Origin of the sequence: Lacinutrix algicola (assembly GCF_001418085.1) — a bacterium.
In the GTDB taxonomy this organism is placed as follows: Bacteria; Bacteroidota; Bacteroidia; order Flavobacteriales; family Flavobacteriaceae; genus Lacinutrix; species Lacinutrix algicola.
This window is the reverse complement of sequence record NZ_LIQH01000027.1, coordinates 57,672-115,342: the sequence shown is the minus strand read 5'-3', so window position 1 is coordinate 115,342 and position 57,671 is coordinate 57,672. Positions and strand designations below refer to the sequence as shown.

The following is a 57,671-nucleotide window of genomic DNA, read 5'->3' as shown; positions in this document are numbered from 1 at the left end:
TTATTTCAATTATCAAACAACGTTTACTTCCTTTTTTTACAATACATACGATCTAAATTTTCATCCAATTTTTCATCTTAATGAGTTTCTAATTGGTAATCTTGCAGGACTCTATTTTGTAAAAAAAGGAAATAAAACTAAAAATTATGATTTTCATATTATTGGTTTAGTTACACTAGTATTAATAGCTTTAAAGTTTCCTATTGGACTTAACTTTCATAATGGCTTTTTAGCTATACTATTTGTACCAATTATTATATTATTATCTCTTAATAATGGCTTTTTAACTAAATTATTTAATAAAAAAGGCTTTATTTTTTTAGGAGAAATAAGTTATGGCTTATATATACTTCAGTTTATTGTTTGGGTTTATGTAAGCGATTATAGATTAGAAAAGTATTTTGGCTTAGATAAAGCCGAAGATTTCTTATTTTGCTTCTTTTTAAGACTATTAATACTTATTGGCTTGTCTGTTATAAGTTATCTATACGTTGAAAAACCGATTAGAGATAAAATCAAGTATTATGCTCAGAAAAGAAAAAAAGTGATAAATTAAAATAACTTATAGAGAACATTATATGGATTCTTATAAAGAAATATCAGGAAAGACAATTGGCGATGACTCTTCATTATTTATAATAGCAGAAATAGCACAAGCACACGATGGTAGTTTAGGAATGGCACACGCATATATAGATGCTGTTGCAAAAACAGGAGCAAATGCGATTAAGTTTCAAACACATATAGCTGAAGCAGAGAGTAGTATTCATGAGCCTTTTCGTATAAAGTTTTCTAAGCAGGATAAAACACGTTTAGAGTACTGGAAACGCATGGAGTTTACGCTAGAGCAATGGCAAGAAATAAAAGCACATTGTGATACCGTTGGGCTAGAATTTATGAGTTCGCCTTTTAGTAATGCAGCAATAGATTTATTAGAGAAAGTAGGTGTAAAACGTTATAAAGTAGGCTCTGGAGAAGTAAATAATTTTCTATTACTAGAAAAAATTGCACAAACAGGAAAGCCTGTAATTATATCTTCTGGAATGAGTTCTATAGAAGAGTTGGATGCTACTGTAGATTTTTTAAACAAAAGAAACGTAGACTATTCTATATTACAATGCACAACGTCTTATCCAACCAATGCTAAACAGTATGGTTTAAATGTGATTCAAGAATTGAAAGCACGTTATAAAGTGCCTATTGGTTTTTCAGACCACTCTTCATCAATAGAAGCCTGTATTGCAGCAACTGCATTAGGCGCTGAAATTTTAGAGTTTCATGTGGTGTTTAATAAAGAAATGTTTGGTCCAGACGCTAAATCTTCTTTAAATTTTGAAGAAACAACACAATTGGTAAAAGCAGTAAAAAATATTAATACAGCACAAAACAACCCAATAGATAAAAGTAAAAACGAACAATTTATAGAATTAAAGCATATTTTTGAAAAATCATTATCAGTAAATAGGGATTGTCCAGAAGGACATGTGCTAACCTTCTCAGATTTAGAAGCTAAAAAACCAAAAGGGTTTGGAATTAATGCTAGCGACTATGAAAGTGTAATAGGTAAAGCTTTAAAGCACGAATTAAAGCAATGGGATTTCTTAAATTTAAAAGATTTTAAATAAACTAAATATGGCTAGAAAAATTTGTGTTGTTATAACAGCAAGACCGTCTTACAGCCGAATAAAGACAGCATTAACAGCAATAAAAAACCATTCTAAACTAGAGCTACAATTAGTTATTGCAGGTTCTGCTTTATTAGGTAGATATGGAAATGCTATAGATACTATTGAAAATGACGGATTTGAAGTTGCAGAAAAAGTCTTCATGGTTTTAGAAGGTGAAAACCCAACAGCTATGGCAAAAACAACAGGCTTAGGTGTTATGGAATTGTCTAATGTGTTCTATAAATTACAACCAGACGCTGTAATTACTATTGCAGATCGGTTTGAAACTATAGCAGCTTCTATTGCTGCAGCTTATCAAAACATACCTTTAATTCATATTCAAGGAGGAGAAGTTACAGGTAATATAGACGAAAAAGTAAGGCATGCCAATACTAAGTTAGCAGATATTCATTTGGTAGCATCTCAAGACGCTTACGAACGTGTTATAAAAATGGGAGAGCGACCAGAAACTGTTTTTAATACAGGTTGTCCATCTATAGATTTAGCTTTAGAAATTAAACAAAACTCAAAATTAGATTTCGATCCTTTTAAAAAATATGGTGGCGTTGGAGAGCTTATTAATTGGGAAGATGGCTATATTGTTGTTATGCAACATCCTGTAACTACAGAGTACAAATCTGCAAGAGAAGATGTAATAAAAACCTTAGAGGTTGTAAACGAATTAAATATGCCTACTTTTTGGTTTTGGCCAAATGTAGATGCTGGATCAGACGGAACGTCTAGCGGAATAAGAAGTTTTAGGGAAAATAATCAACCCAAAAACATTCACTTTTTTAAGAATATGGAACCTAACGATTTTTTAAAACTATTAGTTAATAGTCAATGTCTAATCGGTAATTCTAGTGTTGGTATTAGAGAATGTTCTTATTTAGGTGTGCCAGTTGTAAATATTGGAACACGCCAAAATAGAAGACAACGTGGTAATAATGTTACCGATGTTTCTTATGATAAAGACAAAATAAAAGCAGCAATATTAGAACGTATTGCGAATAAAAATATTACTTCAGAATCTATTTATGGAGATGGAGAAGCAGGTGTTAAAATTGCTGAAACATTAGCAAATGTAACTTTAGAGTTTCATAAAACCATTACATATTAATATGAGAATTCTAGGTATTATACCAGCTAGAGGCGGATCTAAAGGCATTCCTGGTAAAAACATTAAAATGTTAGCCGGAAAACCTTTGTTAGAATATACTTGGGAAGTGGCTTCAAAGAGCAAGCAACTTTCAAAAGTAATATTAAGCACAGAGGACGATGCTATTATTAAAGTTGGTAACGCTTTAGGTATTACTATTCCTTTTAAAAGACCTTCTAGTCTTTCCGAAGATAAATCGCCAACTTTAGGTGTTATTCAACATGCATTAGAGTTTTACAAAGCCAAAGGCGAAGTTTTTGATGCTGTTTGTTTGCTTCAAGTTACAAGTCCATTTAGAACGGTTGCTTTTTTAGATAAAGCAATAGAGACTTTTATACAAGCAAAAACAGATGCATTAGTATCGGTTTTAGAAGTACCTCACGAATTTAATCCACATTGGACGTTTAAAGCCAATGAAAATAATGAGTTGCAAATAGCTACAGGAGAAAAACAAATTATTAGTCGCAGACAAGATTTGCCAAAAACTTACCATCGAGATGGTAGTATATATTTAACAAAAATAGATGTAATATTAAAAGGTAATTCTTTATTTGGAGATTCTATTTCTTATGTCGTTTCAAATAGAGAAACACATGTAAATATAGATACTATTGAAGATTGGGAGAAAGCCGAAACCATTTGTAAAACCAAGTTTTTATAACTGATGAAAAAAATAGGAATAGTTATAACTGATGGAGTAGGCTATAGAAACTTTGTTTTAAGTAATTTTTTAAATGAAGTTTCTAAAGCATACACTAGTGTTGTTATATATTCAGGGTTACCAAAGGAAAGTTATAATGTTGTAACACTGCCCAGTAATATTGAAGTAAAAGAATTAGAAATCTTTACAGAAGGAAATAGAACATGGTTTTATAGAAAGCTTAAAGAGGTAGCACACATGACGCTTCATAAAAACTATTATGGTATAAATAACAATCTAAAGCGTGGCTATCCAAAGAAGAATACTAAAAGAGGTTTATTAATTAAGTTGGTTTATAAAATTGCTGGTGTTTACCATTCAGAAAAAGCCATTAATAAATATGAACGCTTGCAGTTTAACTCCTTTAAAAATGATAAAGTAACAGCAAATTATAAACGTTTTTTAAAAGAGGATAAACCAGATATATTATTTTTCACGCACCAAAGACCACCTTATTTAGCACCTTTAGTGTATTGTGCTAATCTTTTAAATATTAAAACATCTTCGTTTATTTTTAGTTGGGATAATTTAGCTTCTAAAGGAAGAATGATGGGTAGCTTTAATAGCTATTTGGTATGGAGTGATTTAATGAAAAAAGAATTAGAATATTTTTATCCAAATACAAAAAAGGACAATATTAAAGTTATTGGTACACCACAGTTTGAGCCTTATGTTATGGAGCAATATAAAACAGATAAATTAAGCCTGTTTAAAAAGTTTAACCTAGAGACTTCCAAACGCCTTATTTGTTATAGTTGTGCGGATGCTGGAATAGGAGCTAATGATAGTGTGCATATTACCTCTGTAATGCAATATATAAAGGCCAATCCAGAACTAAATTTACAACTTTTGGTTAGAACATCTCCAGCGGAAGATGGTTTAAGGTTCGAGCCACTAAAAAGTGAATTTCCAGAAATAAAATGGAATGTTCCAAAATGGAAACTGGCCAGAAATAATCATGTAGAATCTTGGTCGCAACGTATTCCTTCTGTCGAGGATGTTAAAGATTTAAGAGCAATATTAGAGTTTTCAGATGTGAACGTAAATATGTGTTCTACAATGGGATTAGACTTTTTATTGTTCGATAAGCCTGTTATTTATACTGTTTTTGGTAATGCGTCTAATGGATTATATAATGATCAATTATTTTTAAACTATGTGCATTTAGAATATGTAATAGATAGTAAAGCAGTAGCTATTGCTAAAGATGAAAAGCAATTACACGCATCTTTAAACGAAGCATTAATACAACCAGAATTAAGAAAGGAAAATAGAGAAGCACTTATTAAACTAGAAATAAGTAAAGCGCTTAAAGGTACTAGTAACCGCATGGCAGAAACATTATTAGAATGGTCGTAAAACAACATATAGCTGTAATTTGCAACTACAAACTACTCGAAAACCGCGTTGGAGGTATGGATTATTTTTTCTGGGCTTTTAATAAAAAGTGTTTAGAAGAAAATATAACTGTAGATTGGTTTTTTCCAAATACTGCAACACATGGTGATTATAACGCGTTTAATATTATAGCAAACGAAAATATTTCAATAGAAGCTTTATTTATTAATCATATAAAAACAAACAAAACAGGGTATTCACATGTTGTAACGCATTTTGTAGAGCTATGTACTTCGTTTTTTGCTGAAATAAAAAAGAACTTAAAGACTCAAGTCATTACTATAGATCATAATCCAAGACCATTAAATGGTTATCCTTTAATTAAAAGAATTAAGAAGAAAATAAAAGGACGATTGTATGCTAGATATATAGATGAATTTATTGGTGTTTCAGACTATACAAGCAATGCTATTTTAAACGATTTTGGTAACTTTTTAAAACCAAAAACAAAAACAGTTTATAATGGTGTTTTAATAGAAGACATTGTGCCAAAAACAGAAGAAAGAGCAAAAACGAATCCTAAGTTTATGGTGGTTTCTCATTTGCGTTTTTCAAAAGGTATTCAAGATTTAATACTTGCTGTAAAAAACTTGCCAGAAGCTTTAAAAAAAGAATTAAGGATAACTATTTATGGAGATGGACTTTATAAAACAGAATTGCTAGACTTGGTAGCTTTGTACCAATTAAATTCTGTGTTTAATTTTAAAGGCAGTAGTGCAACATTAAAAACAACCTATCAACATTACGATTATTTATTACAACCAACTCATATGGAGTGCTTTAGTTTGTCGATTTTAGAAAGTTTGGCCGCAAACATACCTGTAGTAACCACACCAGTTGGAGGTAATGAAGAAGTCGTTACACATGGTGAAAATGGCTATATATTTAAAACGAAAGATACCAATGCGTTAACAACGCTTTTAACAACTTTAATTACTGGAGAAAAAAGTATTAAAGAAAATACGAGGCATCTAATAGAATCTCAGTTTTCTATAGATTTAATGGTTGAGAACCATATTAATCTTTTGAAAAATTAAAAAACAATGCTGTTTAACTCCTTTACATTTCTTGTTTTCTTTATCATAGTCTTTTTAATCTATTGGTTTCCATTAAAGAATAAAACTAAAATTCAAAACATCTTTATACTACTTGTTAGTTATGTTTTTTATGCATGGTGGGATTGGCGATTTTTAATATTAATAATCCTAAGTACTTTAGTCGATTATTTTGTTGGTCAACGTTTAAACATTGAAAAAGAATCTAATAAAAGAAAATGGCTTTTAGCAATAAGTGTATTGTTTAATCTAGGATTACTATGTTATTTTAAGTATTCCAATTTTTTTATAGATAATTGGGTAGCAGCTTGGCAAAGTATAGGTATACAATCTAATGTTACTTCTCTAAACATTATTTTACCAGTTGGTATTTCGTTCTACACGTTTCAGACTATGAGCTATACAATCGATGTCTATAGAAAGGAGCTAAAACCTACCAGTTCAATACTTAAGTTTGCAGCTTTTGTTTCTTTTTTTCCACAGCTTGTAGCTGGACCAATTGAAAGAGCATCGCATTTGTTACCACAGTTTAGTAAAAAACGAACCTTCGATTATAAGTTTGCAACCTCTGGTTTATATCTAATTATTTGGGGATTATTTAAAAAAATAGTAATTGCAGATACATGTGCGACTTATGTAAATACAATATTCGATAATTATGAAAACTTAAATGCTTTAAGTCTGTTATTAGGAGCTATTTATTTTGCTTTTCAAATTTATGGAGATTTTTCAGGGTATTCAGATATTGCCATTGGTTTATCAAGACTACTAGGTTTCGATTTAAAACAAAACTTTAATAAGCCTTATTTTTCTAGAAATATTGCTGAGTTTTGGAGACGTTGGCACATTTCATTATCTACTTGGTTTAGAGATTATCTATACATTCCTTTAGGAGGAAGTAAAGGATCTAATGTCCTTAAAATAAGAAACGTATTTGTTATTTTCTTAGTAAGTGGCTTTTGGCATGGAGCAAATTGGACTTTTGTTTTTTGGGGATTATTAAACGCATTCTATTTTTTACCTTTATTATTGCTTAATAGTAATAGAAAGTATTTAGATACTATTCAGGTTGGTTTTTCTAAAAAGGGCATTGTAACTTTTTTTAATATAGGGACTACATTTTTATTAGTAACATTAGCTTGGGTATTTTTTAGGGCAAATACAATAACAGACGCTTTTGGTTATTTAAAAAGATTAGTTGTTAATCTAGATTTTTCATTTCAATATTTAGCAATAGAACGTTATAACTTTGAAGCACTATTATTGTTACTGTTTTTTATTTTAGTAGAATGGTTTTCAAGAGATTATGAGCATCCTTTTACAGGTAGATATAAAAAGGTGTTTGTATCGCTTATTATATTTTTAATTATTGTTTTGGGTGTGTTTTCGGAACATTCAAACTTTATATATTTTCAATTTTAGATGAATAGATTTATTAAAAATTGTTTATTAATTACTCTAGGAATAATTACTGTATTGTTTCTGCTAGATTTTATGTACACCAAAGTGTATAAAGCTGCTTTTCCAAGAAATAAAACACAACACATTTTAAGTCTTAAAGAAGGAAAAACAATAGATTATGTGTTTTTAGGAAGCTCAAGAGTCGAGAATTTTATAATGCCTTCGTTAATTGAAGATGTAACTGAAAAAGAAGCTATAAATTTGGGTACTCAAGGCGCTAAACTTGATGATATGAATATTTTCTTAAGACTTTTAATAGATAGAAAAGTAAAGATCAAAAGACTTTTTGTACAAGTAGATTATATTTATAATTTCGAAACTAGTTCAGATATTGTGCGTTCTCAAGCATTGCCTTATATAAGAAGTAATAAAATTATTAAAGACTATATGAAAAGGGTAGACTCTAACTTTTTTAAAAATTATTATATCCCTTTTTACAGGTACGCAAGTAATGATTATAGATTAGGGTTTAGAGAGTTTTTTACATCCTCAATCGACAAAAAATCAAAAATAGATTTTAATGATGGTTTTGTTCCTCTTTTAGGTTCTATTACTGGAGGAGAAAAGGAAGTAGGGAATTTACCAAAAACAATTATTGAAACGAATAAAAGTCTTTTAGAAATAGATTCATTATGTGTTGCTAATAATATTAAGGTTAGTTATTATTGTGCACCTTTTTGTTCAGGATTAGTGTCTAATAATTACCTTTCTAAATTAGAAACAAAATTACCTAATTTTAAAGATTTTTCTCAAGTAATAGATAAGGATAGTTTATTTCAGAATTGTGGTCATTTAAATAAAGATGGAGCTAAAGTTTTTACCAAGCATTTTATTAAAGCATTAGATTTATGAAAATAGCATTCTTAACACCTGAGTTTCCTCATGCCAAATTAGGGCATTCTGGAGGTATTGGTACAAGTATAAAACACTTGGCTGTTGCATTATTGAAGCAAAATCATAAGGTCTCTATTTTAGTATATGGGCAAAAAGAAGATGGTTTTTTTAGTGAAAATGGCATAGATATATACAAAATAAAGAATCCAAAATTTAAAGGCTTATCTTGGTATTTAACCAAGAAAAAAATAGAAAAACTAGCAATTAAGTTACATAGAGAACAAAAAATTGATATTATTGAAGCACCAGACTGGACAGGTATTGCTTCATTTGTAAAACCTTCCTGTCCAATAGTTATTAGGTTACATGGTTCAGATACTTATTTCTGTCATTTAGATAATAGAAAGGTAAAAGCTGTAAATAAATATCATGAGCGAAAAGCTTTAAAAGATGTTAGTGGTATTATTTCGGTAAGTGCATACACAGGAGAGTTAACCAATAAATTGTTTGGGTTAAAACGTGAGTTTACAGTAATTCATAATGGCATTAATCTAGAAATGTTTAGTCCAGAAGCTATTGCAAATAAAGAAAGTATAATCTTATATTTTGGAACATTAATAAGAAAAAAAGGACTTTTAGAATTGCCTTATATTTTTAATAAAGTTAATGAAAATCATCCAGAAGCAAAACTAATATTGGTTGGTAAAGACAGTCCAGATATTAAAACTCAAAGCAAATCGACTTGGCAACTAATGCAAACTTTATTTACTAAAGATGCATTGGCAAAAGTTGAATATGTTGGAGTAGTACCTTATTCTAAAATGAGAGCACATATTGAGAAAGCAACACTTTGTGTTTTTCCTACTTTCGCAGAAGCATTACCTGTGTCTTGGTTAGAAGCTATGGCATTAAAAAAGCCTATTGTAGCTTCAAATATTGGTTGGGCAAAAGAAATAGTTGATGATGGAGAAGATGGTTTTTTAGTACATCCTAAAGCACATAAGGATTATGCTAATAAAATTTCAGAACTTTTAGAGAATGAAACTTTAAAGGAGGAGTTTTCAATAGCAGCAAGAGAGAAGATAATATCAAAATTTAGTTCAGAAATTGTAGCAAAACAGTCTGTAGACTTTTACAAAAAAATAGTAGATGCTCATTCTTTTTCATAAAAATAATAGTGTTGTTGAGATTATCGACAATACAACGCAAAAGGTTATAGCGCTTGAAGAGAAAGAGCCTATGAAGGCCTTGTTTTTCCTTGCGTCAAAGTATAGCACTCGTATTATCGCTTGGTGTGATATTTTAAATAAAAATAACATGAATGTAGAGGCTGTAAAGTCTTGTTTTACTTCAACAAATGTTATGGTTTCTAATGGTAATTCATCTTATTTAGGAAATAGTATTGGCTATGTTGAAGATTCACTTTTTATTAACGTTAATAGAAGAATAAAATTTCCTACTTGGCTAATGCATAATAATTGTGGTGCTATTTATGGAGAAAGTTTATTGCTATTTAAAAAACATATAAACTACAAGTACAGCTTTAATTATAATTTGAATAGTATTGCGAAATTAGGAATGACTAATGGTTTGTTTTGTTATTTTTCTCCAGAAATTATTAAAAAAAATGATGAAGAACACCTCGATGAACAAGCGAGTGCTTCGGAATTGTTTCAGTTTGTAAAAGAGCACTATAGAACACGTTGGACTTTCTTATTATTTTTAAATATATTAATTTTCGAAAAGAAGGTTTTATTCTTTCCTTTAATGAAAAGTTTATTTTTTAAAAAGAAGACATTTAATAATGTAATAACTTCTAAAGCAGATGCTACTAAATTAAAAGAGAATGCTTCTGTTTCTGTATTAATACCAACATTAGGAAGAGCTAAATACCTGTATGATGTGTTAAAAGATTTAACCTACCAAACACTAATACCAGAAGAAGTAATAATAATAGAGCAAGACGATAGCGAGATTGCAAAAACAGAACTAGATTATTTAAAAACTAAAAATTGGCCATTTAAAATAATTCATAAACTAATATCTCGAACAGGAGCATGTAATGCCAGAAATATGGGTTTAAAGCTTATCTCATCAGATTATGTATTTCTTGCAGACGATGATATAAGATTTAATAAAAATATGTTAGATAATGCGTTAAGTTTTATGCAAATAAACTCTCATGATGCTATTACATTAAGTTGTTTAAGAGAAAATGAGATAGAAAAATGTGTTACACCTATACAATGGCCTTCTTTTGGGTCTGGATGTAGTATTGTAAAAATGAACGCTATTAAAAAGGTGAATTTCGATATGGCTTTTGAACATGGGTTTGGTGAAGATTCAGATTTTGGAATGCAACTTAGAAATAATGGAGTGGATATTATCTATTTTCCTGTTGTGCAATTAAAACACTTAAAAGCACCAGTAGGAGGTTTTAGAAAAAAGCATATACATGATTGGGAAAAAGAATGTTTAACACCTAAACCATCACCAACGGTTATGCTTTATAATTTAAAATATAAAACAGAGGAACAGTTAAGAGGTTACAAATTAACGTTGTTTTTTAAATTTTATAAAAGGCAATCAATTAAGAATCCATTTAAATATTATAGTACATTTAAAAAGCGTTGGAATATTAGTAAAACATGGGCAAACAAGTTAAATAAAGTAAATTTTTAAAATGAATTTTTCTCTAATCATCTGTACATACATGAGACCACAACCACTTTTAAAGTTGTTGCAGTCGGTTAAAGAGCAAACGTTATATCCTAATGCTATTTTAATTATTGATGGTTCTACAGATAATAAAACGGAAACTATTTTAAATGAAAACAGCTTTAAAAACTTACAGTATTTTAAAGTAGATAAAGAAAATCGAGGACTTACAAAACAACGTAATTTTGGAATAAGTAAAGTTGATGAATTTTCAGAAATCACTTGTTTTCTAGATGATGATACTGTTTTAGATTCAAAATATTTTGAAACTTTAATAGCAACTTATGCGCTTTATCCAAAAGCATTAGCTGTTGGAGGTTATATTACAAACGAAGCGCAATGGCAAAAACAATCTACAGAAAACGATGAGCACTTTTTTTATTATGATGGTTGGCAACGTGAAGAATCTTCACGTTTTAGATTACGTAAAACTTTTGGATTACAACCAGATACAGAACCAGGCTTTTTACCTAATTTTTCTCATGGTCGTTCCATAGGCTTTTTACCACCTTCTGGTAAAGTTTACGAAGTAGAACAACTCATGGGTGGCGTTTCTTCTTATAAATCCTCAGTATTTAAAACCTTTAAATTTTCAACCTATTTTGAAGGTTATGGTTTGTATGAAGATGCCGACTTTTCAATACGTTTAGCAAAAATAGGTAAGCTTTATATTAACACTAATGCACAATTATGTCATTATCATGATGGCTCTGGTAGACCAAACCAGTATAATTATGGTAAAATGGTACTAAGAAATGGATGGTATGTTTGGAGAGTAAAGTACCCTAATCCTAGTTTTAAAGCACGTTTTAAATGGCATTCGACTGCCTTTTTATTAACAAGTATTCGATTTGCAAATGTAATAACAACCAAAAGTAGAAAGGAAGCATTAACAGAGTCAATTGGACGCACTATTGGTTGGTTTTCCCTTATCTTTAACAAACCTAAAGCGCGTTAATTATTTTGAGTTTAAAGTCAGATTTTATAAAATATAAAAAGTATAGTGGGAATAAATCTACTCTAGTTTTGTTGTTAACTCAACAAGGTCTTTGGGCTTTAACAGTTTATAGAATATCTAATAAAATTTTTAAAAGTTCACTACTAAAACCTATTAAATTAGTTTTGTTAGGGTTAGCAATTATTTATCAAAAGTGGATTGAGATTATTACAGGTATTAGTATTCCTTATTCTGTAAGTATTGGCAAGCGTTTTTATATAGGACATTTTGGAAATATTATTATTAACTCTAATGTAAAAATTGGTGATGATTGTAATATCTCTCAAGGTGTAACTATTGGTGTAAGTGGAAGAGGAGATAAAAGAGGTGTTCCAACAATTGGTAACAATGTATATATTGGAGTAAATGCTGTAATTGCTGGACCAATAATTATAGGTGATAACTGTGTTATTGCAGCTAATTCTTTAGTGACTAAATCTATAGCGCGTAATGCTGTTGTAGTTGGTGTTCCAGGTAAAATTGTTAATTACAATAGCTCTAAAGATTACATATAATGAAGTTTTTAGTAATAACAAATGCACCAACATTAAAAGATGAAAACGGCTATAAAGCATATGCTCCTTATGTTAGAGAAATGGATATATGGAGCAATCATGTCGATTATTTTAAAATAATATCTCCAACAAAATACAATCAACCTTTATTAACTATTCCTTTTAAAAATCAACCAAGTGTTGTTTCTATTCGTGGTTTAAACTTCTCTAGTGTACAATCTGCATTAATTAGTTTAGTTAAGTTACCTATAGTAATTTTTAAGCTATTTAAAGGTATGTTTTGGGCAGATCACATTCATTTGCGTTGTCCTGGAAATATAGGTTTATTAGGCTGTATTGTACAGATTTTTTTTCCGAAGACAATTAAAACAGCAAAATATGCTGGGAATTGGGATCCAGAAGCAAAACAACCATTAAGTTATCGGTTTCAAAAATGGATATTGAGTAATACGTTTTTAACTAAAAATATGCAAGTTTTGGTTTATGGAGATTGGAAAAATCAATCTAAAAATATTAAACCATTTTTTACTGCAACCTATAGAGAAACAGAAATAGAAAAAGTTGAAAGACGAGATTATAACACATTGCTTAAGTTTGTATTTGTGGGAAGTTTAGTTGTTGGTAAACGACCATTGTTAGCAATAAAAATTATTGAAAATTTAAAACAAAAAGGATACAATGTCTGTTTATATTTATTCGGAGATGGTATTTTAAAATCTGAATTAATTCAATACGTTTTGGAACATAAAATTGAAGACATTATTACTATTCAAGGTAATCAAACAAAAGACGTTGTAAAGTCTGCTTTTAAGACAGCACATTTCTCAATTTTACCTTCTCAATCAGAAGGTTGGCCAAAAGCCATAGCAGAAGCTATGTTTTTTGGCTGTATTCCTGTGGTTACCAAAATATCATGTGTACCTTTTATGTTAGATTATGGAAAGCGTGGTATTTTAATTGAGGCAGAATTAGAGCTCGCAACGGAATCCTTAATTGAGGCGATAGAAAACAAAGAAGATTTATCAATAAAATCTAATGCTGCTTTGCAATGGTCTCAGCACTATACTTTAGATTTGTTTGAAAGTGAATTGATTAAACTATTAAAACCATAAATGAGAGTTTTACAACTTATAGATTCTTTACATCCTGGAGGAGCAGAGCGTGTAGCAGTTAATATTGCTAATGCTTTAGCTTCCAGTATTGAGAAGTCTTATTTATGTGTAACGAGAGAAGAAGGCTTACTAAAAGAGAGTTTAAATCCTCAAATTCATTATTTGTTTTTAGATAAAAATAAAACAATAGATGTTAAAGCTATTAAAGTATTTAGTGCTTTTGTAAAGTTTCAAAAAATAGATATAATTCATGCGCATTCTACCTCATTTTTTTTAGCGACTATTATTAAGGTATTGAATAAAAATGTAAAAATTGTATGGCATGATCACTATGGAAATAGTGAGTTCCTAAGGAAGCGTTCTTATAAAATGTTAAAGAAATGTTCGAGGTCTTTTTCTATAATTTATAGTGTAAATAAAGAGTTAGAGGATTGGGCACGTTTAAAATTGAGTTGTAAAACAGTTGCCTATTTACCAAATTTTGCAGTACTAAATAAGGTCGAAGGTAAAACAAAACTAAAAGGCATAGAAAATAAACGGATTATTCATCTAGCTAATTTACGTGATCAAAAAGATCATTTTACCTTACTTAGAGGATTTTCTGAAGTTGTAAAACTATTTCCTGATTGGACATTACATTGTGTAGGTAAAGATTTTAAAGACGCATACTCGCATTCAATTCGTCAAGAAATAAAGGCGTTACAATTAGAAAACAATGTCTTTATTTATGGAAGTAAATTTGATATATCTAATATATTAAGCCAAACAAATATTGCTGTGTTGTCATCAAAATCGGAAGGTTTACCTATTGCTTTATTAGAATACGGTTTTTCTTGTTTACCAGTTGTGGTTACCAACGTTGGAGAGTGTGGTAAAGTGATTTTAGGTGGTAAATTAGGTGCTTTAATCTCTTCTAATGATAGCGTTTTACTAGCTAAAGCCATTACAAACTATATAAAAAATCCCGAATTAGCGAAAGAAAAAGCAGTGGCTTTTAAAGCACATGTGTTTAGTATGTATTCGTCCAAAGCTGTAATAGGTAGTTTGATTTCTAATTATAATATTATTTTAGAAGCTAAATGAAGTTTTTAAACGATATAAAATTAATAGGATTACATGTGCTAATTGCAATTGCGGTTTACATCATTCCGGTGCTTTCTAATGTTTACTTGTTAAGTATCTTTGTTTACTTTTTCTTCAGAATAATAAAATCGCCAATTAAAGGTAAAACATTAGAAATTTTATTGGCTTGTGGTTATATTATAGGCGCTGAGGTTTTTATAAGAATGACAGGTGGAAGCCTTTTATATGAAGCTTCAAAATACATGGTTATTTTTTTTAGTATTGTAGGTATCATTAGCACCAGAATTTCTCAAAAGAGTTTTGTTTATGTACTCTATCTTTTATTGCTAATTCCTGGTATTTTTGTCACAGGATTTAATCAAACTACTGAAACAATTATAAGAAAAGCCATAGCTTTTAATTTAAGCGGACCAGTATGTTTGGGTTTTGTAGCTATTTTTTGTTATCAAAAAGCGATTATGTATTCCAGTTTTCAAAAGCTATTACTTTACATTGGTTTACCTTTAATTTCTACAACTACTTATCTTTTTCTTTACAACCCAAGCGTTAGTGAAGTTATAAGTAGTACAGGTTCTAATTATAGTACTTCTGGAGGTTTTGGACCCAACCAAGTAGCAACCGTTTTAGGACTTGGTATGTTTATATTTTGTGTTCGCTTTTTCTCTAAAGCACCTTATAAATTATTTAAAATAATAAATGTTTTTTTATTGGTTGTTATCTCGTTTCGTGCTATTGTAACCTTTAGTCGTGGAGGTATTTTTGTAGCTATTATAATGATGGCCTTTTTTATTCTATTTTATTATAAAAAATCTACAGGTAAAAACAGAAAGCGAGTTGGTTTATTAACCACTTTGTTTATTGTTTTAGGTCTTTCTATTTGGGCATTGTCATCAATAGAAACAGGAGGCTTTATAGATAAAAGATATAATAATGAAGATGCTTTAGGTCGAGAAAAAAAAGATATTTCTACAGGACGAACTGATTTAATGGCTTTCGAGTTAAATGCGTTTTTAGAAAACCCTTTTTTAGGCATTGGCGTAGGGAAGTCTAAAGAATTGCGTTTCGAAAAAACAGGTGTTAAAGCGGCATCTCACAACGAAATGAGCCGTATTTTATCAGAACATGGATTATTTGGATTGTTTGCTTTTGGTATTCTATTTATTACACCCTTATTGTTTAGAATAAGAGATAAATCTAATATTTTTTTCTATTCTTTTTTTCTGTTTTGGTTTTTAACTATTAATCACTCGTCCATGCGAATTGCTGCACCAGCATTTGTTTATGGTTTGTGTTTACTGTCAATAAATTATAAAGAACCTAGTATTAGAGAAAAAAGAGAACAACTGCTAAAATCAAGATTAGAAGGTTAAATTTCATTATTAGAGTATTATTTATAAAGTACAATCTATTGCGGTTGAATAAACGATACTTTAATAACGCTTTATATTTAAAAGCGCATTTGTACCTTTACTGTTCGGTATTTATTATCTTAGGATATTTTATACTTATTATTGTTTTACTTAATAGTCTCAAGATATTATTTTAATAATGCAAAATCAAAATAAGATTGCAGTTGTAATACCGTACTACAATGCATCAAATCAAATAGTTCGTGTTTTAGAGAAATTGCCAGAGATGGTGACAAAAGTTTACATTATAGACGATTGTAGTCCGCAAGCACTTCCTGAAGCTGCTTTGTCTGCGTTTTCAAATTTAGAGTACATTAAAAACGAGAAAAATTTAGGTGTTGGCGGTGCTACAAAAATAGGTTTCATTAAGGCTATTGAAGATAAAATGGAATTTGTAGTAAAAGTGGATGCAGACGACCAAATGGATACTACTTACATTAAAGACCTTATTGCTCCCTTAGTAAATGGAGAGGCAAGTTATGCAAAGGGTAATCGTTTTAGAGATTTTAAAGCACTTAAAAAAATGCCTTTTACAAGAAAAGTCGGTAATTTAGGTTTGTCATTTCTTACAAAAGCCGCAACTGGTTATTGGAATAATTTTGACCCTACTAATGGTTTTTTTGCAATTAAAACAGATACATTAAAAGACATCGATTTCGACGAAGTAGCGAATAGATATTATTTTGAAACCTCTTTAATTTCTCAATTGTATTTTCAAAATATAGTGATTAAAGATGTAGCAATGCCTGCGATTTATGAAGGAGAAAAGTCTAACATGAACGTTTGGCAAATGCCTTTTGTGTTTGTCCCAAAACTTATAAAAACATTCTTAAAGCGACTCTTTAAATCTTACTTTGTTTACGATTTTAATATATCATCGGTTTATTTATTAATTGGTACTCCATTATTTTTATTCGGTTTTATTTACGGTATTTATACATGGTGGTTTTATTCTAGTCAAGCTGAATTTGCTCCTACAGGTACTATTATGTTGGTGACTTTAACAAGTATCCTTGGTTTTCAATTACTATTGCAAGCTGTACATTACGATATTACAAAAGCACCAAAAGCAAAATAATGTTAACGTTTAATAGAAAGCTGTTTTATTTATTTTTAGTAATAAATCTTACCAAAGTATTATAATGAAAAACATCCTCTACATAGGAAACAAATTATCTTCCAAAGGTAAAACAGCGACTACTATAGATACACTTAGTAGTGCTTTAACTATTGAAGGTTTCAATGTGAAATCAGTATCTAATAAAAAGAATAAGTTTTTGAGATTATTAAATATGTTATTGTCTATTATTAAAAATAAAAATTGGGCAAATTATGTTTTAATAGATACTTATAGTACTCAAAACTTCTATTTTGCTTATTTAAGTAGTCAATTGTGTCGTTTATTGAATTTAAAATACCTTTCTATTTTACATGGTGGGAATTTACCAAACCGACTTAAAAGTAGCCCAAAATTATGTTCAGCTATTTTTAATAATGCACATATAAACGTTGCGCCTTCAGAGTATATAAAATCTAATTTCAATAGTTTAGGATATCATAATATTATAATTATTCCCAATGCTATAGAGATAGAAAATTATGTCTTTATAGAAAGAGATATAGCAGATATTAGATTACTTTGGGTGCGTTCATTCTCTAATTTGTATAACCCTAAATTGGCAGTTTCTATTTTAAAAGCACTTCAAGACGCAGGTATAAATGCAAGTTTGACAATGGTTGGTCCAGATAATGATGGTAGTTTAATGGATACTAAAGCCTATGCTAAATTTTTAAAAGTAGACGTTAGTTTTACTGGTAAATTATCTAAAAATGAATGGATTACATTGTCTAAAGATTATAATGTTTTTATAAATACTACTAATTTCGATAATATGCCAGTAAGTGTTATTGAAGCTATGGCATTAGGTCTGCCTGTAGTTTCTACTAACGTTGGAGGTTTACCCTTTTTAATTCACAATGAAGTAGATGGCTTATTAGTAGCACCAAATAACACAGATGCTTTTGTTGTAGCTATTTTAAAACTTAAAAATAATAAAGAGATTAAAATGCATTTAACAAAGGAAGCAAGAGTAAAAGTAGAACAGTATAGTTGGAAAGTGGTTAAAGAAAAATGGAATTCAATTTTAGAATAAATCTTGTAATATTAACATTACTCATTATCTTTACGCAAAACCACACTAACTAATCCATGACTAAGCAGTCTAGTATTCATTTTGAAATATCAGAGCGGAAAGTCTTATTAAGGCTTTTCGATGTTTTATTTGTAGGTATTACTTTATATCTATTTAGTTCTTTTACTGAATTCGACTATTTCACTATTGATGAAACGCATTGGAGATGGCTACTCGTTTTAGTTATTTATATTATGGGTTTTGGAACCGTTTTCGAGCTTTACGATTTAAAAAAATCGAGTAAAATAGAAAGCATAACAAGTGCCATATTACTTACAACTTCTGTAACCGTTCTTGTTTACCTTTTAACGCCGTATTACACGCCGGTATTGCCAGAAAATCGTATTCAAATCCTTTATTTTTATTTAGCGATATTGTTACCGTTAATAATCTGGAGATTGGCCTATATTACTTTTGTAGCTTCTCCAAGGTTTTATAAAAGAGCATTGTTGGTTGGTGAGATTTCTAGTATTCAGGCTATAGTTTTATCCTTAAAACAAGCTGATCCCAATTATCAAATTATAGGATTTATTAATTGTGAAGAAGAAAAAGAAGATCAAATTAAATTTAACGGAATAACAGAATTTAATGCCAACGATATTCATGAAATTATTGCAGAAGAAAACATCTCGGAGATTGTTGTTGCAAGTTCAAATTCAGAAGCTATTTCTTCTTCTTTATATGTAGATTTAATAACGTTTCTAGAACGTGGTTATCCTATTAGAGAGTATACTCAGGTATACGAAGATATGTCTTATAGAGTACCTGTACAGTTTATTGGAAAAGATTTTTATAAGTATTTTCCATTCAGTCGCAACAATAAAAATAAACTCTATCTCGCTTACAGACGTACTTTTGATTTAATATTATCTGTTTTCGGTATTTTATGTTCTATTTTAATATTACCATTTATTTTAGTAGGAAATAGTATTGGTAATCGCGGACCTTTACTGTATTCTCAAGAACGTATAGGTATAAATGGTAAGCCGTTTAAAATATATAAATTTAGAAGTATGGTTACCGATGCCGAACCTGGAGGCGCTGTTTGGGCTCAAAAAAATGACTCACGAATAACCGCTTTTGGTCGTTTTTTAAGAAGTACTCGTTTAGATGAATTGCCTCAGTTAATAAATATAATTAAAGGAGATATGAGTATTATTGGGCCAAGACCAGAACGTCCAATATTTGTAAATGAATTAGCATCTGTAATACCGTTTTATCATACAAGGCATATTGTAAAACCAGGATTAACCGGTTGGGCTCAAGTAAAAGCACGTTATGGTTCTAGTGTTGATGATAGCTTGGTGAAATTAGAATATGATTTATACTATATTAAACATCGTGGCTTTTTATTAGATTTTAATATTATAGTCAAGACTTTAAGTACGGTTATCTTTTTAAGAGGACAGTAAATTTGTTTTCTTTCTTTGCAGCCTAGAATAAACATAAAAACTAAATTAGTAAGTAGCTTTATTTTTTCTTCGGAAGTAACCTAGAATATAAATACAATAGCATTTATTTTTCAAAATCAGATAAACTTAAAAAAGAGTTAGAAAGTATAACTGCTTTTAAACTTTACGTGTTAAAAAACGAATTAAATAAATATACCTTACAGCCAATGCAATTAGTAAAGGTATAAGCGCGTAAGCATAAACCTGAACGCCAATAAACCAATGCATAGTCATTAAACAAAGCATAATAACAAGAAACTTTAAATAGCTTACAAACCAACGCTTAGGCGCACTTTTAGAGACTTGAAATAAAGCTATTAAGCTAATTGGGCAAGCCCATAATAGATTGTAGTTATATGCAGTTGCAGTATGGTCTGTTGCAAACCAAAGAAGCAATAATAGTAAACCAATAATACCTGTTATTGTAAAAAGTATTACATCTAACCACTTAGAGCGTTTATCGTTTTTATTATCCTTAAAAGTGATAAATACTATACCAAAACTTAAAAGCGAAAGAATAACTATTGGGCTGGTTATAAAGCTATCTTTTTCAAAAGGTTCATCTTGTGCATAGAGAATTTTAGATGTTTTTACAATGGGTTTATTGGTGTTTTTAAAAGAAGCTTCTTCAAAAAACTGAAAAATGTTTTCTGGTAAAAACATATATTCTCTAGGGCTTGCTGTCTTGTCTATAACAGAACCTAAAGCAATGTCAATACCAAAACTTCCCCAAGAATTCCAATATAAATTATTTTGTATTAAATCTCTAAAGGTTTCGTTTTTATAAACCTTAGGCGTATTATATTTTATGTTTCCATTTAAAACCGTTTCAGCGACATCACGCATTTTGGTAGCACAATTATCGTAGAAAAAGTCGTAAAGGTATGGTCTGTTTTCAGGCTTGTAGTTATTGCCCAAGTAATTTAAAAGTGTTTCTTTTTGATCTTTGTTTAAATTAAGAACTTGTTCTTTTATGGTTCTATTCTGACTTTTATAATACGCGATAATATCTCGAGTATTAGCTGCTCCCATTAAGTATTTTAATTTTCCTTTCGCAAAATTGGTGTAGAAATTAGGATCTTCAAAATTATATCTTCCGTAGTCGTAAACAACATCTAAATATTCATTTTTCACTCTAAACCCATTGTGTCCAAAACTATCGTTTAATAAGTTTCCAGGTCCAATAGTAATAATACTTATTTCGGTATTATTTGTAAGTTGTGGTACTTGAGAAAATGAAAAAAAGAAAGAAAGTAGGAGTGAAGTAAGTAAAAGTTTCTTCATATTTTTTTATCTAAAAGCGCTAAAGTCTAATTTTACCGAGAATACGTTAGAATATAATGCGGCACTTTGATCGCCAATATCTGTAAAAGCATAATCTATATAAATACCTTTGTATTTAAAGCCCAGACCAAAACTTGGTTGAAAACTTAAGCTTTCAGAATTATCAATTTGTAATTCATTTTGAAAATTACCAACACCAGTTCTAAGGTATATCATATCTATATAGCCAAATTCAAACCCTAAAGCAGGATTTACACTTGCAAAAGATGTTGAGAAGATATCGTTGTTTTGTTCGAAACGTACATTTAAATCTAATGCTGCTTTTAAGCTATAATCGTAATGAAAAAGATAGCTTTTAGAAATCCCTATTTGTAACTTAGGAATTGTAATCTCTGAAGATTCTGGTAATTCTTGATTTTGACCTTCTACAGCACCTTGTACTCTTGCAAAGGCTTCTTCATCGTAGCTCCAAGAATTAAAAGTTGTTGTAATATCTCTAGCCATTAAGCCAAATTTCCAATTGTTATCATTTTCAAATTGAATACCGGCATCAAATCCAAATCCCCAAGAATTAGCAAAATCACCAATAATACGGCGTATTACTTTGGCATTAATACCATAGTTTAAACCTTGGATAGGTAATTTTCTAGCGTAAGAAAATGTAAAACCATAATCTGCTGTCGAGAATAAACTAATACGATCGTAGTTAACATTACCTTGATCGTCAATTAATTGTGTTGTGTCTAAAATATCATCAACGGCAAAACGTATTAAAGAGAAACCAATAGTACTTTTATCGTCTAAAGGCATTGCGAAAGCAGCATAATCGTAATTAGCAATATTCGCAAAATAACTAGAGTGCATTAATGCTAATTGGTTATCTTCTACATTAACTAAACCTGCAGGATTCCAATATCCAGCATTAACATCGTTAGTGGTAGCAGCTACAGCATTGCTCATGCCAAGAGCAGCAGCATCAACACCAATATTCATGAATTCATTAGAATATTTGGTTTGACCAAAAAGTGTAATAGACACTAAGGTTAGCGCAAGAGTTAGTTGTAGTTTCAATATCAATTTTTTTACAAAGATGGTATAAATTTTCTATTTACTCAAAACAAATAGGTTTTAGGGAATTTAGAGCTCATAATGTTTTTCTTTATTGATATAAAATTTTAGAGCGTAGCCTTAGCTATAGTTTTAAATTTTAATAAAATAAGGAAAAAAGAAACGTCTATAGAAACCTGTAATCTATTAGTTTTGAGTATCTATTAAACTTCAAATTAAATACTATATTGTATAGTGTTACTATAAATTAAAATACTTTACTATTTTTACAAAAAAACTAACCAATGCAAATTAAAAAATTTATTCCAAATTTTATAACACTTCTTAATCTGTTATGTGGCAGCATTGCAGTATTATTCGCAGTTAACAATCTTTTTGTTACTTCTGCATTATTTGTTTTTTTAGGTATATTTTTCGATTTTTTCGATGGTCTTTTAGCTCGTAAACTTAATGTGCAAAGTGAACTAGGTTTACAATTAGACTCTCTGGCCGATATGGTTACTAGTGGTCTAGTACCAGGAATTATTCTTTATAAATTAATAGCAATAGCTGTAGATGCGCCACCAATGGCAGCTTCTAACGAATGGTCTTTACATTGGTCTGGGTTTTCAATGTCTTTTGTGCCAATTATTGGTTTGTTTGTAACTTTAGCTTCGGCTTACAGGTTAGCAACATTTAATCTAGACGAAGACCAACAGACCTATTTTAAAGGCTTGCCAACACCGGCAAATACATTACTTATTATGTCGTTACCATTAATTATGGAGTTTCAACATAACGATATTATCAATGCCATTATATTAAATAAATGGTTTTTAATTGGGCTTGCTCTTTTAAGTTGCTACTTGCTTAATTCGGGTATTAAGCTATTCGCATTAAAATTTAAAGACTATAGTTTTAAAAATAATGCAATGCGCTATGTTTTTATTATTCTAAGTTTAGTCTTATTAATAGTACTGCATTTTGCCGCAATACCAGTAATCATATTATTATATATTCTTCTTTCTTTAATTCAAAATAACAAAAACTAATGGGTCAAATTATTTTTACACTAATTATGTTAGTGGCTTTACAAGCTGTTTTAGGTTTCGATAACTTACTATATATATCTTTAGAATCTAAAAAAGCACCACTATCCGAACAAAAAAGTGTTCGTAAAAAAGGAATATTAATAGCTATTTTTTTAAGGATAATATTATTATTTGTGTTAGTAAAAGTCATCGTGTTTTTTCAAGAGCCTTTTTCTTGGCTAACAGGAGAAATAGAAGATATTGTAAAGTTTTCGTTTAATGGGCACAGTATTATTGTACTTGTTGGTGGAGCTTTTATTGTTTATACTGCAATAAAAGAAATCTGGCACATGATTTCACTTCAGGAAAATAGTCATAAAGTAGACGATGTAGAGCGTGGTACAAAAACGGCAAATGCTGCCATTACAAGTATTGTAATTATGAATTTGGTTTTTTCTTTCGATTCTATTTTAGCAGCCATTGGTTTAACCAGAGAAATTGAAGATTCTACAGTTGCTTTTATTGTTATGGCTATTGCCATTGTTGTTAGTGGATTATTAATGTTATTTATGGCCGATAAGATTTCTAGTTTTTTATCTAAAAACAGAATGTACGAAGTCTTAGGTTTATTTATTCTTTTTATAGTTGGAATTATGTTAATTACAGAAGGTGGCCACTTGGCTCACTTATATTTCTTTGGAAATGAAATTGTACCAATGAGTAAAACAACCTTCTATTTTGTAATCGCCATACTTGTTATTGTAGATGTTGTGCAAGGTCGTTACCAAAAGAAGCTGTTAAAGGAGAATAATAATTCAAAAAAAGCTTAAGCTATTAATACTTTTAATATGAAAGATTTAAAATTCCCTTTACAGTTTAGTTTTCACATTGGTACGCTAGCAAACGATTTTACAGCAAAAGATGCTAATGGCAAGACAGTAGCTTTTGTAAAGCAAAAAATGTTTAAGCTTAAAGAAGCGATTACTATATATTCAGATTCGAATAAAACAAACGTTGCTTATACTATTGCAGCAAACCAATGGTTAGATTTTTCAGCAGCTTATGCTTTAAAAGATGCAGATGGCTCTATAATTGGTAAAATTGCTAGAAAAGGTTGGGCTTCGATATGGAAAGCTAATTATGAAATTATAGACCAGCACGACAAAATACAATACCACATAAAAGAAAACAATGCTTGGGTAAAGGTTTTGGACTCTATATTGGGAGAAATACCTGTTTTAGGATTCTTTACAGGTTACTTATTTAATCCTACTTATAACGTTACTAATTTAAGAGGTGAAATTATTGTTAAGTTGAAAAAAGAGCCTTCTTTTTTCGGAAAAGAGTTTAAAGTTGAACTTGTTAAGCCAATAGATAACGACGACGACGATCGTATTATGTTAAGTTTAATGATGTTGGTTTTATTAGAGAGACGTAGAGGTTAGAAATTGTAGTTTACAGTAGAAATTAAAACTTTAAAACCATTTATTATTAGTATGAAAGTATCTCTTGCTAATGTATTACTAAGAAAAATTTGCTTTATATTTTGCTTAATAGTTTCAATGCTTTCTTATAGCCAAGAACGTATTGTAAATGCAAGTATAGAAGTAGATAACTATGGGAATTTGTATGTTAATACTAAATTACCAAATTTAGATATTAAAAAGGATACCATAATAGTTAGTGGGCAAGTACTTATCCATAAAGACCAAGCATCTTTAATAGGAAGTGTTAGATTAGGTAAGCCTAATTATACGCAATACATACCTAAAAAAAACAGTTTTAGTTATCTAGTAAATTTGCCCAAAGGTAAAAACGATAGCTATTTAAAGACTAAAGATTTCTTCTTAACAACAATCAATTATTTAACGACATTAAAAGAAGACTATAATAATAGAAAAACGTTTAGTATTCAAACCAAACTTCCCAAAGAGTTTACTTTAGTTTATCCTAATAAAAGTGATTTAGAAAACACTCATTTATATTCACCACCAATAATTGCTGGAGACTTTTATAATAGTAAAATAAAAGGATTTGAAGTATACAATTTAAATAGGTATAAAAAGAATAAAGATAAAATTGAAGATATAATTAATGTAATAAATGATGCTTATAGTTTCTATTTAAAGAGCTATCCTGAACGAAAATCTAAACCAAAAATAATATTTATTCCTTTTGTTAGTAAAACACTTTTAGGTAGAACATTAGACAATGTTATACTTCTAAACACTAAAATGATTAAGGATAAAGCAAAATTAAGAAAACGCTTGTTGGCTCACGAAGTTGCTCATTTGTTTTGGGGAGTTTCTGGTATTAGGTTCAAAGAGTCTACTTTAACAGAAGGATTGGCAGAATATATGTCTATAAAGTACTTAGAATCTAAAAATGAAGATAGTATTTTAAAAAGTTTATTAAATAGAAAACGACACAGAGTTGAAGGTGTTGAAAATGCTAATCTAGTAACAAAAAGGATTATGAGTAAGAATAGAAGTAAATTTAATTATGAGTTTTCACCACTTCTATTTGTCTATAATGAGAAAAATAATCCTAATTTATATAACGACTTATCTCAGTTTTATAGGAGTAGTATAGTAAACGGACGTATGGTTTCTTTAAGTGAATTTCAAGAGTTTTTAAAGCTGAAAGATTTAAGTTTAATAGATAACAATGTGCTACCAGATTTCTTTGTTACTGAAACTAAAAAAGAGTTAATTATAAATGGACTTACAGTTAGAGACACTAAAGTAGATATAGAGAAAGAACTAACCGACGGAACAAAAGAAACACACAGGTTATCTTTTTCTTATACTGATGATAAGTATACTTTTAGCAAAAACAATTTAGAAAAAGTAACAATAGATCCAGATTATAAGATTTTACAACTCTCTAGATTAAATGATGTTTGGGATAAAAATGAAGCTTCCTATTCTAGTAAGAACAGGTATTTTAATTTAGAAGATGTGCCACCAAAAGCACTAGCGCTTTCAAATAAAATATTAAGTTATCTTGAAGCTAAGGACGACTTATTACTAGATGATTTAACTTGTGAAACAAATGTATTATTAAAGGATAGTTATAAAGCGCTCAAGGAAAAGATACATAATAACAAAGAAGATACTATAACAATAACTGGCGCATCGACTTATCAAAAGAAAGGTTCAAAATACATTTATATAAAAATCGTATATTTTTCTCAAGCCGAAAACAAGTCTAAAGTTCTTTCTTTTCGACTTGAAATGGATAAAGAACAGAAACACGTTCAGAAGTTGAAAGTTAATTAATAGAAATGTTTACATTAATTGATGGTGGATTCCTGCCTTTGCAGGAATGACAACTAATAGAAAGTAGATTTAGGCTATTAAAAGGCATAAAAAAAAACACCATTGGTAAATTACTAATGGTGTTTTTTGTTGTAAAATATTTCTTTATTATTTCGACTAAAAATCAATTTTAGTCTTACGTAATTCGAAGTTCTGTCCTAAGTATACCTTACGTACCATTTCGTCTGCAGCGAGCTCTTCTGGTTCACCAGCTTTTAGAATACCACCTTCAAACATTAAATACGTTCTGTCTGTAATGGCTAAAGTTTCTTGTACGTTGTGATCGGTAATAAGAATACCAATGTCTTTTTTAGCTAAACGCGCAATAATACGTTGTATATCTTCTACAGCAACAGGGTCGACACCAGCAAAAGGTTCATCTAATAAAATAAAATTAGGATCCGTTGCCAAGGCACGTGCAATCTCTGTTCTTCTACGTTCTCCACCAGACAATAAATCGCCACGACTTTTTCTAATATGCCCTAAACTAAACTCATCTATAAGCGATTCCATTTTATGTAATTGCTCTTTCTTACTTAGTTTAGTTAATTGTAATACACTTAAAATATTATCTTCAATACTTAGTTTTCTAAAAACCGAAGCTTCCTGTGCCAAGTAACCAATACCATTTTGTGCACGTTTGTACATTGGGTATTTGGTAATATTAGTACCTTCCAGAAATATGTTTCCACCGTTAGGTTTAATTAAGCCAACAATCATGTAAAAAGAGGTTGTTTTTCCTGCTCCGTTAGGTCCAAGTAATCCAACGATTTCTCCAGTATTTACTTCTAGAGAAACATCTTTTACAACTTTTCGTCCGTTATAGGACTTCATTAAATGTTCGGCTTTTAATTTCATGTGTACATATTATATTAGATAAAAATACTAAACTAAGATTAAACTTAATTTGGTTTAGCTAAAGTTTAACTTTGAGATTCTAATTCATCCCAGTATTCATAAGCTTTTCTTAGGTGAGGAATTACAATAGTACCGCCAACTAGTGTAGCAATACTTAATGTTTCTACCACTTTTTCTTTAGATAATCCTGCATTGTAGCAAGACTCTAAATGGTACTTAATACAATCGTCGCAACGTAAAACTGTTGAGGCAACAAGACCTAAAAGTTCTTTTGTGGCAACATCTAAAGCACCTTCTGCAAAGGCGTTTGTATCTAAATTAAAAATACGTTTTATTACCTTATTATTATCTGCTAATATTTTATCGTTCATTTTAGTACGATAATCATTAAATTCTTTAACTGACTCTGACATCTTTTCTTTGTTTCTTTTTCTGTTTTTTCACTACCATTCTAGAGATAAAAATACTAGCTTGATATAAAATAAGTATTGGTATTGCTACAATAATCTGACTGGCAATATCCGGTGGTGTTATAATTGCAGAAAGTATAAGTACTATAACAAGTGCAAACTTTCTATATTTTTTTAGTATTTCCGGTGTTACTAAACCAACTTTGGTTAAGAAATATATAATAATAGGAAGCTCGAAAACAAAACCTGCCGCTAAAGACGATGAGCGAATAAGGGAAATGTAAGAGCTAATATCTATTTCGTTTAAAATTTCTGTACTTACTATATAGTTAGCAAGAAAGTTAATGGATAATGGTACAATAATAAAATACCCAAATAGAACACCAATAAAAAAGAGTAAAGAAGAGATAATAATAAAACCTCTAGATGTTTTACGCTCGTTTACCTTCATACCAGGACTTATAAAATGCCAAAGTTGATAGGTTATATAAGGAAAGGCAACAATAAACCCAGCATAAATAGAGGTCCATATATGTGCAGAAAACTGACCAGCCATTGTTCTGTTTTGAATAATAAAAGGAAATTCTGCTTGGCAAAATGTGGTGTCTTCTATACCAAAAAACTGAGATACTCCACATAGCCATTGGTATGTAGGGAACGTCATCTTTTTTGGCCACATAATAATATTATCGAAAATAAAAGTTCCAAAAATAAAAGCGACAGTACCGCAAATAACTATTGCAATACATATTCTAATTAAATGCCATCTTAAATCTTCTAGATGATCTAAAAACGACATACTGTTTACATCTGCTTTTGCCATTAAATAATACCTTCTTTTATTAAGTTGTGTATGTGTACTACACCAGCATAATTACCTTCGTTTTCTACAAGTAATTGAGAAATACCGTTGTTATCCATAAGCTCCATAGCATCTACAGCCATAGCATCTTCATTTATGGTTTTAGGATTGCTACTCATAATGTCTTTTGCAGTAAGTCCAGTAAAATTATCAACCTTAGTAAGCATACGTCTTAAATCTCCATCGGTAATAATACCAACAATTTTATTGTTTTCCACAACAGCAGTTACACCAAGTAAACTTTCAGAGATTTCTATAATTACTTTTTTAACATCTGTATCTATTTGTACTTGCGGTTTATTATTAACCGAAGATAAATCATGTACTCGTAAATATAATTTTTTACCTAAAGCACCTCCTGGATGGTATTTTGCAAAATCTTTACTAGAAAAACCACGAATTTCTAATAAGCAAACAGCAAGAGCATCTCCAATTACTAATTGGGCAGTTGTACTTGTTGTTGGTGCTAAATTATTTGGGCAAGCTTCCTTAGCAACAAACGCGTTTAAAACATAATCTGCCTGTGTACCTAAAAAAGAGTCTTTATTACCTGTTATGGCAATCATTTTATTTTTTGCATTCTTTATTAAAGGTACAAGTACCTTTATTTCAGGTGTGTTACCACTTTTAGAAATACAAATAACAACATCATCTTCTAAAATTAAACCTAAATCACCATGAATGGCATCTGCAGCATGCATAAAAACAGCAGGCGTTCCTGTAGAATTCATTGTTGCAACAATTTTTGTTGCAATTATGGCACTTTTTCCAATTCCTGTAATGATAACTCGACCTTTAGATTTGTATATAAGCTGCACAGCATCAGCAAAGTCTTCGTCTATTAAAGTAGCGAGATTACTTATAGAAGCGCTCTCTAAAGCAATGGTTTCTTTGGCAATTTTTATAATAGATTCCTTAGTATTCAAAATATATCATTTTAAGATTAGGTTGCAATTAAAAAGATTTTGTTATCTTTAATCATTGCGTAAAATAACTTCGATTTCGTGATTGTTGATAATCTCGACAAATTTAGCAAAAAATTAAAAGTAAATCTTTAATTCTTTGTACTATTAGTGTCGATATTAGAAGTTGTTTTACCTTTAACTTTTGTGTAAATAATTAATAGCTTAATAAAAAAAGTGAAAAGTCAAATTCGTGCTGCCCTAAAAAAGTATTTCGGTTTTAGTGAATTCAAAGGATTACAAGAAACCGTTATCGAAAGTATTCTATCTCAAAATAACACCTTTGTTATTATGCCAACTGGAGGCGGAAAATCCTTATGCTATCAACTTCCTGCACTTATGCAAGAAGGGACAGCTATTGTGGTTTCTCCTTTAATTGCATTAATGAAAAATCAGGTGGATGCCATTCGTGGTATTTCAGATGAACATGGTGTTGCTCATGTTTTAAATTCGTCTTTAAATAAAACGGAGATAAAACAAGTAAAAGAAGATATTACAAATGGAATAACAAAGCTGCTATATGTCGCTCCAGAATCTCTTACAAAAGAAGAGAATGTAGAGTTTTTACGTACTGTAAAAATTTCTTTTATGGCGGTAGACGAGGCGCATTGTATTAGTGAATGGGGACATGACTTTAGACCTGAGTACAGAAACTTGCGTACTATAATACAACGTATTGGTGACAATATTCCAATTATAGGCCTTACAGCAACTGCAACTCCAAAAGTTCAAGAAGATATACTTAAGAATTTAGGAATGAGTGATGCTACAACATTTAAAGCCTCATTTAATAGACCTAATTTATATTACGAAATACGTCCGAAGACAAAAACTGTAGATTCAGATATTATTCGTTTTGTAAAACAAAACGAAGGTAAAACTGGAATTGTTTACTGTTTAAGTAGAAAGCGTGTTACAGAGCTAGCGCAAGTTTTACAAGTTAATGGTATAAAAGCATTGCCGTATCATGCAGGATTAGATGCAAAAACAAGAGCAAAACATCAAGACATGTTCTTAATGGAAGATGTAGATGTTATTGTTGCGACCATTGCTTTTGGAATGGGAATAGATAAGCCAGATGTACGTTTTGTAATTCATCATGACATCCCAAAAAGTATAGAAAGTTACTACCAAGAAACTGGACGTGCTGGACGAGATGGAGGAGAAGGACATTGTTTAGCTTACTATGCTTATAAAGATATAGAAAAACTTGAAAAATTTATGTCTGGAAAACCAGTTGCCGAGCAGGAAATTGGTCACGCATTATTGCAAGAAGTAGTAGCATATTGTGAAACATCTATTTCTAGAAGAAAATTTATTCTTCATTATTTTGGTGAAGAGTTTGATAATGAAACTGGTGGTGGTGGTGATATGGATGATAATATGCGCCATCCTAAAAAGCAACACGAAGCTAAAGACAATGCGGCTATACTTTTAGAAATTGTAGAATCTACAAACGAAAAATATAAGTCTAAAGATTTAGTCTGTGTTATTACAGGTGTTTCTAACGCCATGATAAGTTCTCATAAAACAGATAATCAGCCATTTTTTGGTAGAGGAAATCATAAAGACAATAAATATTGGATGGCATTATTGCGTCAAGTATTAGTTGCTGGCTATCTTAAAAAAGATATTGAAACTTACGGTGTTGTAAAATTAACGAAGTCAGGAAAAGCGTTTATTAAAAAGCCAACTTCTTTTATGATGACCGAAGATCATACTTTCGACGATTCTCATAACGATCATATTGTGACTGCAGATAAAGGTGCAGGAGCGGTAGTAGATGTTGCTTTAATGAAAATGCTAAAAGACCTAAGGAAGTCTAACGCTAAGAAATTAGGAGTACCTCCTTTTGTTATTTTTCAAGATCCTTCTTTAGAGGATATGGCTTTAAAATATCCAATTACTGTTGCAGAGTTATCTAATGTGCACGGTGTTGGTGAAGGAAAAGCTAAAAAATATGGTAAAGATTTTGTCGCTTTAATCGATAAGTATGTTACCGAAAATGAAATAGAGAGACCAGACGATTTTATAGTTAAATCTACAGGAACTAATTCTGGCTTAAAATTATATATTATCCAAAATGTGGATAGAAAATTACCATTAACAGATATTTCTTCTGCTAAAGGAATGCAAATGACCGACTTTATAAAAGAAATGGAGGCTATTGTGTTTTCTGGTACTAAGCTTAATATTAATTATTGGCTTGACGATTTGTTAGATGAAGACCAGCAAGAAGAGCTTCATGATTATTTTATGGAATCTGAAACCGATAAAATAGATGTTGCTATAGACGAGTTTGATGGTGATTACGATGACGAAGAACTTCGTTTATATCGTATTAAATTTATTAGCGAAGTAGCTAATTAATAAAGTAAAAAATATAATTGCTAGTTCTTGGTTTTCTAATAGTAACCAAGAACTAGTAAAATTTATTCCTTTTCAGGTTTAACAGTAAAAACAACTTCTTTTTTCATTACCAAAAGTGTAACCTGTTTCATTGTAGATCGTTTTAGTTTTTCGACTGCCGATTTTTCAATTTCAAAATCTATTTTAGTAACATAACCTTCTAATGGATGTGCAGGATCGCACTCAAACTCTAGCATATCAGAGTTTAGATTTAAAGTGTAATCATTACCTTCAATAAGTAATTTAGCACCATTTTTAGTTTTAGTTTTTAAACGTCCAATAGTAAAGGTTTGCAAATAGTAGTAGCCACCAAGCTCGTTATATCCAGCGTACATAACATTACTATTAGAAACAGCAAGCGGTTCGCCATCTCCAGAAGCAATTATTGATTCAATATATTTTTTATCGTCTTCTTTATTTTCCTTTTGTTTACCTCCAAATAGCTTTCCTAAAACACCCATACTTTAATTTTAATTTAGTTTCAAAGCTAAGAAAATTCACGATATTAACTTAATAAGTGAGACTTGAAAAAAAATGTTAACTCATAACTTAATTTTTTTAACTTCTTACTATCTTTGCAGCTCATTAAAAAACAAGACAATGCAAGACGGTTTATACGCAAAATTTAACACGAATAAAGGTACTATTTTAGTAAATCTAGAATTTGAAAAAACTCCTGGAACAGTAGGTAATTTTGTTGCTTTAGCAGAAGGAAATATGGAGAATACGGCTAAGCCTCAAGGAACTCCTTATTATGATGGTTTAAAATTTCACAGAGTAATTGCAGATTTCATGGTTCAAGGTGGTTGTCCACAAGGCGCTGGAACTGGAAACCCTGGTTATAAGTTTGACGATGAGTTTCATCCAGATTTAAAACACAACGGACCTGGAATATTGTCTATGGCAAATTCTGGACCTGGAACTAACGGAAGTCAGTTTTTTATAACTCACGTTGCTACAGATTGGTTAGATGGAAATCATACTGTATTTGGTAATGTAGTAGAAGGACAAGATATTGTTGATGCTATTGCTCAAGGAGATTCTATTGAAACTATGGAAATAGTAAGAGTAGGTGAAGCAGCAGAACAATTTAATGCTATTGAAGCTTTTAGAACATTTGAAGGTTCTCGCGAAAAAAGAATAGCAGCAGAAAGAGCAGAAAAAGCAGCAGAATTAGATAAGTATTCTGCAGGTTTTGATGAAACGGAAAGCGGATTACGTTACCAGATTCTTCAAAAAGGAACAGGAGTTCAAGCAGAGAAAGGAAAAACAGTTTCTGTACATTATAAAGGAAGCTTAACAGATGGTACTGTTTTCGATTCTTCTTACAAGCGTAACGAACCAATTGATTTTGCTCTAGGAATGGGACAAGTAATTTCTGGTTGGGATGAAGGTATTAGCTTATTAAAAGTAGGAGATAAAGCGCGTTTTGTTATACCAAGTGATTTAGGATATGGATCTAGAGGTGCTGGAGGAGCAATACCACCAGATGCAACTTTAATTTTCGATGTAGAATTAATGGCTGTAAAATAAGTAACATTATTTAGTAACAAATATAATTCTAAAACGTCTCATATATATGAGGCGTTTTTTTATGCGCAACATTTTGCTTTTAATTGCACTATAACATCAATCCATTTAAAACCAACAAATATGAAAACCAAAGCTTTTATTTACACTTTACTTTTTGCTCTAATAGTATCTTGTGGCAAATCGGCAAATTATACTCCAGAATTTATTAAAGATACAACTGGACGTTATTTATTTAATGCAAATGAAGTAATAGAAGTTTATTTTGAAAATAATGAACTCTTTTTAAAATGGAGAGGTGCAGAAAAAATAGAACCTCTGTATTTAGATGAAAACACCTATTTTATAAAGGAAATGAATAAGAAAATTCAGTTCTTGAAGCATCCTGAAACACAAGTGTTTTATATATCTGAAGTTCCTGAAGATGAAGAAACAGAGATAACTTATAACTATAAAAAGTTAGAAGATTCTGTGCAAGTACCAAGTACTTATCTTAAAAACGAACAGTATAGTGAAGCTTTAGAAGGTTATTTGGCAATCCAAAAAGAAGATTCTACAAGTGTATTTATTAAAGAAAACGGATTTAATAGATTAGGTTACAGTAAGCTAAGAGAAAAAAAATACAAAGAAGCAATAGAGGTCTTTAAAATAAATGTGGCTTTACACGCAGAAAGTGATAATGTTTACGATAGCTTAGCTGATGCTTACGTTAAAAATGGTGATAGTTTAGAGGCTTATAATAATTATAAAAAAGCATTGCAGTACAATAATGGTAACAGAAGCGCAAAGCGTTTTGTAGCTGCTTATAATAAAAAGTAATTTTTTGTCATTCCAGCGGAGGCAGGAATTTATATTAATAGTAAAGCATCGTTTTTTGTTTTCTCAGGAATGATTAATAATTTAACGCAAATAAAATGACCAATAAGGAACTAGAATCTCTAAAATATCCAATTGGAACATTCGATTGTCCTACAGAAATAACAGAGGAACATATTCAAGAATGGATTTTTGTTTTAAAGCAGTTCCCCAATCGTTTAGAAAATCTAGTTGCTAACTTAAACAATAAACAACTAGATACGCCTTACAGACCAAAAGGGTGGACAGTTAGGCAAGTTGTGCACCACATTAGCGATAGTCATCACAATAGTTATACACGCTTTAAATGGGCAATGACAGAAGATAATCCTCTAATAAAAGCTTACGATGAAAATGTTTGGGCACAACAGCATGATTATAATGAGCCAATTGAAAACTCACTATTACACATTAAAGTAATACATGCTAAATTGGTACACTTTGTAAAAGGTCTTTCTTCTCAAGATTTAAAACGTACGTTTATTCATCCAGATGGAAATGAGGTTGTTGCTTTAAATGAAAATTTAGGTATTTATGCTTGGCATTCTAATCATCATTTTGCACATATTGAAAAGTTAATTGAAAGAGAAGGGTGGTTGGTGTAAAGATGTTTAAAAAAGGTGTTTTTAAAATAGAAATTTTATGATTCGAAATTATTATAACTTTCTACTTTGATATGAAATCGTTTTAATATTTTATATCAGCAGTTATAATAATTTCTAAGTTAGCAGATTTTTTTGACAAAGTCAAGCCGTTTATTTTCTTCTTTATTATATTAATACTGATGTTTAATTACATTTTTAAATACTCAATTTGTGAGAGCAAATCAACTTTATTATCTTTAACTCATGAGTAAAACTATTCAATTCGACGATTTTACTAAAGTAGATATTCGTGTAGGCACAATAATAGAAGTTAACGATTTTCCGGAAGCTAGAAATCCTGCATATCAACTAGTAGTAGACTTTGGCGATTTAGGAGTAAAGAAAACATCTGCACAAATAACAATGCTTTATAAAAAAGAAGACTTACTAAACAGGCAAGTTCTGGCAGTAGTAAACTTCCCTAAAAAGCAAATTGGTAAATTTATGAGTGACTGTTTGGTGCTTGGAGCAGTAGATGGAAAAGATGTAATCTTGCTTAATCCTGAAGTTTTAGTTAAAAACGGAAGTGTGGTTTCATAACTATGCAAGACTTAGATAATGTAACCATAAACTTCGATGCCAATGGACTCTGGCTATTAAATATAGCATTAGCAGTCGTTATGTTTGGAGTTGCTTTAGGTATTACAACTACAGACTTTAAATTACTTTTAAAAGAACCAAAATTATTAGTTGCAGGAGTTTTATCGCAATTTGTACTCTTACCATTGGTTACTTTCCTTTTTGTTTTGGTAATAGAACCACAACCAAGTATTGCTTTGGGATTATTTATGGTAGCCGCTTGTCCTGGTGGAAATATTTCTAATTTCATGACGCATTTAGCAAAAGGAAACACAGCGTTATCTATAAGTTTAACCGCTTTTGCTACCGTTTTAGCTGTCTTTTTAACACCGCTAAATTTCGAATTGTATGGCAATCTGTATCAGCCGACAGCAGGTTTATTACAAACTGTAAATATTAGCTTTTTAGCATTATTAAAATTGGTGTCTCTTATCTTGGGAGTACCTTTATTACTTGGTATGCTAGTTAGAAATAGGTACGAAGTTTTAGCAATTAAACTTTCAAAACTACTAAAGCCTTTATCTGTAATTGTTTTTATCGCTATAGTCTGTATTGCATTTTATAAAAATCTAGATGTATTTACGGGTTATGTAAAGCATGTGGTTGGCATTGGGATAACGCATAATATAATAGCATTACTCTTAGGCTTTTTGGTTGCAAAACTATTCGGCCTATCCCATAAAAATCAAAAAACAATAATGATAGAAACAGGTATTCAAAATTCTGGTTTAGGTTTATTGTTAATCTTTACTTTTTTCGATGGATTAGGAGGGATGGCAATAATTGCAGCTTTTTGGGGAATCTGGCATATTATATCAGGTTTAGTTTTATCCTTATATTGGTCTCGAAATTCTAATTAAAACCTAACTAAAAACTACCGCTTGAAATCACTTTTGCTTTTTTGTGTTAAAACGTATATAAGTATTGGCTTGTTTTTCTATTTCAAAAAAATTGAAGTTAGAAAGCCAATAAACATGCCAAAAGATGAACCTGTTTTATTTCTAGGTAATCACCAAAATGCTTTGTTAGATCCTTTATTGTTGGCAATAACATCTGGAAGATATACACATTTTTTAACACGAGCTCAAGTTTTTAAAAAACCTTTGGTAAGTAAAATTTTAAAGACATTACAATTGATACCTGTTTATCGTGTACGAGATGGTTGGCAGAGTATTAAACAGAATAACGCTATTTTTAAACAATGTGTGTCGTTATTAAATGCTAACGATGCAGTTACTATTTTTCCAGAAGGAAGTCATAATTTAAAACGTACGGTTAGACCTTTAAGTAAAGGATTTACAAGAATTGTTTTAGGTGTTTTAAATGAAAACTCGAGTACTAAATTATTATTAGTTCCTGTAGGTTTTAACTACCTAAATGCGACTGCATTTGCAGATGAAGCATTGATTTGGTTTGGAGAACCTATTGCGGTTTCAAAATATAACTTTACAAATGAAAACGAAGCTGTAAAAAAACTAAAGGAAGACGTCTATAAAGAATTAACAAGCTTAACAACCCATATTGAAACAGAGCATTACGATAAAGTGCTTTTAAATTTAGAACGTTTAAATGTTGATTTTCTAAAGCCAGAAAAGGTTAATAATTGTATTGCATCAAATTTTAAATCGTGCCAACCTAAAAAGAAAAAAGGCTTTGGTTATTTAAAGACCTTTTTTATATTACTTTTAAAAACAGTTTGTATTGTTCCTTATTTTGTTTGGAAAAAGGTTGCGCAACCAAAAATTAAAGAAATAGAGTTTACAGGTACTTTTAGGTTTGCTATTGCTATTACTCTTGCACCATTATGGATTGCGTTATTAGCTATGGTGTTATTGTTTTTCTTCTCTGTAAGTATTGCTGTTTATTTTATTATTTCAGTTTTAATAATAGCTTTATTAGCCGTTAAACTCTAAGCAAAAAAAAACACCATTTCGAAAGAAACAGTGTTTTAAAATTAGTAGCCATGGCTAATAGTTTGTTTTATATATCGTCAAAATCTATATCAGTAAACCTACTTTCGGCAGAGGTTCCTTCGCTTTCAACTTCTGTAGTAGAGCTTGCTTCAGTTGGAGCAGGAGTATCATATTCTTTTTTAAAATCTTTTTGATGGCGATCACTAATAACTTCGTCACCTTTTTCAGCAATAACATAATCTGTCATCTCTTGTAAAATACTATTAAACTCTCTAAAGTCCTCTTTGTATAAGTAGATTTTATGCTTCTTGTAATGAAACGATCCATCATCATTTGTAAACTTTTTACTTTCAGTGATTGTTAAGTAATAATCACCAGCTTTAGTAGCGCGAACATCAAAGAAATATGTACGTCTTCCAGCTCTTAGAACCTTAGAGTAAATTTCCTCTTTCTCCATCATCTCGTTATTGTGCATAGTTGTTGTTTGTTGTTATTGTGACTCAAAAATATAAAAAAAATAAAACCAAGCAACATTTTAAGGTTTTTCTTTTAACAGATTTATTATTAAATGCTTGAGCTTTCACTCAATTGCTTTAAATAAAGCTCTTTATAGTAACCATCGCTATCTATAAGTTGGTTATGGGTTCCTTTTTGTACAATTTTGCCACTGTCTAAAACAATAATATGGTCTGCATTTTTTGCAGAAGAGATTCTATGGCTAACAATAATACTTGTTTTTCCAGCCGATAGTTTTTTAAGATTATTTAAAATTTTCTCTTCTGTTTCTGTATCTACTGCCGAAAGGCAATCGTCGAATAATAATATTTTTGGATCTTTAATAATTGCTCTAGCAATAGAAACGCGTTGCTTTTGCCCACCAGATAATGTTATACCTCGTTCTCCTAAAACAGTCTCGTAACCATTTGTAAATTTAGCGATGTTTTTATCTACTTGTGCATTTTTTGCTGCAGCAATCACTTCTTCATCTGAAGCATTTTCTTTACCAAACTTTATATTATTGTTAATGGTATCACTAAACAAAAAAGCATCTTGCGGTACGTAACCAATAGCATCTCTTAAGCTAGTAAGGTTAAGTTTATCTATGGCTTTATTGTCTATTAATAATTTGCCTTTATCAATATCGTATAATCTACCAATGAGATCTAATATAGTCGATTTTCCCGATCCAGTCTTTCCAATTATAGCAAGAGTTTCTCCGGAGTTCACTTTAAAACTAACACCTTGCAAGGCTTTAATATTAGTGTCATCGTAAGTAAAATGGACATCTTTAAACTCAATATCACCTTTAATTTCTGAAGGTTTAAGAGTATTGTTTTTTATTTCAGGTTCAATTTTTAAAAATTCGTTTATACGTTTTTGCGATGCTTCGGCACGTTGAATAATAGAAGTTACCCAACCTACAGTTGCTACTGGCCAAGTAAGCATATTTACATATATAATAAACTCTATAATGTTTCCAAGAGAAATTTCACCATTAATATATTGCAGACCTCCAATATAAATTACAATAATATTACTAATACCAATAAGTAAAAGCATCATTGGGAAAAAGAAAGCTTGTATGCGTACCAAGCTTAATTGTTTCTCTTTACTTGTTTTTGCAAGTGTATTAAAATCGACTTGCGTTTGTGGTTCTATTCCATAAGCTTTAATAACCGAAATACCACTAAATACCTCTTGTGTAAAAGTAGAAAGCTTAGATAAATACTCTTGTACTACTGTGCTTCGTTTGTGTATTTCTTTACTAATTAAATAAATTAAAACCGATAAAATAGGTAATGGAATAATGGTATAAAGTGTAAGTGTAGGTGCTTCTTTAAACATAAAAGCCAATGCTACAACAAATAGTGTGATGGTATTTATACTATACATTATTGCTGGTCCAGCGTACATTCTTACTTGTCCAACATCTTCACTTATTCTATTCATTAAATCTCCTGTCTTATTCTTTTTGTAGAAATTTAAAGATAGTTTTTGGTATTGTTGGTAAATCTCATTTTTTAAATCGTATTCAATATATCTCGACACATTTATAATGTATTGACGCATAAAAAAAGTAAGAATACCGGCAATAATAGCAGTACCAATAATAAGTAAAATATTATGTATTAACTCACTTTTAAAATCTGCAATCGAATTTTCAGGATGCTGCAATTGGTTATTTACAATGTCTATTATAGAACCAATTAGTTTTGGAACATATACTTTAAATAGAATTGAGATGATTGTGATACTAATTCCTATTAATAATTGCTTTTTATACTTAAAAAAATATTTATTAAGATGCTGTAATTCTTTCATTTACAGAGAAAGTGTTTAAATTTAATTATGAAATACTCAATTCAAGAGCTTATTTTTTGCAATAACATCAATATTTATTATTTTTACGCGTTCATTTTATGGAATCTGTAAAATGCAACCTTAATGAATTAAATTAATAATCTATGGTTTCAGAAGTTTTAAACACAAACGAATTACATAAAATCGATCCAGTATTTGGACAGTTATCATTCGATAATCACGAACAAATAGTTTTTTGCAATGACAAAGATAGTGGATTAAAAGCAATAATTGGTATTCATAATACTGTATTAGGTCCTGCTTTAGGAGGTACAAGAATGTGGCAGTATAATAACGAATGGGAAGCACTAAATGATGTGTTACGTCTCTCTCGTGGTATGAGTTTTAAAGCAGCAATTACAGGTTTAAACCTTGGAGGAGGTAAAGCTGTAATTATTGGAGATGCTAAAACACAAAAAACACCAGAGTTAATGAAACGTTTTGGTGCATTTGTACACTCTTTAAGTGGTAAATATATTACTGCAGAAGATGTAGGTATGGAAACCAGCGATATGGATTTAGTGCGTGAGGTTACACCTTATGTTACTGGAATATCAGAAAGTAAAGGAGGAGCAGGAAATCCTTCGCCAATTACAGCTTATGGTGTTTTTATGGGAATGAAAGCAGCAGCAAAATATAAATTTGGAACAGATGCTTTAGAAGGTAAAAGCGTTATCGTACAAGGTATTGGCCACGTTGGTGAAACGCTTGTAGATCATTTAACAAAAGAAGGAGCTAAAGTTATTATTACAGATATAAACGAAGAACGCCTTAACATAGTAAGTTCTAAATATGGCGCAGAAATTTATAGAGGTAACGATATTTATTCTGAAGCTGTAGATATCTATGCACCTTGTGCATTAGGAGCGACTATTAACGATGAGACTGTTAATAAAATACAAGCGAAAGTAATTGCAGGTGCAGCTAACAACCAATTAGCAAACGAAAAAATACACGGACAAATTTTACAAGATAAGGGTATAGTTTATGCTCCAGATTTTTTAATTAATGCCGGAGGTATTATTAATGTATATGCAGAATTAGAGAAATACGGTAAAACCGAAATAATGAGTAAAACCGAAAACATATACAATACTACATTAGAAATATTAAATAATGCCGATGTAAATAAGACTTCTACGCACCAAGCAGCATTAAATATTGCACAAGGTAGAATTGATGCTAGAAAAAAAGAAAATTCTAATCGTTAATATTAATTAATATTAGCTTTTAGTATTAATAAAATATACTATTTTTGCAGAGCGAAAGTGACCATCACTTTCGCTCTAATTTTTTTAAGTTCTTTGTAAAGATGCTAAGTAGAAGACACATTAGAATAAAAGTAATGCAAGTGCTTTATGCCTTTAGAGGTACCGAAAGCGATGATTTTTCAAAAGATCAAAGGTTTTTGTTAAACAGTATAGATAATATGTACAATCTATATTTACTAATGCTTTCTTTAATGATAGAAGTGCAAAAACGTGCTGAAAATCATTTAGAGAAAACCTCTCAAAAACATTTAGCAACAGCGGAAGAAAAAAATCCGAATCGTAAGTTTGTTAACAACCAAGTGCTTGATATGCTTAAAAATAATGAGCAATTACAGGCTAAGTTTGAAGAGAATCATATTAATAATTGGGAGTTAGATTCTGAATACGTAGATGTTATCTTTAAAGAACTTTTAGCTAGCGATATCTATAAAGAATATTTAGAAACAGATACAACAAACTTTAATACAGATCGTAATTTTATTGTTGATGTATTTAAAGAAATAATAGCACCAAACGAGAAGCTTTACAACTATTTAGAAGATAAGCATTTAACTTGGTTAGATGATTTACCTACAGTTAATACAACTATACTTAAACTGTTACGTAAAGTTAAAAAAGACGCTAGCGCATTTCATTTCTTACCAAAACTATATAAAGATTTAGAGGATAAGGAGTTTGCTATTAAGTTGTTTAAAAAGACATTGTTAAATCAAACTGCTTTAACAGCAGAGGTTTCTAAAAAAACAACTAATTGGGATAGTGATCGTATTGCGAGTATAGATCTTATGTTACTTAAAATGGGAATTTGCGAGATTCAAAGTTTTCCATCTATTCCAACTAAAGTAACAATTAATGAATATTTAGAAATTTCTAAAGAATACTCAACTCCAAAAAGTAGTGTATTTATTAACGGAATTCTAGATAAACTAACAAAAGAATATCAAACTGAAGGGAAGCTAAATAAAATTGGCCGCGGCTTGATGTAGTTCAAAAATATTCTTATTTTTGCTTGAAATTACTAATATATTTTAAAAATTAAATTATGAAAAAAGTAGTATTATTATTTAGTGCAATATGTATGATCGCATTATCTTCATGTAAAGAAGATGCAACAAATGCAGTAGACGATACTAAAGTTGCAGCAGCAGCAGTTAGAGATCAAGCAGCATCTAAATTTCCAGTAATTCAATTCAACAAATCAGAGCATGATTTTGGTGAAATTATCAATGGAACTCCAGTGGAAACAGTATTTACATACAAAAATACAGGAGAATCTCCATTAGTAATTACAGATGTAAAAAGTTCTTGTGGTTGTACTATTCCTAAAGATTGGTCTAGAGAGCCTTTAGCTCCAGGTGAAGAAGGGAAATTTACAGTTAAATTTAACGGTAAAGGAAACAACAAAATATCTAAAGCTATTACAGTAACTGCTAATACAGAAAAAGGTAGAGAAGTAGTTAAGATTTCTGCTTTTATTAAGCCAGATCCTAATGCTCCAGCTAAAGCAACTCCATTATCTCCAGTAATTAAGTAATGGGTGATCTTACAAGTATGCTACCTATAGTAGCAATGTTTGCTGTTGTGTATTTCTTTATGATTGCACCACAGATGAAACGTGCTAAAAACGAAAAAAAATTCGCTGCAGAATTAAAGCGTGGCGATAAAATAGTTACTAAAAGCGGAATGCATGGTAAAATTGTAGAATTCAATGAAAAAGATAATAGTTGCGTAATAGAAACTATGTCTGGAAAGTTAAAATTCGACCGTGCTGCTATTTCAATGGAAAGTAGTAGAGCCTTAAATGCTCCGGTAAAAGAGAAAAAGTAATTATATTTACTACATACTAAAAACCTCAAGTTAATGCTTGAGGTTTTTTTTGTTTAAAAATGTATTAATATTTTATGACTATAAAAAGAGAAGTCCATTTGTTTAACATTTAACGATATACTATCTTGTTAAGATATAACCTTTTTTATTATGATTACTCTTAAAGAATTAGCCGAAAAACTTAACGTTTCTATATCAACTGTGTCTAAATCTTTAAACGGAAGTAGTGAGATTGGAGAAGCGACTGTTTCTCGAGTAAAGGAGGCTGCTAAATTATATAATTACAAACCCAATAGAGCAGCTCTTAATTTAAAGAATAGTAAAACTAAAACCATAGGTGTAATTATACCAAATATATTAAATCACTTCTTTGCTAAAGTATTATTTGGCATTGAAAAAGAATCTGCAAAACTAGGCTATAACATTATAACGTGCTTGTCTAACGAGTTGTATGATAAAGAAGCAAATAGTTTGCATTTATTAGCAAACGGTAGCGTAGATGGCTTTATTATGTCTATCGCAGAAGAAACCCAAAAAGAAAATAGAAGTGACCATTTTAAGGAAATAATCGATCAAAAAATTCCTATTTTAATGTTCGATCGTGTTACAGACGATATAGATTGTGATAAAGTTATTATGAATGATTTTCAAGCCGCTTATAGTGCAACAACACATTTAATAAAAGAAGGTAGAAAAAACATTGTTTTAATTAATAATATAGATAATTTAAGTGTTGGTAAATTAAGAGCAAAAGGTTGTTATAAAGCTATTGAAGATGCTAAACATTATGGTTGCAGCTTAAAAGAATTAAAGGTTGCTGAAATTTCAGAATTAGAAAAAGAAATAAATTTATTTTTTAAGAATAATAAAACAATAGACGGTGTAATTTCTATTGATAACATTTCTGGAGTTATTGCATTAAATACAGCTACTAAGAAAGGTTATAATGTACCAAAAGACCTCTCTATAATAGGTTTTTGCGATGATAATGTTTTACCTTTTACAAGTCCTAAATTATCTACAGTTACTCAACATAGTGATGCTGTTGGTGAAGCTTCTGTACAATTAATGATTAAACGTTTAGAATCTAAAGAACCTTTAGATACAGTTGTGAAAACTATCGATTTTTCGCTTAATTTAAGAGAAACAACATTATAAAGATGTTTAAATTGTTTTATTTGTAGGCTATTTTAAAGTCAATTTTTACATGAAATAGGAGCTAAGCATTACTAACAGTTTTTATACTTATCGTGTAAACCTGCACCGTTTAATATCATAGGTTTAATTTTATCAAATCTTGATATTTTAGTTTTATCTCGTTTTGCTTCAATTATATAATTACAATATTCTCGTTGGCAAGATGGAGATAACTTATTAAAAGCAGTTTTAAAATTGGTGTCGTTTTTTATTTCTTCAGTTAAAAGTTCGGGAATAACAACATCTTTTTTTGTGGTACGTACAGGTTTTAATTCTTTACCTAATTTTTGGTTTTCAATAGCTTCTTTAATGTAAGCTAAAACTACAAGTTCATTTATATTTTCTATGGTTTCAAAATGCATTTGTCTTAGCGCTTTGGTTTTTTCTTGTGCTTTTTCTAGACAGTTTTGCTCATCTTTTAAAAACACACCATTAAAAAACCATAAGCAAAAATGGTTTTTAAAAGCACCTAATCCCAAAACATTTTTTCCATTAATGCTGTAAACAGGTGCATTCCATTTAATGTTTTCGTCAAGTTTCGTAGATAGTACTAGCTCACGAAGTAACTCTAGGGCTTCTTTAAAATTGATGTTGTTTTCTATGTATTCTTCAACTGAATGTGCTTTTTTCATCTCTATAGAAAATTAATGTCGTTTTTAAAACGATTTTCTGTTGGTCTTAGGAGTATTAAATAAATAAGAATTAATATTCCAAAAAGTATATACTCTGGTTTTAAAAATAAAATAACAAATGCAGAACCTTCTAAAATAGCCCAACGTGCTATGGAAGCAGTTTGAAATATGTTAAAGTTAAAGTCTTCAGTAGCATTTTTATCTGCTTTTTTAAGTAAAAGCTTATATATAAAATTACTTGTAACATATGCTATTAATGGTATTGCAAAATAAAAGTAATCGTTCTTAGAAACCTCCGAGATGTTAAAAATATCACTAATGGAATTTATATTAGATAATATAGTAAAGGCTACAATAACACCAGCACATAACGCTAAGTGGATAATTTGTAATGTTTTAATGTTTGGTTTCATAAGTTTATTTTTTAACACGTAAAATCTTTTCCATTTTACGTCCTCTAGCTAGTTCTTCTATTAATTTATCTAAATAGCGTGTCTGTTTGGTTAAAGGTGTTTCTATATCTTCTATTCTGTAGCCACATATTACGCCTTTAATAAGTTCTGCGTTTGGGTTTAACGTTGCACGTTCAAAAAAGGTTTTAAAAGTTACTTTTTCATCAATTAACACATGTAGTTTTTCTTCATTAAAGCCAGTTAACCACTCAATAACAGCATGTAACTCTTCAATTGTTCTCCCTTTTTTTTTAACTTTGGTAACGTAATGAGGATAAACAGAAAAAAACTTCATTTCTGCTATTCTTTTATCATGTTCGGGTGTTGTGGTCATAATGTATTCTTTGTTCTTAAAAATAAGAAAATTTAATGAAAGTAAAATCAGTACTTAATGGTGCTTTTTCCAATATCGTTTTCCATAGCTGCAAAATATTTCTTCACCAGATTTAATTTTCTTAATTGCTTTTAAGCAAACATTATCATCGGCATCTAAAGTTATTTCTGCATTTTTTTTAAAGTTGCTATTAATAGCATCATTGGCATATTTAGCAAAGCAGTCTGTATGCATGCTGTCCATAATAGTGCCATCTAATAAATTTATAAAATAACGATCGTTATTTTGTTTAGCTCTTTTTTCGGCCTCTTTAGTATCGAGAATTTCTCCTTTAAACAATGTTATTATTTCATTTTTATAAATAGCTATAGCAGTATATAAACCATTACCTGCATTTTGAATTTGCGATGCCTTAGTGTATAGATAATCTCCTTCTTTAGCTTCAATAGTGTTGGCGTCTATGTAGTTGTTTTCAGGATTAGCTATTTTCAAGTTTAGAATATTTTGTTTGTGGTTTACTATTAGTGCTTAAAAGTGTCTAATTTAATCTTTATTACTATTATTCATTTTATGTTTTAATTTTTTTTTATCAAAATCATTGCTCAAGCAGCTCCAATAAATGACACAATATAATTGATAGTAAATAGCCAAAGATGAAACGTTCTATTTTCCATAATAGAAAAAGGATTAAAGTCCAATCGCCCAAAAGATTTAATCAAAAATAGACTACCAAAAACACCAGCTATTGTATTGCCTATTAAAACAAAGGAGTATTTTTTTTAGACACAACCAGTGCTATTAGCACCAATTACGCCTATAAGAATACTAATTAAGGAAATTAAAGTATCTGTCATAACAATGGTTTTAGATTAATGACCGTAATCCATTTTGTCTATTTTACCTCTCATTAATCTTTTTTGGATAATCATCTGGTACTACTATTTTATTATCTATTTTTTTCTACCATGATTTGGCTGCTTAATCAATACAATTTCGACGCCAGCTTTTTTAGTTTCAAAAACACTTTCCATAATTACAAAATAAGCAGATACGAGCCAAGGGGTTGCAAATAATGCCGAAAAGTTTTGTAATACAAATTTACCATTGTCTAAAATTTCGTAAGCCAGAGGATGCTAGGGTTTGACTAATAATACCACCTGTTAATTCAGAAGATTTCGCCTAATTGGTGCCAAATTGAAATTCCATAGGAATTCCTATTACAACACCAATTATAAAGTTTACAGCAAAAAAATATAAAAAACTTTGCAACGTTATTATATTTTTCAATATTATTTCTAAGGTGTTTCCATTTAAAATAAACTATCAATAACAATAAACCTATGGTTAATTGTGGAAGTATTTAATGGAAAGAAGTAGTAAATGCGAATTGCAATCTATCGTTAAATATCATGTCATCAATACCACTATTTTAGACTAAAAAAAGAATAAAGATTGAGCGATTTTAATGTAACATTTATTCCAAATATAACATTAAGATTTTTGTGTGTAACTCTCGTTTAAATAGTTTTATTTAATGTTATGGTGAGGTGTTTTGTATGTTGAGATAATTGAATTAATTTTTTGCGTTAGCAAAAATTATTATTTCATATTTTTTTATAATTATTTTCACAAAATTAAAATTTTTATAGTCAAATTTCATGGATTTCGCTTTTATGAGCTGAGCGAGATGTTTTAGCTAATAGATGTATATCTTTGCGGCAAAAATTATACATTATTTATGAAAAAACCAACTATAGGATTTATCGGACTTGGCCTTATGGGCGGAAACATGGTTGAAAATCTTCAAAAGAGAGGATTCGAATTAACAGTAATGGATCTTAATAAAGATGAAGTTGCAAAGGTTATAGCTCGTGGTAATGCTACTGAAGCATCTTCTCCAAAAGAATTAGCTCAAAAGAGTGATATTGTAATGTTTTGTCTTACAACTTCAGCGGTTGTAGAAATGATTGTTTACGGTGAAGATGGTGTTCTTGCAGGTATTAAGGAAGGTGCTGTTTTAATTGATTTTGGAACATCTATTCCTGCATCTACTATTAAAATTGGTAAGGACCTTGCTGTAAAAGGTGCAGGTATGATTGATGCTCCACTTGGGCGTACACCTGCTCATGCAAAAGACGGATTACTTAACATTATGGCTGCAGGAGATAAAGATATTTTCGCGAAAGTAAAACCAGTTCTTGACGAACAAGGAGAGAACGTATTTTACCTAGGTGCTCTTGGTGCTGGACATACAACTAAACTGATTAATAATTTTATGGGTATGACAACTGTGGTTGCTATGTCTCAAGCTTTTGCTGCTGCTAAACTTGCTGGTGTAGATGGACAACAACTTTTTGATATTATGTCATCAGGACCATCAAATTCACCATTTATGAAATTCTGTAAAAACTATGCAGTAGACAATGTAAGTGATTTAGGTTTCTCTATTGCGAATGCTAATAAAGATTTAGGTTATTTTGTACAGATGATGAACGATCTTGGTACAACTTCTACAATTGCTGAAGCAACTTCTGGAAACCTTCAAGCTGCTTTAGGTGCTGATATGGGTAGTTTAAATGTTCCTGAAATCTTTGATTATTTCACAGAGTTAAAGAAATAGCAGTACGTAAATTTATATTAGAAAGTTAAATTTATAAAAAGTAAAACAGCCAAAACAATATATGTTTTGGCTGTTTTGTATAAATTATATTGAGTATTTTTTGCTTTTTTTTCTTTAGGATTAATTTTTTGAAGAGATTCGTTTAACGTCTCGGCTATGGTTAGTACGGGAATTAAAAGTAATTAATTTTCGAATAAACACTTAGCCAAAACTTTTTATTTTATCTTTTTTATTCTAAAGCCAAATCAAAAGATTTGGCGGACTTTGTTAAAATACTATAAACTTTGGGTTAAGCACCAAAACCCGTATTAACTATAGCAATTGTTGTAGTGGGTTATTATTCTATTTTATTCTTGAGTTTTTTTATAAATCTATGATTATCATCAAAATAATTTTTTGCTATATCCAATGCTTGATTATATTTTTCAGTTGATAGAGATTTGTCTTTTTTATTCCCTTTAATTATGTCTCCTTCTAAATTTAGTAGATATGCATCATATATTGTTACTTCTTTATTGAAACAATTTATTTTCGTTAAGCGGGCTTTTTTTAAGAAATCTAAACCTTGGTCATATTTTTTTTGATTTAATTTTAATTCAATAATATTAGAATAACAAATAAGTTGATTTACATTCTGTTGTTTGCCATAAAAATCATTTAGTTTTTTTATTGCAATTGTATATAAGGAATCAGCTTTTTTATATTTTTTTAGATGTAATTGATTTGTTGCTAAACCATTGTAAGCAATTCCTAATTTAGGAGATTTAGTAATTCCAAATTTTTTATGGCATTCAATTGTTACTTTAAAAATAGAGTCAGATAGTTTAGTATTGATTCCAGTGTTAATGTTTCCTAAATCGTTATGAAAAGTTGTAGTACTCGGGTAATTGGTATCATACTCGGATAAAAAATTAAGAATCTTTAAATTAAGATTATTTCTATCATAATTAATATCTAGTTCGTCATTTATTTGCGCTATTTTTAATTCGAGTGCGTTTTTTTTGACTTCTTTAATGTTTTTAGGATTATTAAGCGCTTTTACATAATATTTTTTTGAGTCTACATAATTTCCTTTTATAAAGTTATAATAAGCTAAAAGTTCATCTATAAATGATTGATTGTATGTTTTATTATCAGTTTTAGAAATTAAATCTTGAGTAATTTTTATTTGCTTCTCAAAGTTCTTGTAATTTGAGTTTTCAAGCTCTAATTTTAGTAATAATAGATTTGAAAAAAATAAACTTGAAGGTTGGTTTTCTTGTTCAGCACATTCGCAAGTTTTTTTTGCAGTCTCTAAAGCTTCTTTAATGTTTTCTTTTTGGAGAATTCTAGTTTTGTATAACAAATATAGACAGTCGTTTTTTGAAGCGATTTTTTCGAATTCTTTTAAATATGTTTTTGCAGTTTGGGTGCTATCAGTAATTAAATAATTTTTAATTAAGCGAACATAGGTGCTTTTAAATGAATTTATATTATTAACGCTGTCTTGATTTAAGATAATTAAAGATGCTTTGTTTAGTTCTATTGCATCACTGTAGTATGAGCGCGTGTAATAATTATTAGATGCGTTTTCTAATATATGATGGTAGTCGATATCAAAGGTGTCTTTTACTTTTGAATAATTTTCAATTAAATATTCAAATTCAGAATCATAATTGTCATAATCTAAAAGCTTATTATATGTTAAAAATAGATTATAATGATTCCAGTATATTTCACTTTCAGTAGATTTTACATATTTAGGTTTATGTTCTTTGTGAGTTAGTATACTATCTGCTTTTATATAATTAGATAGAGCATTCTTAAAGTCCTTTTTATTAAAATACTCATCTCCATTATCTATATAAGCATCTGATAAAAACTCATATGTCCCAGAAAAATCTTGATAATATAAAGTGTCATAATCTCTCCATTTTTTTCCATATAAGATTGCTTCATTGGCTTTGACTATAGCTGAGTCATACTTTTTTAAGTTCATAAAACCTTTATACTCATCTATTTTTTCAAACATTAATAAGTTGTTAGATAGACTAGTATCAGGAGTAAGCATTCTTAATAAGAAATCCCTATAAGTATTAAAATGAACGCTAGAAAAAGAAAAAAATGAGGTAAAAATAGCTATAGTTATAGATCTAAAAAAAATAGATTTAAGTTTTCTATTAAAATTATTTTTTTTATAAATCCATAATCCAATTAATAAAATAGAAAATATGATATTTATTGAGACTATAACCTTTCTAAAAACAGATACTGGCATCCATAATGTAAATGTAAAACTACCTAGAGCAAAACCTAAAATTATTCCTGCTAATATATTTAGTTTGTCTTTATCATTCTGATAATTTAAAAAATAAAAACCACCTATGATGTAGCAAATACTTAGAATAGATGTGCTTATTAATAGAGACGTAGTAAATTGATGTCCGAATATTAAAACTCCAAGAAAAAAAGATAGAATAGCTATAATTAGAATTTTTTCACTTTTTTTCATTTACTTTATTGGTTTTCTGGAATGCATACAATGTCTCGCTGATATAAAATCGTTTCAATGTTTTATATCATACGTTAAACGAAGTTAGCGTATTTATTTTGCAAAGTCAAGTTTGTAAAAACTAAAACAGCCAAAACAAAATATGTTTTGGCTGTTAAATTTATAGTAATAAAATACTGTTTATTTCTGCTCTGCAGTAAGCTCACAAATTTTGCAAATAACTTCGGTAGCTTTAATCATACTTTCTACAGGTACGTACTCGTAACGTCCATGAAAATTATGTCCACCAGCAAAAATATTAGGGCAAGGTAAACCCATATAACTTAATTGAGAACCATCTGTTCCACCACGTATGGCTTTAATTAATGGCGTAATACCTAATTGTTTCATTGCTTCTTCGGCAATATCTACAATATGCATTACAGGTTCCACTTTTTCTTTCATATTAAAATATTGATCTTTAATCTCAATTTTAATAACTTCTCTTCCGTATTGCGCATTTAACTCGTTGGTTAATTTTTGCATAACTTCTTTTCTAGCTTCAAAATGTCCAAGATCATGATCACGTATAATATACTCGAGCTTAGTATCTTCAACTTCTCCTTTAATAGAATATAGGTGAAAGAAACCTTCGTAACCTTCTGTATGTTCTGGTGTTTCCATGCGTGGTAAAGAGTTTATAAACTCTGTAGCAATGTACATAGAGTTTACCATTTTACCTTTTGCATAACCAGGATGCACTATTTTACCTTTTACGGTAACTACAGCTCCTGCAGCATTAAAGTTTTCGTATTCAAGTTCTCCTATTTGGCTACCATCCATTGTGTAAGCCCAATCTGCACCAAATTTCTTGACATCAAATTTATGTGCACCACGACCAATTTCTTCGTCTGGTGTAAAACCAACTTTTATATCACCATGTTTTATTTGCGGATTAGCAATAAGATATTCCATAGCAGAAATAATCTCTGTAATTCCAGCTTTATCATCTGCTCCTAAAAGCGTTGTGCCGTCTGTTGTAATTAGGGTCTGACCTTTGTATAATAATAAATCGTCAAAATAGTCTGGAGACAACACAATGTTTTCAGCCTCGTTAAGTATAATGTCTTTACCATCGTAACTCTCAATAATTTGAGGTTTTACGTTAGCACCAGTAAAATCTGGAGTCGTATCAAAATGCGAAATAAAACCAATAGTTGGCGTGTCGTGGTCAACATTACTAGGTAAAGTTGCCATAATATAAGCGTTCTCGTCTATAGTAACATCGCTCATACCAATAGCCTTTAGCTCGTCTACTAATATGTTTGCTAAATCCCACTGTTTGGCTGTACTTGGCGTTGTGTCGCTTTCTGGATCCGATTCTGTATCAACCGTTACGTAACCTACAAAGCGTTTTATTATGTCTTGTTTTGAAATCATTTTATCAATGTTTTTATTTTATGAATTCGAGTGAATAAACTTAGTAATCCTTTAAGTTTCAAAGTTACGATTATTAAGTTTTTTGGCTTTTGAATTGTTCATCTTTTTTTTAGAAGTATTTTTGTGCAAACATTATTAGATGTACAAATTATTACTACGCCCATTATTCTTTCTTTTCGATCCCGAGAAGGTTCATTATTTCACATTTTCATTAATAAAATTTACTTCAAAAATTCCTGGAGTTGCTGCTTTATACAGAAGTTTGTTTCTTATTGAAGATGCTAAACTAGAGCGTAAACTCTTCGGTTTAACCTTTAAAAATCCAGTAGGATTAGCTGCAGGTTTCGATAAAAATGCAGTGTTGTATAACGAATTGGCAAATTTTGGTTTTGGTTTTATAGAAATAGGAACTGTAACACCAAAAGGACAAGCTGGAAATCCTAAAAAGCGTTTGTTTCGATTAAAAGATGATAAAGGGATTATTAATAGAATGGGCTTTAATAATGAAGGACTCCAAGCTGCTATAACGCAATTAAAGAAAAATAAAGGAAAGCTAATTATTGGTGGAAACATTGGTAAAAACACACAGACAAAACCAGAAGATTATACTAAAGATTACTTAGAGTGTTTTAATGCATTGCATCCGTACGTAGATTACTTTGTACTTAATGTAAGCTGCCCAAATGTTGGCAGTCATGCAAAACTAAATGATAAAGATTATTTGTTAGAGTTAATTGGTGCAGTACAAGCTGCAAATAAAACATTCGATAAACAAAGACCAATACTTTTAAAAATTGCTCCGGATTTAAATAACGGACAGTTAGACGAAATTATAGAATTAGTTGCCGAAACAAATCTTGATGGTGTAATTGCAAGTAATACTTCTAATGACAGATCAGGTTTAAAGGCATCTGAAGAAAGACTTACCGAAATAGGAAACGGAGGATTAAGCGGACAACCAGTTTTAGAAAAGTCTACACAGGTTATTAAATATTTATCTGATAAGAGTAAAAAATCCTTTCCAATTATTGGAGTAGGAGGCATACACTCTGCCGAAGATGCGTTATCAAAAATTGAAGCAGGTGCAGATTTAGTACAAATTTATACAGGTTTTATATACGAAGGACCTTCGCTTATTAAAAAGATTAATAAGGCAATACTAAAAGACTTTTAAGTGAATACCGATACACTTATAGCTTTTATAGTAGCAACTTCTGTTTTAGCTATCTCGCCAGGACCAGATAATATTTATGTTTTAATGCAAAGTATTGTAAACGGAACTAAGTATGGTTTGGCAACTGTTTGCGGACTTATTTTTGGATGTTTGTTTCATACCACCTTAGTGGCCTTTGGAGTGTCTGCAATATTAAAAGAAAACGATACCTTGTTTTTTATTATTAAAGCTTTTGGCGCTGGTTACTTGTTATACTTAGCCTATAAAGTATATAAAAGTGACGCGAAAGTTGATTTAAACAGTAATGCTGTACCCAAAAAAAGCATGTTGCAATTGTTTAAGCAAGGTGTAATTATGAACGTGCTTAATCCAAAAGTTTCAATTTTCTTTTTAGCTTTTTTTCCAGGTTTTTTATATTCTGAAACCATAAGTTCTGTAAAACAGTTTTATGTTTTAGGCTTGTTGTTTATGGCAACGTCATTTATAATTTTTTCAATAATAGCAATCTTAGCAGGTTCAATCTCTTCATATTTAAAATCTCATAAAAACATAGGCGTTGTTTTAAAATGGTTACAAATAGTTGTGTTTGTAGGTATCGCAGTTTTTATTTTATTTTCAGAAAAATAGAGTCTTATAATTTAAGGGTTAATAGTCTCTAATTTAGGCTTTACCATTTGGTTTGGCTTTTTAGGCGCGTTAATTTTACCATAATCTATAAAGAATAAAGATTTGTAAACGACTAATCTTTTTTATCTTTGAATTTAATATGAAAGACCACGTTAAAGTTATAGAATGTCCAAGAGATGCCATGCAAGGCATAAAAACTTTTATTCCCACGGAAAAGAAGGTGCAATACATTCAATCTTTACTTCGCGTAGGTTTCGATACTATCGACTTTGGAAGCTTTGTGTCTCCAAAGGCAATACCGCAAATGGTAGATACAAGAGAAGTATTATCTCAATTAGATTTAAGTAAAACAACGAGTAAACTACTAGCTATTATTGCTAATACTCGTGGAGCAGAAGATGCTTGTAAACACCCAGAAATAGATTATTTGGGTTATCCGTTTTCTATATCAGAGAATTTTCAAATGCGTAATACGCACAAAACGATAGCACAATCTGTAGTAACGTTACAAGAGATTTTAAACCGAGCAGACCAAGTAAATAAAGAGGTCGTGGTTTATATTTCTATGGGCTTTGGTAATCCTTATGGAGATCCATGGAGTGTAGAAATAGTAGGAGAGTGGACAGAACGCTTAAGTAAAATGGGTGTTAAAATTTTGAGTTTAAGCGATACTGTTGGTACTTCGGACCCAGAAAATATAGATTATCTCTTCTCTAATTTAATTCCTGCTTACAAGGATATAGAATTTGGTGCACATTTACATACTACGCCAACGACATGGTTTGAGAAGGTAGATGCTGCTTATAATGCAGGATGCCGAAGATTCGACGGAGCCATCCAAGGTTTTGGTGGTTGCCCAATGGCAAAAGATGATTTAACGGGCAATATGCCTACAGAAAAAGTACTGTCTTACCTAACGACAAAGAAGGCTTCAAACTTAAATGCAATGTCATTTGAGAGCTCTTATAATGAAGCGACAAAGATTTTTACTAAATATCATTAAAAAAGAATAAGCGTAACTACTTGTGCAATAGTTCTTTAAAATTTATTTCAATTTTTATTTAAATTTAGTCTAAATAAACTTGTTTAAATTACTTTTCATTTTTATTTTTGCAGTCGAATTACAAGTCTATTTGTAATTAGTCTAAATAATAATAAAGAAATTAAAATGAAGAAATTCGTATTAGGATTAGCCACTTTAGCAACATTAGGATTCACATCTTGTAACAGTGACGACGATGGAGGAGCACCTGCAGTAACAAACAGTGTAACAGCTCCAGATACTTATGTATTTGAAAGAGGTGCAGCAAGTACTGTTAGTTTTGGAGGGCAAACAACACGTATCCAAATGGCTCAAGAAATTGTTTCAGGATTAGTTAATACTGCCAATACAGAATTAACTTTAGATAATATGTTTGCTCACGTTGAAAACGCTAACGATTTTAGTGATGCAGATCTTAATGCATCAAATAAAAGTGTAAGAAGTAAAGTAGCAGCATCAACAGATTATTTTGCAGCTAATACTACAGATGCTAACGTTATTAAATCAACATTCGATTTATACATACAAGACCAAGTAAATAATGTATTCCCAAATTGGGCAACTACAGCAACTTCTGGTGTTGCAGGACAAATACAACAAGCAGGTGGAGGTTCTACACGTTATGTAAATGCAAAAGGTTTAGAGTATAACCAAGCATTCGCTAAAAGTTTAATAGGAGCCTTAATGGTTGATCAAATTTTAAACAACTACTTAAGTACTGCTGTTTTAGATGCAGGAGATAACGTTGCAAATAATAATGCAGACGTTTTAGATGGTACTAATAATTACACAACTATGGAGCACAAATGGGATGAGGCTTTTGGTTACTTATATGGTAACGAAGATAATCCTGCTGTTCCTGTATTAGAAGCAGATAAGTTTTTAAGTGAATACTTAGCAAAAGTAGATGGAGATGATGATTTTTCAGGTATTGCTTTAGATGTTTTCAATGCTTTTAAATTAGGTCGTGCTGCAATTGTAGCTAAAGATTATGATGTACGTGATGTTCAAGCTGAAATTATTAGAGCTAAAATTTCTCAAGTTATTGCAGTAAGAGGTATCTACTACTTACAACAAGGTAAAGCGAAGTTAGGTACAGATATGGCATCAGCATTTCATGCATTGTCTGAAGCTTATGGTTTTGTTTATAGCTTACAGTTTACAAGAAAGCCAGGTACTACAGAGCCTTACTTAACAAAAGACGAAGTACTATTATTAACAGACCAGTTAATGACAGGAAATGGTTTCTGGGATATTACACCAGCAACATTAGATACAATCTCAGATACAATTTCTGCAGAGTTTAGTTTTACTACAGCACAAGCTGGTAGTTAATAACTTATAAGTTTTAAAATAGTAGACGTTTGTTATAAATGTCTACTATTCTTATTTTTGCACACTGAAAAAGAAAAAAATATTTATGAAAAAGTTAGCTTACATTTTTACTTTAATGCTAATAGTTGCGGCTTGTTCAGGGTCTGATGATTCTGACAATGGTAGTGGCAGTACTCCTGATAATTACAATAGAGCTGCTATGCAAACTAACTTGGTAGATAATATAATTATTCCAAGATTTCAAGATTTAAAAACTGGATTAGAAACTTTAGCTACTGTAGGTAATACTTTTACAGCAACACCAAACCAAGCTAATTTAGATAATTTAAGAGCTGCTTTTATTAATACATATAAAGATTGGCAATTAGTAGAGCCTTTTAATATCGGTCAAGCCGAAGTGCTACAATACAGTTTTCAAATGAATGTGTATCCTACAACTACTGCAGACATTGAAGCAAATATTGCTAATGGTACTTACGATTTAACAGCAGTAGGTAATAATGACGCTGTAGGTTTTCCTGCTGTAGATTATATGTTACACGGTATCGCTGCTACAGATACTGAAATCTTAAATAAGTATGCAACTTCAAATTACGCAGCTTACTTAACAGATTTAATTGCACAAATGAATAGTTTAACACAAACTGTGTTAACAGATTGGACAACGAATTACAGAGCTGTTTTTATTAACAGTACAAGTAATACTGTATCTAGTGCAGTAAATAAGTTTATAAACGATTACATTTTTTATTACGAAAAAGGTCTGCGTGCTAATAAATTTGGTATTCCTGCAGGTGTGTTTTCTACAAATCCTTTAGCAGATAAAGCTGAAGCTGTTTATAACGGAACAATCTCCAGAGATTTATCTATTATAGCATTGGATAATGTACAAAATATCTTTAATGGAAAAGCTACAAGCACCTCTCCAACAGGAGAAGGTTTTTATAACTATTTAATTGAATTAGATAGAGCAGATTTAGCAACATTAATCAATACAAGAATTAATGACGCTAGACAAAAAATACAAGTTTTAAATGCGGATTTAAAAACGCAGGTTGAAACAGATAATACAAAAATGACTGAAGCTTACGATGCATTACAACTAGTAGTAGTATCTTTTAAGGTAGATATGCTACAAGCATTTAATGTAAGCGTAGATTACGTAGATGCTGATGGAGATTAATTTTAAGAAACACTAATTTTATTAAAGGTTGATTTTATAAATCAACCTTTTTTTTGCATTATGGATTTTAGCCTAAAAACATATTTAAATAAAACTACAGATGCAGCGCCTTTGGCTGTGTTCAGGATTGGTTTTGGATTAATGATGTGTTATGGCATGATTCGTTATTGGTTAAAAGGATGGATTGAAACTATTTACATTCAGCCACAATTTCATTTTAAATATTACGGATTCGAATGGGTTAAAACCTT

At 30.2% G+C, this 57,671-nt stretch carries 56 protein-coding genes and 1 pseudogene (2 of these 57 cut by a window edge); 41 read left to right on the top strand and 16 right to left on the bottom strand.

Annotated elements, in window-relative coordinates; genetic code table 11:
* The 18 genes from ASC41_RS16580 to ASC41_RS04140 form a co-directional block, all read left to right on the top strand.
* Nucleotides 1–556, top strand: the 3' portion of a protein-coding gene (locus tag ASC41_RS16580; RefSeq protein WP_083477135.1) for an acyltransferase family protein. Its footprint begins 515 nt before the window's first position; the window shows 556 of its 1,071 coding nt (coding positions 516–1,071); its start codon lies off the left edge, out of view; its stop codon occupies nt 554–556.
* Nucleotides 557–578: 22 nt separating this feature from the next.
* Nucleotides 579–1,625, top strand: coding sequence for an N-acetylneuraminate synthase family protein (locus tag ASC41_RS04220; protein ID WP_055435390.1), 1,047 nt, complete (start codon nt 579–581; stop codon nt 1,623–1,625).
* Nucleotides 1,626–1,632: 7 nt separating this feature from the next.
* Nucleotides 1,633–2,787, top strand: coding sequence for a UDP-N-acetylglucosamine 2-epimerase (gene neuC / locus ASC41_RS04215; RefSeq protein WP_055435389.1), 1,155 nt, complete (start codon nt 1,633–1,635; stop codon nt 2,785–2,787).
* A gap of 1 nt (nt 2,788) precedes the next feature.
* Nucleotides 2,789–3,487 (top strand): acylneuraminate cytidylyltransferase family protein, encoded by a 699-nt coding sequence (locus ASC41_RS04210; RefSeq protein WP_055435388.1) that lies wholly within the window; start codon nt 2,789–2,791, stop codon nt 3,485–3,487.
* A 3-nt stretch (nt 3,488–3,490) separates the two neighbouring features.
* A complete protein-coding gene (locus tag ASC41_RS04205; RefSeq protein ID WP_055435387.1) occupies nt 3,491–4,885 on the top strand; it encodes a hypothetical protein in 1,395 nt (464 codons plus the stop codon).
* On the top strand, nt 4,876–5,961 hold the full coding sequence (locus tag ASC41_RS04200) for a glycosyltransferase family 4 protein (RefSeq protein WP_055435386.1): 1,086 nt from the start codon (nt 4,876–4,878) through the stop codon (nt 5,959–5,961). The genes ASC41_RS04205 and ASC41_RS04200 overlap by 10 nt, the downstream gene beginning before the upstream one ends.
* A gap of 6 nt (nt 5,962–5,967) precedes the next feature.
* On the top strand, nt 5,968–7,401 hold the full coding sequence (locus ASC41_RS04195; protein WP_055435385.1) for an MBOAT family O-acyltransferase: 1,434 nt from the start codon (nt 5,968–5,970) through the stop codon (nt 7,399–7,401).
* The gene (locus ASC41_RS04190; protein ID WP_055435384.1) at nt 7,402–8,292 is read left to right on the top strand and encodes a hypothetical protein; all 891 of its coding nucleotides are present in this window, start codon (nt 7,402–7,404) and stop codon (nt 8,290–8,292) included. It begins immediately after the preceding gene.
* A complete protein-coding gene (locus tag ASC41_RS04185) occupies nt 8,289–9,443 on the top strand; it encodes a glycosyltransferase family 4 protein (RefSeq protein ID WP_055435383.1) in 1,155 nt (384 codons plus the stop codon). Before ASC41_RS04190 ends, ASC41_RS04185 begins: the two co-directional genes overlap by 4 nt.
* Nucleotides 9,424–10,956, top strand: coding sequence for a glycosyltransferase family 2 protein (locus tag ASC41_RS04180; protein WP_055435382.1), 1,533 nt, complete (start codon nt 9,424–9,426; stop codon nt 10,954–10,956). Before ASC41_RS04185 ends, ASC41_RS04180 begins: the two co-directional genes overlap by 20 nt.
* 1 nt (nt 10,957) lies before the next feature.
* Complete coding sequence (locus tag ASC41_RS04175; protein WP_055435381.1) at nt 10,958–11,950, top strand: glycosyltransferase family 2 protein; 993 nt, start codon at nt 10,958–10,960, stop codon at nt 11,948–11,950.
* A gap of 5 nt (nt 11,951–11,955) precedes the next feature.
* Entirely contained in the window at nt 11,956–12,504 is a 549-nt protein-coding gene (locus ASC41_RS04170) for a DapH/DapD/GlmU-related protein (RefSeq protein WP_055435380.1), read from the top strand.
* On the top strand, nt 12,504–13,616 hold the full coding sequence (locus tag ASC41_RS04165) for a glycosyltransferase family 4 protein (protein ID WP_055435379.1): 1,113 nt from the start codon (nt 12,504–12,506) through the stop codon (nt 13,614–13,616). Before ASC41_RS04170 ends, ASC41_RS04165 begins: the two co-directional genes overlap by 1 nt.
* Nucleotides 13,617–14,699 carry a glycosyltransferase family 4 protein gene (locus ASC41_RS04160; protein WP_055435378.1) on the top strand — a complete coding sequence of 361 codons (1,083 nt, stop codon included), beginning with the start codon at nt 13,617–13,619 and terminating at the stop codon, nt 14,697–14,699. It begins immediately after the preceding gene.
* Entirely contained in the window at nt 14,696–16,069 is a 1,374-nt protein-coding gene (locus ASC41_RS04155) for an O-antigen ligase family protein (RefSeq protein WP_055435377.1), read from the top strand. Before ASC41_RS04160 ends, ASC41_RS04155 begins: the two co-directional genes overlap by 4 nt.
* A 178-nt stretch (nt 16,070–16,247) precedes the next feature.
* Complete coding sequence (locus ASC41_RS04150; protein ID WP_055435376.1) at nt 16,248–17,186, top strand: glycosyltransferase family 2 protein; 939 nt, start codon at nt 16,248–16,250, stop codon at nt 17,184–17,186.
* Nucleotides 17,187–17,250: 64 nt separating this feature from the next.
* On the top strand, nt 17,251–18,261 hold the full coding sequence (locus ASC41_RS04145) for a glycosyltransferase family 4 protein (RefSeq protein WP_055435375.1): 1,011 nt from the start codon (nt 17,251–17,253) through the stop codon (nt 18,259–18,261).
* Between the two features lie 56 nt (nt 18,262–18,317).
* Complete coding sequence (locus ASC41_RS04140; protein ID WP_055435374.1) at nt 18,318–19,712, top strand: sugar transferase; 1,395 nt, start codon at nt 18,318–18,320, stop codon at nt 19,710–19,712.
* Nucleotides 19,713–19,868: 156 nt separating this feature from the next.
* Here the strand turns inward: ASC41_RS04140 and ASC41_RS04135 are convergent, their stop codons facing one another.
* Both ASC41_RS04135 and ASC41_RS04130 read right to left on the bottom strand, forming a co-directional pair.
* Nucleotides 19,869–21,035 carry a lipoprotein N-acyltransferase Lnb domain-containing protein gene (locus ASC41_RS04135; RefSeq protein ID WP_055435373.1) on the bottom strand — a complete coding sequence of 389 codons (1,167 nt, stop codon included), beginning with the start codon at nt 21,033–21,035 and terminating at the stop codon, nt 19,869–19,871.
* A 6-nt stretch (nt 21,036–21,041) separates the two neighbouring features.
* Nucleotides 21,042–22,106 (bottom strand): putative type IX sorting system protein PorV2, encoded by a 1,065-nt coding sequence (locus tag ASC41_RS04130; RefSeq protein ID WP_055435372.1) that lies wholly within the window; start codon nt 22,104–22,106, stop codon nt 21,042–21,044.
* Between the two features lie 281 nt (nt 22,107–22,387).
* Between ASC41_RS04130 and ASC41_RS04125 the strand changes: the two genes are divergently transcribed.
* From ASC41_RS04125 to ASC41_RS04110, 4 genes are read left to right on the top strand one after another with little or no spacing between them, the layout of a single operon-like run.
* Nucleotides 22,388–23,134: a CDP-alcohol phosphatidyltransferase family protein gene (locus tag ASC41_RS04125; protein ID WP_055435371.1), complete on the top strand. Its 747-nt coding sequence runs from the start codon at nt 22,388–22,390 to the stop codon at nt 23,132–23,134.
* A complete protein-coding gene (locus ASC41_RS04120; RefSeq protein ID WP_055435370.1) occupies nt 23,134–23,943 on the top strand; it encodes a TerC family protein in 810 nt (269 codons plus the stop codon). The genes ASC41_RS04125 and ASC41_RS04120 overlap by 1 nt, the downstream gene beginning before the upstream one ends.
* 18 nt (nt 23,944–23,961) lie before the next feature.
* Nucleotides 23,962–24,558: an LURP-one-related family protein gene (locus ASC41_RS04115; protein WP_055435369.1), complete on the top strand. Its 597-nt coding sequence runs from the start codon at nt 23,962–23,964 to the stop codon at nt 24,556–24,558.
* A gap of 51 nt (nt 24,559–24,609) precedes the next feature.
* The gene (locus tag ASC41_RS04110; protein ID WP_152971411.1) at nt 24,610–26,394 is read left to right on the top strand and encodes a hypothetical protein; all 1,785 of its coding nucleotides are present in this window, start codon (nt 24,610–24,612) and stop codon (nt 26,392–26,394) included.
* A 156-nt stretch (nt 26,395–26,550) separates the two neighbouring features.
* Here the strand turns inward: ASC41_RS04110 and lptB are convergent, their stop codons facing one another.
* The 4 genes from lptB to ASC41_RS04090 form a co-directional block, all read right to left on the bottom strand.
* A complete protein-coding gene (gene lptB, locus ASC41_RS04105) occupies nt 26,551–27,291 on the bottom strand; it encodes an LPS export ABC transporter ATP-binding protein (protein WP_055435367.1) in 741 nt (246 codons plus the stop codon).
* A 65-nt stretch (nt 27,292–27,356) separates the two neighbouring features.
* Entirely contained in the window at nt 27,357–27,704 is a 348-nt protein-coding gene (locus ASC41_RS04100; RefSeq protein WP_055435366.1) for a carboxymuconolactone decarboxylase family protein, read from the bottom strand.
* Entirely contained in the window at nt 27,688–28,524 is an 837-nt protein-coding gene (tatC, locus tag ASC41_RS04095; protein ID WP_055435365.1) for a twin-arginine translocase subunit TatC, read from the bottom strand. Before tatC ends, ASC41_RS04100 begins: the two co-directional genes overlap by 17 nt.
* Nucleotides 28,524–29,489, bottom strand: a complete 966-nt coding sequence (locus ASC41_RS04090; protein WP_055435364.1) for a KpsF/GutQ family sugar-phosphate isomerase — start codon at nt 29,487–29,489, stop codon at nt 28,524–28,526. Before ASC41_RS04090 ends, tatC begins: the two co-directional genes overlap by 1 nt.
* A 213-nt stretch (nt 29,490–29,702) precedes the next feature.
* On the opposite strand from ASC41_RS04090, the gene ASC41_RS04085 reads away from it, so the two are divergent.
* Nucleotides 29,703–31,895 (top strand): RecQ family ATP-dependent DNA helicase, encoded by a 2,193-nt coding sequence (locus ASC41_RS04085; RefSeq protein WP_055435363.1) that lies wholly within the window; start codon nt 29,703–29,705, stop codon nt 31,893–31,895.
* A gap of 62 nt (nt 31,896–31,957) precedes the next feature.
* Here the strand turns inward: ASC41_RS04085 and ASC41_RS04080 are convergent, their stop codons facing one another.
* On the bottom strand, nt 31,958–32,395 hold the full coding sequence (locus ASC41_RS04080; protein ID WP_055435362.1) for a hypothetical protein: 438 nt from the start codon (nt 32,393–32,395) through the stop codon (nt 31,958–31,960).
* A 139-nt stretch (nt 32,396–32,534) separates the two neighbouring features.
* Between ASC41_RS04080 and ASC41_RS04075 the strand changes: the two genes are divergently transcribed.
* From ASC41_RS04075 to ASC41_RS04050, 6 genes are all read left to right on the top strand, one after another.
* Entirely contained in the window at nt 32,535–33,467 is a 933-nt protein-coding gene (locus ASC41_RS04075) for a peptidylprolyl isomerase (protein WP_055435361.1), read from the top strand.
* A 120-nt stretch (nt 33,468–33,587) separates the two neighbouring features.
* Nucleotides 33,588–34,283, top strand: coding sequence for a tetratricopeptide repeat protein (locus ASC41_RS04070; protein WP_055435360.1), 696 nt, complete (start codon nt 33,588–33,590; stop codon nt 34,281–34,283).
* A 95-nt stretch (nt 34,284–34,378) separates the two neighbouring features.
* On the top strand, nt 34,379–34,924 hold the full coding sequence (locus ASC41_RS04065) for a YfiT family bacillithiol transferase (RefSeq protein WP_055435359.1): 546 nt from the start codon (nt 34,379–34,381) through the stop codon (nt 34,922–34,924).
* A gap of 243 nt (nt 34,925–35,167) precedes the next feature.
* Nucleotides 35,168–35,503, top strand: coding sequence for a tRNA-binding protein (locus ASC41_RS04060; RefSeq protein WP_055435358.1), 336 nt, complete (start codon nt 35,168–35,170; stop codon nt 35,501–35,503).
* A gap of 2 nt (nt 35,504–35,505) precedes the next feature.
* A complete protein-coding gene (locus tag ASC41_RS04055) occupies nt 35,506–36,402 on the top strand; it encodes a bile acid:sodium symporter family protein (RefSeq protein WP_055435357.1) in 897 nt (298 codons plus the stop codon).
* Nucleotides 36,403–36,423: 21 nt separating this feature from the next.
* The gene (locus tag ASC41_RS04050) at nt 36,424–37,455 is read left to right on the top strand and encodes a 1-acyl-sn-glycerol-3-phosphate acyltransferase (RefSeq protein WP_338034456.1); all 1,032 of its coding nucleotides are present in this window, start codon (nt 36,424–36,426) and stop codon (nt 37,453–37,455) included.
* Between the two features lie 67 nt (nt 37,456–37,522).
* Here the strand turns inward: ASC41_RS04050 and ASC41_RS04045 are convergent, their stop codons facing one another.
* Together ASC41_RS04045 and ASC41_RS04040 are read right to left on the bottom strand one after the other, a co-directional pair.
* Nucleotides 37,523–37,930 (bottom strand): PUR family DNA/RNA-binding protein, encoded by a 408-nt coding sequence (locus ASC41_RS04045; RefSeq protein ID WP_055435355.1) that lies wholly within the window; start codon nt 37,928–37,930, stop codon nt 37,523–37,525.
* 89 nt (nt 37,931–38,019) lie between these two features.
* Nucleotides 38,020–39,777, bottom strand: coding sequence for an ABC transporter ATP-binding protein (locus ASC41_RS04040; RefSeq protein ID WP_055435354.1), 1,758 nt, complete (start codon nt 39,775–39,777; stop codon nt 38,020–38,022).
* A gap of 143 nt (nt 39,778–39,920) precedes the next feature.
* Here ASC41_RS04040 and ASC41_RS04035 point away from each other — a divergent pair, with 143 nt between their 5' ends.
* From ASC41_RS04035 to ASC41_RS04015, 5 genes are all read left to right on the top strand, one after another.
* Nucleotides 39,921–41,027, top strand: coding sequence for a Glu/Leu/Phe/Val family dehydrogenase (locus tag ASC41_RS04035; protein ID WP_055435353.1), 1,107 nt, complete (start codon nt 39,921–39,923; stop codon nt 41,025–41,027).
* Nucleotides 41,028–41,128: 101 nt separating this feature from the next.
* On the top strand, nt 41,129–42,073 hold the full coding sequence (gene nusB / locus ASC41_RS04030; protein ID WP_241489627.1) for a transcription antitermination factor NusB: 945 nt from the start codon (nt 41,129–41,131) through the stop codon (nt 42,071–42,073).
* 56 nt (nt 42,074–42,129) lie between these two features.
* A complete protein-coding gene (locus tag ASC41_RS04025; protein ID WP_055435352.1) occupies nt 42,130–42,621 on the top strand; it encodes a DUF1573 domain-containing protein in 492 nt (163 codons plus the stop codon).
* Nucleotides 42,621–42,914, top strand: a complete 294-nt coding sequence (yajC, locus tag ASC41_RS04020; protein WP_055435351.1) for a preprotein translocase subunit YajC — start codon at nt 42,621–42,623, stop codon at nt 42,912–42,914. The genes ASC41_RS04025 and yajC overlap by 1 nt, the downstream gene beginning before the upstream one ends.
* A 150-nt stretch (nt 42,915–43,064) precedes the next feature.
* Nucleotides 43,065–44,072 (top strand): LacI family DNA-binding transcriptional regulator, encoded by a 1,008-nt coding sequence (locus ASC41_RS04015; protein WP_055435350.1) that lies wholly within the window; start codon nt 43,065–43,067, stop codon nt 44,070–44,072.
* A 71-nt stretch (nt 44,073–44,143) separates the two neighbouring features.
* On the opposite strand, the gene ASC41_RS04010 is transcribed toward ASC41_RS04015, so the two are convergent.
* The 5 genes and pseudogenes from ASC41_RS04010 to ASC41_RS16770 all read right to left on the bottom strand — a co-directional run.
* A complete protein-coding gene (locus ASC41_RS04010; protein WP_055435349.1) occupies nt 44,144–44,743 on the bottom strand; it encodes a YdeI/OmpD-associated family protein in 600 nt (199 codons plus the stop codon).
* Nucleotides 44,744–44,745: 2 nt separating this feature from the next.
* A complete protein-coding gene (locus tag ASC41_RS04005) occupies nt 44,746–45,156 on the bottom strand; it encodes a hypothetical protein (RefSeq protein WP_055435348.1) in 411 nt (136 codons plus the stop codon).
* Nucleotides 45,157–45,160: 4 nt separating this feature from the next.
* Nucleotides 45,161–45,529, bottom strand: coding sequence for a DUF2200 domain-containing protein (locus ASC41_RS04000; protein ID WP_055435347.1), 369 nt, complete (start codon nt 45,527–45,529; stop codon nt 45,161–45,163).
* 54 nt (nt 45,530–45,583) lie between these two features.
* The gene (locus tag ASC41_RS03995) at nt 45,584–46,021 is read right to left on the bottom strand and encodes an SET domain-containing protein-lysine N-methyltransferase (protein ID WP_241489626.1); all 438 of its coding nucleotides are present in this window, start codon (nt 46,019–46,021) and stop codon (nt 45,584–45,586) included.
* 435 nt (nt 46,022–46,456) lie between these two features.
* Nucleotides 46,457–46,889: pseudogene (locus ASC41_RS16770) on the bottom strand (cytochrome ubiquinol oxidase subunit I); the annotation flags it as partial.
* A gap of 378 nt (nt 46,890–47,267) precedes the next feature.
* Between ASC41_RS16770 and ASC41_RS03990 the strand changes: the two are divergent.
* A complete protein-coding gene (locus ASC41_RS03990; RefSeq protein WP_055435346.1) occupies nt 47,268–48,149 on the top strand; it encodes an NAD(P)-dependent oxidoreductase in 882 nt (293 codons plus the stop codon).
* A gap of 337 nt (nt 48,150–48,486) precedes the next feature.
* On the opposite strand, the gene ASC41_RS03985 is transcribed toward ASC41_RS03990, so the two are convergent.
* The gene (locus tag ASC41_RS03985) at nt 48,487–50,640 is read right to left on the bottom strand and encodes a YoaK family protein (RefSeq protein ID WP_055435345.1); all 2,154 of its coding nucleotides are present in this window, start codon (nt 50,638–50,640) and stop codon (nt 48,487–48,489) included.
* Between the two features lie 180 nt (nt 50,641–50,820).
* On the bottom strand, nt 50,821–52,059 hold the full coding sequence (gene pepT, locus ASC41_RS03980; RefSeq protein WP_055435344.1) for a peptidase T: 1,239 nt from the start codon (nt 52,057–52,059) through the stop codon (nt 50,821–50,823).
* Nucleotides 52,060–52,198: 139 nt separating this feature from the next.
* On the opposite strand from pepT, the gene ASC41_RS03975 reads away from it, so the two are divergent.
* The 6 genes from ASC41_RS03975 to ASC41_RS03950 all read left to right on the top strand — a co-directional run.
* Nucleotides 52,199–53,233: a quinone-dependent dihydroorotate dehydrogenase gene (locus ASC41_RS03975; RefSeq protein ID WP_055435343.1), complete on the top strand. Its 1,035-nt coding sequence runs from the start codon at nt 52,199–52,201 to the stop codon at nt 53,231–53,233.
* Nucleotides 53,234–53,860, top strand: a complete 627-nt coding sequence (locus ASC41_RS03970; RefSeq protein WP_055435342.1) for a LysE family translocator — start codon at nt 53,234–53,236, stop codon at nt 53,858–53,860.
* Between the two features lie 139 nt (nt 53,861–53,999).
* Nucleotides 54,000–54,863, top strand: a complete 864-nt coding sequence (locus ASC41_RS03965; protein ID WP_055435341.1) for a hydroxymethylglutaryl-CoA lyase — start codon at nt 54,000–54,002, stop codon at nt 54,861–54,863.
* A 165-nt stretch (nt 54,864–55,028) separates the two neighbouring features.
* Nucleotides 55,029–56,237 (top strand): DUF4856 domain-containing protein, encoded by a 1,209-nt coding sequence (locus ASC41_RS03960; RefSeq protein WP_055435340.1) that lies wholly within the window; start codon nt 55,029–55,031, stop codon nt 56,235–56,237.
* 85 nt (nt 56,238–56,322) lie between these two features.
* Nucleotides 56,323–57,420, top strand: a complete 1,098-nt coding sequence (locus ASC41_RS03955; RefSeq protein ID WP_055435339.1) for an imelysin family protein — start codon at nt 56,323–56,325, stop codon at nt 57,418–57,420.
* A 60-nt stretch (nt 57,421–57,480) separates the two neighbouring features.
* A protein-coding gene (locus ASC41_RS03950) for an HTTM domain-containing protein (RefSeq protein WP_055435338.1) crosses the window boundary here: on the top strand, nt 57,481–57,671 show its beginning. It continues 1,174 nt past the right edge of the window; only the first 191 of its 1,365 coding nucleotides appear in the window; its start codon is at nt 57,481–57,483; its stop codon lies beyond the right edge, outside the window.

Excerpts from the sequence above, each read along its gene's own strand:
- ASC41_RS04010 (WP_055435349.1), bottom strand. The coding sequence starts at position 44,743 with ATGAAAAAAGCACATTCAGTTGAAGAATACATAGAAAACAACATCAAT.
- ASC41_RS04125 (WP_055435371.1), top strand. The coding sequence starts at position 22,388 with ATGCAAATTAAAAAATTTATTCCAAATTTTATAACACTTCTTAATCTG.
- ASC41_RS03975 (WP_055435343.1), top strand. The coding sequence starts at position 52,199 with ATGTACAAATTATTACTACGCCCATTATTCTTTCTTTTCGATCCCGAG.
- ASC41_RS04035 (WP_055435353.1), top strand. The coding sequence starts at position 39,921 with ATGGTTTCAGAAGTTTTAAACACAAACGAATTACATAAAATCGATCCA.
- ASC41_RS04175 (WP_055435381.1), top strand. The coding sequence starts at position 10,958 with ATGAATTTTTCTCTAATCATCTGTACATACATGAGACCACAACCACTT.
- ASC41_RS04150 (WP_055435376.1), top strand. The coding sequence starts at position 16,248 with ATGCAAAATCAAAATAAGATTGCAGTTGTAATACCGTACTACAATGCA.
- pepT (WP_055435344.1), bottom strand. The coding sequence starts at position 52,059 with ATGATTTCAAAACAAGACATAATAAAACGCTTTGTAGGTTACGTAACG.
- ASC41_RS03985 (WP_055435345.1), bottom strand. The coding sequence starts at position 50,640 with ATGAAAAAAAGTGAAAAAATTCTAATTATAGCTATTCTATCTTTTTTT.
- ASC41_RS04075 (WP_055435361.1), top strand. The coding sequence starts at position 32,535 with ATGCAAGACGGTTTATACGCAAAATTTAACACGAATAAAGGTACTATT.
- ASC41_RS04195 (WP_055435385.1), top strand. The coding sequence starts at position 5,968 with ATGCTGTTTAACTCCTTTACATTTCTTGTTTTCTTTATCATAGTCTTT.
- ASC41_RS04025 (WP_055435352.1), top strand. The coding sequence starts at position 42,130 with ATGAAAAAAGTAGTATTATTATTTAGTGCAATATGTATGATCGCATTA.
- neuC (WP_055435389.1), top strand. The coding sequence starts at position 1,633 with ATGGCTAGAAAAATTTGTGTTGTTATAACAGCAAGACCGTCTTACAGC.
- ASC41_RS04060 (WP_055435358.1), top strand. The coding sequence starts at position 35,168 with ATGAGTAAAACTATTCAATTCGACGATTTTACTAAAGTAGATATTCGT.
- ASC41_RS03990 (WP_055435346.1), top strand. The coding sequence starts at position 47,268 with ATGAAAAAACCAACTATAGGATTTATCGGACTTGGCCTTATGGGCGGA.
- ASC41_RS04200 (WP_055435386.1), top strand. The coding sequence starts at position 4,876 with ATGGTCGTAAAACAACATATAGCTGTAATTTGCAACTACAAACTACTC.
- ASC41_RS04015 (WP_055435350.1), top strand. The coding sequence starts at position 43,065 with ATGATTACTCTTAAAGAATTAGCCGAAAAACTTAACGTTTCTATATCA.
- tatC (WP_055435365.1), bottom strand. The coding sequence starts at position 28,524 with ATGGCAAAAGCAGATGTAAACAGTATGTCGTTTTTAGATCATCTAGAA.
- ASC41_RS03960 (WP_055435340.1), top strand. The coding sequence starts at position 55,029 with ATGAAGAAATTCGTATTAGGATTAGCCACTTTAGCAACATTAGGATTC.
- ASC41_RS04180 (WP_055435382.1), top strand. The coding sequence starts at position 9,424 with ATGCTCATTCTTTTTCATAAAAATAATAGTGTTGTTGAGATTATCGAC.
- ASC41_RS04070 (WP_055435360.1), top strand. The coding sequence starts at position 33,588 with ATGAAAACCAAAGCTTTTATTTACACTTTACTTTTTGCTCTAATAGTA.
- ASC41_RS04145 (WP_055435375.1), top strand. The coding sequence starts at position 17,251 with ATGAAAAACATCCTCTACATAGGAAACAAATTATCTTCCAAAGGTAAA.
- ASC41_RS04055 (WP_055435357.1), top strand. The coding sequence starts at position 35,506 with ATGCAAGACTTAGATAATGTAACCATAAACTTCGATGCCAATGGACTC.
- ASC41_RS04110 (WP_152971411.1), top strand. The coding sequence starts at position 24,610 with ATGAAAGTATCTCTTGCTAATGTATTACTAAGAAAAATTTGCTTTATA.
- ASC41_RS04065 (WP_055435359.1), top strand. The coding sequence starts at position 34,379 with ATGACCAATAAGGAACTAGAATCTCTAAAATATCCAATTGGAACATTC.
- ASC41_RS04220 (WP_055435390.1), top strand. The coding sequence starts at position 579 with ATGGATTCTTATAAAGAAATATCAGGAAAGACAATTGGCGATGACTCT.
- ASC41_RS04185 (WP_055435383.1), top strand. The coding sequence starts at position 8,289 with ATGAAAATAGCATTCTTAACACCTGAGTTTCCTCATGCCAAATTAGGG.
- ASC41_RS04190 (WP_055435384.1), top strand. The coding sequence starts at position 7,402 with ATGAATAGATTTATTAAAAATTGTTTATTAATTACTCTAGGAATAATT.
- lptB (WP_055435367.1), bottom strand. The coding sequence starts at position 27,291 with ATGAAATTAAAAGCCGAACATTTAATGAAGTCCTATAACGGACGAAAA.
- ASC41_RS04140 (WP_055435374.1), top strand. The coding sequence starts at position 18,318 with ATGACTAAGCAGTCTAGTATTCATTTTGAAATATCAGAGCGGAAAGTC.
- nusB (WP_241489627.1), top strand. The coding sequence starts at position 41,129 with ATGCTAAGTAGAAGACACATTAGAATAAAAGTAATGCAAGTGCTTTAT.
- yajC (WP_055435351.1), top strand. The coding sequence starts at position 42,621 with ATGGGTGATCTTACAAGTATGCTACCTATAGTAGCAATGTTTGCTGTT.
- ASC41_RS04080 (WP_055435362.1), bottom strand. The coding sequence starts at position 32,395 with ATGGGTGTTTTAGGAAAGCTATTTGGAGGTAAACAAAAGGAAAATAAA.
- ASC41_RS04205 (WP_055435387.1), top strand. The coding sequence starts at position 3,491 with ATGAAAAAAATAGGAATAGTTATAACTGATGGAGTAGGCTATAGAAAC.
- ASC41_RS04040 (WP_055435354.1), bottom strand. The coding sequence starts at position 39,777 with ATGAAAGAATTACAGCATCTTAATAAATATTTTTTTAAGTATAAAAAG.
- ASC41_RS03955 (WP_055435339.1), top strand. The coding sequence starts at position 56,323 with ATGAAAAAGTTAGCTTACATTTTTACTTTAATGCTAATAGTTGCGGCT.
- ASC41_RS03965 (WP_055435341.1), top strand. The coding sequence starts at position 54,000 with ATGAAAGACCACGTTAAAGTTATAGAATGTCCAAGAGATGCCATGCAA.
- ASC41_RS04120 (WP_055435370.1), top strand. The coding sequence starts at position 23,134 with ATGGGTCAAATTATTTTTACACTAATTATGTTAGTGGCTTTACAAGCT.
- ASC41_RS04045 (WP_055435355.1), bottom strand. The coding sequence starts at position 37,930 with ATGCACAATAACGAGATGATGGAGAAAGAGGAAATTTACTCTAAGGTT.
- ASC41_RS04160 (WP_055435378.1), top strand. The coding sequence starts at position 13,617 with ATGAGAGTTTTACAACTTATAGATTCTTTACATCCTGGAGGAGCAGAG.
- ASC41_RS04210 (WP_055435388.1), top strand. The coding sequence starts at position 2,789 with ATGAGAATTCTAGGTATTATACCAGCTAGAGGCGGATCTAAAGGCATT.
- ASC41_RS04005 (WP_055435348.1), bottom strand. The coding sequence starts at position 45,156 with ATGAAACCAAACATTAAAACATTACAAATTATCCACTTAGCGTTATGT.
- ASC41_RS04100 (WP_055435366.1), bottom strand. The coding sequence starts at position 27,704 with ATGTCAGAGTCAGTTAAAGAATTTAATGATTATCGTACTAAAATGAAC.
- ASC41_RS04115 (WP_055435369.1), top strand. The coding sequence starts at position 23,962 with ATGAAAGATTTAAAATTCCCTTTACAGTTTAGTTTTCACATTGGTACG.
- ASC41_RS04155 (WP_055435377.1), top strand. The coding sequence starts at position 14,696 with ATGAAGTTTTTAAACGATATAAAATTAATAGGATTACATGTGCTAATT.
- ASC41_RS04135 (WP_055435373.1), bottom strand. The coding sequence starts at position 21,035 with ATGAAGAAACTTTTACTTACTTCACTCCTACTTTCTTTCTTTTTTTCA.
- ASC41_RS04000 (WP_055435347.1), bottom strand. The coding sequence starts at position 45,529 with ATGACCACAACACCCGAACATGATAAAAGAATAGCAGAAATGAAGTTT.
- ASC41_RS04165 (WP_055435379.1), top strand. The coding sequence starts at position 12,504 with ATGAAGTTTTTAGTAATAACAAATGCACCAACATTAAAAGATGAAAAC.